Source organism: bacterium SCSIO 12643, from assembly GCA_024398135.1.
In the GTDB taxonomy this organism is placed as follows: domain Bacteria; phylum Bacteroidota; class Bacteroidia; order Flavobacteriales_G; family Salibacteraceae; genus CAJXZP01.
On sequence record CP073750.1, the window covers coordinates 1,730,143 to 1,787,813 of the forward strand.

Here is a 57,671-nt window from a genome sequence, read left to right on the forward strand (position 1 = left end):
GGATGCGAAACGTATTACAAATCTGAGACAGGAGACTGAAACTGATTTACGTGAAATTTCTCAACTTAAAATTCAGAAAACCAATCTGGAAATGAACCTTTCTGCAATAAAGGATTTGGAAAAATATGTTCAGGAAGGACAAGAGGATTTCCTGGAACTAGCTCCAAATTTTGAAGCTTTTACAGATTTATTATCTACCGAAATCATTAAAAACATTAAGTCTTTACAAGCAGAGAAAAAAGATCTCTTATTGGTATATACCGAAGAAGATGAAAAGGTTCAGGTAATTGATGCTAAAATCAAAGATTTGACAAATTACTTATTAGAAAGTATCAGCAATACACGTAAGAACCTCGAAGTTAAATACGCAGAACTGGAAAGAGATATTCAGGAAGCAGAAAAAGCATTTATCGGGATTCCTGAAAAGGAGAGAATTCTAACTCAATTAAACCGCGAATTCTCTATCTATCAAGAGTCTTATAACTTTTTAAATAAAAAGAAGATCGAAGCAGAAATTGCGCAAGCTGCGAATATTTCTTTCCATAGAATTATTACTAAAGCGCAAATTGCTGATCAACCTATTTCTCCAAATAGAGGAATCATCACAATTGTAGCTGTGATCCTTTCCATGTTTGGTGCGATCGTGTGTATTGCTATCATCCACATACTTAAAGCAAAGGTGAATAATAGACAATCTATCGAGTCTAATTCATTAATACCAATTGCAATGTTGGTTCCATTTTTAGATCAAAAAAACGTAAGAGTATCTCACTTTTTAAAAGAAGCGATCCAATTGGAAATCAAAGGGCTGATTTCAGATCATTCTTTATTGGCTATTCACTCTTTTGATCAACAGGAAGGCGCACAATTCAACACATTACACCTGGCAAAAGCGTTGGCTATGCAAGACCGAAAAGTATTGATTGTAGATATCGATGGTATATTAAATGAAGAACAAAAAGCTTCATTGTCCATGGTCAAACATATGAGTCTTAAAGATTCCAAATATGACAGATACACGCAATCTATGATGCAGGATTTAATGCAGGAATTAAAAGTATCTCATGATATCGTTCTTTCATTAAGCGAAAATATGCTCAGCCAAAAATCGCTTTTGATCATGAAGATGGCCACAACTAATTTGGTGGTGTTGGATACCAGAAAATCTTCATTCAAAAAGATTATGGAAACAGATTTAATGGTAGAAGAATATCAACTGCCACAAGTCAACTTCATCTTAAACAGATATGCATACAATCCTTCTGTAATTGTTGACATTAAAGAATTTATTGGATTCGTAGTCCAAAAACTACAACAACTAAAATCAAAATAATGCAACTCATTTCCTACATAAAGTCTTCAAAAAAGATGATGGTCCTCACTGATCAAATCGTCTTTAGCGGAAATAGTTTTTTGCTGACCATTTTGATGGCTCGAATTCTAACTCCGGAAAAATTTGGTGTATTCGCATCTATCATTCTGGGGTTATATCTCTGCATCAGTATTCTGAATGCATTAGTTGTTCAACCATATCAGGTTTCTATCGCTAAAGAGAAAAATAAAGAAGCTTATACCTCGTATAGTTTCTTTTATCAGATTTTACTTCTAGCCATCGTATTAATTCTATTGAATTCGCTTTCATTCTTGCAACTAGAGTTTTTAGCTGATTTCAACGAATTGATCATGCCTTTGATGTTATTCGCTTCTGGGTTTATCATGCAAGATTATCTGAGAAAAATTTTTCTGGCGCAATCTGAATTAGACGCCACAGTTTTGATCGATGGTCTCACGGCTTTCCTTCAAATCTTCGTCTTGATTGCCGGATTATACTTCTCTTTCTCACTTTACCATATGCTCTGGTTATTAGGTCTGGCCTATCTCCCATCATTATTAATGGGGATCGTACTATTAAGACCTTCATTGGCTCAACTAAACTTATGGAAAAACTTTATGAATTCGCAATGGAATCAATCCAAATGGTTATTGCTAACTGCAATGGTCCAGTGGTGGTCAGGCAACCTATTCGTAGTTATGTCTGGTGTTTTTATCAGTATCGAAGCATTGGGCGCTTTTAGATTGGTACAATCCTTATTTGGTGTGCTCAATATTCTTTTACAGACTTTCGAAAATTACGTATTGCCACAAGCTTCATCATTATTACATGAGTCCGCATTTAAAGCAAAGCGTTACTTAAAGTCAATCAGCATCCGCTCATTTGCATTGTTTATTATGATCATTAGCGTTGTATTTGTTTTCTCGGAACAAATCATCCAATTGGCCGGAGGAGCTCAATATGTTTCTTATGCCTATGTAATTAAAGGGATGTCCGTTTTATATCTCATCATTTTCATAGGTTATCCTATACGACTTTCCATCCGCGCATTAATCTTAAACAAGAATTTCTTTTTAGGGTATTTGATTTCTTTGGGGTTTAGCTTGATTTCTTTCAAATATCTCCTTCACAATTGGGGGCTCATTGGTGCCATCTCCGGATTAATAGCTTCTCAAATCATCGTACTGACTTACTGGCAATTCATACTTATTCAAAAAAAATTCATCCTATGGAAATAATACATCTTATACTCGGAAAAGCCAATCCTGATCGAATGAACGGGGTCAACAAAGTTGTTTTTCAATTGACATCATGGCAAAAAAAAGCAGGTAGAAATGTTTCAGTTTGGGGAATTACACAAGAGCTCTCTCATAACTATGAGAAACGTAATTTTCAAACCAGATTGTTCCAGGCTGAAAAAAATCCATTTGCCATTCATGCTTCACTAAAAGAAGCGATCCTGGAGAAAAAAGACTCAGCCGTTTTTCACTTACACGGTGGATGGATTCCGGTTTATAGTTCTATTTCCAAACTCATGGCTGATCACCAGATCAAATTTGTCCTCACCCCCCACGGAGCCTACAATAAAATTGCTATGAATCGCAGTAAATGGGTCAAAAAAGTCTATTACCAATTCTTCGAAAAACAATTGATTCATCGAGCTGCCTGTATTCATTGTATAGGTCAAAGTGAACGTGATGGGCTCAATGATTTATTTCCAAACAAAAAATCTTCTTTGATTCCTTATGGTATTGATCTTAAAAACGGTGAAAACACCTCCCTCAAAAACAATAATGAGTTTATAATTGGTTTTGTGGGTCGATTAGATGTCTATACCAAAGGGTTGGATTTATTACTCGCCTCTTTTCGTGAATTTCATAAACTGGAACCGAATTCCAAATTATGGATTATTGGAGATGGTAAAGAAAGAACTGTCTTAGAGTTTTTAGCTCTGGAATATCATATTGAAAATGCCGTCATTTTCTGGGGAAGTAAATATGGCGATGAGAAAAACGCACTTATCCAAAAAATGGATGTATTTGCCCACCCATCAAGGAATGAAGGTCTCCCAAGTTCCATTTTGGAAGCCGCTCATTTAGGAATTGCAAGCGTGGTTTCTCATGCCACCAATATTGCTGACTATATATCTGAAGCACATGCTGGTATAGCTGTTGATAATGAGAATGAATCAGAATTAACACATGCTTTTTCTGAGTTAAAACAACTTAAAAAGAAAAATAAACTCAAAGCCATTGGGCTAAACGCTAAAAAAATGGTGCATACATTCTTTAATTGGAAGAACATTGTACCGCAATATGACCAACTATATCAGCAATGATAAGAGATCAAACCATAGTCAAAGAGCAATTTTTAAAATCAACTGGGCAATATTTATTTATTCTGCTTTTGCTCATGGTGGCCTGTTTCTTCACCTGGAGTGAAAACGTTATGATCACACGTGCCATAAAAGTGGTGGGCAGATTAGGAGTACTGGCCGGGTCCTATTTGGTTTACCGAAGAATTGTTCAATTCGGTGCCGTGGATTCCCTAAAATGGAATAACCCTCTGGCCATCGGGTTATATGGTCTGTATTTACTGATGGGCTTTGCTTCTTTCGCCTGGAGCACCAATGTAGGTTATAGCGCACTTCAATGGTTTATGACCTCTCAGACTTTAGTATTTTGTTATTTCTTCATCAAAAGTATCTACCTGCTGGATATTTATTTCCAGGATCATCGTATCCGAATATTTAATCTATTGGGTAATGTTTCCTTTAGTTTAATCCTTCTATTTGTAGTGGGCATGTGGACTTTACCAGATATCTTTTTCAGATTGACTCACGGTGGCGAAGAAGCGCGATTAGGAGGATATTTTATGAACCCAAATGAATTGGGAATGCTGGCAGGACTAGGCATTGCCGGTTTAATTTTTGATCTTTTCCAAAACGACAGAAAGAAATGGTGGACTGTGGTAAAACTTCTCGTTTTATTCTACGGGTTATACGCTACAGGCTCCAGATCATCACTGATTGGCGCTTTTCTTATAATTGGATTTCATATTTTCCAATCTTCAAACAAGAAACTTAAATATATCTCCATTGGAATGATGTTACTCGTGACACCCATAGCGGTGCATAAAGTCATATTTAAAGATGGGGATCAAAGCAGAATGGAAGAAGTGCTCAGCATGACCGGAAGACTTCCTTTTTGGACTGCACTCATCAATGAAGGATTGCCTAAAGAACCATTATTGGGATATGGTTTTATGCGTATCGCATACAAGGAATATTTTCAGGGTGTACATACCTATCCGGGAAAAATGACTCATAATACTTTTATTCAGGTTTTAATGAATTTAGGGTTCATCGGTTTAACCGTAATCCTATTCCATTTGATCTTTACATTTTATGGAATTTTCCATGAACCCCAATTGAAGAAACAAGTTTTGCTCACTTTACTGATTCCATTGATCATCAACTCTTTTACAGAATTTGGAATCTTTGGAGAATCCAATTATGGAATTCTGTTTTATCAGCTCATTCTCATGTATATCTCATTCCAACCACGTATGGTTTTAAGTCCGCGAGAACGCATTTATTTGCGTAAAAAACGCCCTGAACTTGAGCTCATCTCGGATTCCAGAATTTAATTTCTAATCCAAAATTTGGAATTCTTAAATTCAATATTTTCCTTAAATAACTAACAAACAATACTTTACATTGTTGGCAGCGCTTTTGAATATATGTTTTTGTTCCAAAATCTATATATCATGGAAGCCATATTAAAACACCTCGAATTACAATTATCGTCCAACCAAAACGGTCAGCGTTTAGACCTAATGTCTATGAACAACCCTGACGGGAGTCCAAGATGGATTTGGAATGCGACATCAGAGAAACCACACTTTTTAAAATTCTATGCAACGAATTCATTGAAATCAAAAGTGATCTACTGGGCGATACAAGTATTGTTTTCACTCAAATTGCAAAAGCTACTTTTTAAAACTTCTACCTACTACGTTAAAAACGTAGGACACAGAATTTATCAGGAAATCAATCCATTTAAGCCAAACTGGGCCTTGTTCACCGGAACTGTGGGACCAAATAACAAACTGGTAGTGTATAAACTGGAAGAAGGCAAAGGCTATTTCTTTAAACTGGCACCGAATCATGTTGCAAATGATTTACTTGAAAATGAAGCGCATGCCACTTACAAATTAGATTTATTCAAAGTAAAGTCGTTTAGCTATCCTAAAGTGAGCCACGTGACTCATAATATGATCAAATTAAGCGATGTATCCATGAATAGTCGCTCAGATCATTTTGGTTTAGAACATAGTTTGGCTTTGGGTGAAATGTACAATCACACCATCAAATCTTCTCACCTGGATGATTTATCTGCTTTTCAAAAAACTAAAAAATTACTGGCTCAACTTCATGCAAAAAAAGACTTCAGAATCCCAAACGGATTATTAAAGAAATTGGATCTCTTACTAGAGAAACAAGGCAATAAATCGGTTCAGGTAGCCATGGCTCATGGAGATTTCACTTCCTGGAATTCTTATGTTGAAAACGGAGAAATAGCTATCTATGATTGGGAACTTTCTGCTCCACATATGCCTATTGGCTATGATGCTTTTCATTTCATAATGCAACAAGGAATTCTGGTAAATCATGCTTCCTGGAATGCAATTAAAGAAGAAATATTCCAAACGATTTCTAAGCGTCAATTTAAACTATGGTTGAACTCTGATGAATCAGGGTCTAAAAACATGCGAGATTATCTGGAGCTTTACATGCTTCTCAATACAGTTTATTATTTGGACCTGTATTCTAATCAGGCCAAATGGCATAAGCAGGTACATTGGTTAATCAAAGTATGGAGTGCTGCTATTTCCGATATGTTACAGTCCGGTTCAAATCAACGTCAGGTAGTTATTATGGATGTTTTTGATTCCTTAAAGGATCAACCATATGGTACAGTGAAATTCCCAGAATATTCTCCGGAGAAATTAAATGAATACTCAGATATCGATATGTGTATTCCTCAAAAAAATGCGAGACAACTGGTTCGTTTTTTAAAGCAACATCCCATGACCGCTCAACTTAAATCTGTAAAGTATTCTTATATGAGTAGCGTTCAGGTTTTCTTAAAAGATGGTCAGGTATTGAGTCTGGATTTAATCTGGAAATTAAAAAGAAAATCTGTGGTGATGTTGGATACCAATCAAATCATATCCAGAAGTTATCTCAATGATTTCGGAGTGAAAAAAATCAAACAATCTGACTTAACACATTTCATCGGAATGTTTTACGTCCTGAACGGAAAATCAGTTCCTCAAAAATTCAAAGCCTATGAAATGTTATTGGCTAAAAGCAACTCCGAATTAGACCGTATGTTATATCGTCATTTCGCATTCAACGATCAGATCCATTCAGAGTTGGTGGCTTATTTAAATAAGCAATCCGCAAATCTGGGTGTATCCAAATTATTCAATCAAATCAGTTATTTATGGGATTGTGTAACGAAATTCCTATTTAATAAAGGGATGGTTATCACTTTTAGCGGTGTAGACGGAGCAGGTAAATCTACTGTTATAGAAAAAGTAAAACACAGGGTAGAAAAGGTATTGAGAAAACCCGTTATTGTAATACGTCATCGTCCTTCGTTATTGCCAATTCTTAGTGCATGGGTAAAAGGAAAAGCACAAGCTGAAAAAGATGCCGCAAATACACTTCCAAGACAAGGTGCAAACAACAGTTTCTGGAGCTCACTTTTCAGATTTGGCTATTACTACACAGATTACATATTCGGCCAGTTCTATGTTTTCTTCAAATACCAAATCAGAGGTTATGTAGTGTTATACGATCGCTACTATTTTGATTTCATCAACGACAGCAGAAGAAGCAATATTGAATTGCCAAAAAACTGGATCAAAATGGGATACCATCTGGTATTCACTCCAAATCTGAACTTCTTCTTATATGCAGATCCAGATGTGATTCTTTCCAGAAAAAGGGAACTAGATAAAGCAACGATCTCCTCACTTACCTCAGACTATATCAACTTGTTTAAAAAACTAGGGCAAAACCAAAAAGATACCTACTTCAACATTGAAAACATCCAATTGGAACAAACAATTCGCCAAATCATGCAACAAACTACTCACAAACTAGCTATCGCATCATGAAATCACTAATTGAAAATATAATCCAACTAAGGAATCCTAATTTCAAACTGGATCCTGATCTCAACTCTTACGCATTTTTTCAATTCGTTTGGGTCCAAACCTGGAATATGGTTCGAGGATTAAAATTATTGTTCTATTTCAAAAATCCTAAGGGCGCATTATTAGGTAGAAGTGTTCGATTTTTTAACACCCCTAAAATCCAATTCGGCTCTTTTCTAAAACTCGGTGAACGTGTATATATGAGTGCACTGGGAAAACAAGGAATCTCGTTGGGAAATAATGTAAGTATCGGTGATTTCAGCAGAGTCATTGTATCCACCTCATTCGACCATTTAGGGGAATACATTAAAATCGGAAACAATGTAGGTATCGGTGAATTCGCTTATTTGGGTGGAGCCGGTGGTTTGGAAATTGGAGACGACTGTATTGTAGGTCAATACTTAAGTTGCCATCCGGAAAACCACCATGCAGATCAACCAAACATCCCAATCCGCATGCAAGGTGTATATCGTAAAGGCATTTCCATTGGTTCAAATTGTTGGATTGGCAGTAAAGTCACCATTCTCGATGGTGTTCAAATTGGAAGCGGTTGCGTAATCGCTGCGGGTTCTGTGGTGACTAAATCCTTTGAACCAAATTCAATCATTGGCGGTGTTCCCGCAAAACTCTTAAAATCCAGATTTTGAAAACAAAAAAAACCATACTCGCTACAACTTATGCGGTCAATCCTTTCAAAGGATCGGAAGATGGCATGGGATGGAATTTTGTTTGTCAAATCGCCAGATTTCATTCTGTGATTGCGATTACCAGAGAAAACAATCGTGAAGATATTGAACGCTATATGCAACAGCACCCAAATGATATTTATGAAAATATCACTTTCCTTTATTTCGATTTACCATACTGGATGCGATTCTGGAAAAAAGGAAGTCGTGGAGCCATGTTGTACTATTGGATGTGGCAATATGGGGTCGTTTCATTTATTCGCAAACAAAATATCCATTTTGATATTGTTCACAATTTGAATTTTCACAACGATTGGACCCCAAGCTATTTATGGAAATTAAATAAGCCTTTTGTTTGGGGACCTGTTGGACACCATCCAAAAATTCCAACTCAATATTTAAAAGCATACAAATTCATGTATCAGGTAAAAGACTCTTGTACATGGTTCGTCAAAAAACTATTCTGGAATGGATCAATTGCGTTAAAAAATACCGTTAAGAATGCAAATCACGTATTGTGCATGAATACTTCTGTTCAAACGAAATTAAAACTTAAAACCAATCAACACTCAATTATGCCGTCAGTTGCTACAGAAGATTTTGGTTCCCCAAAAAGCACAAAATCTAAAAAATTCACTTTAATCTCCGCAGGTCGTCTAGTTCCACTAAAAGGTTTCGATCTCAGTATTTTGGCGTTTGCTTCATTTTTAAAACACATTCCATTACCTCATCGTAATGACTGTGAATTAATCATTGTAGGGAAAGGTCCGGAACTCAAAAAATATCAGGACTTATGTAAAGAAAATCAAATCCTTCCTTATGTCAAATTCATTGACTGGATCGATCGCAAAGATCTCATGGAGCTATTTCGCTCAGCTACAGCCTTTTTATTTCCTTCTCACGAAGGCGCAGGTATGGTTGTTGCAGAAGCCCTATCGTTTGGTCTACCGGTCATTTGTTTGGATAATGAAGGTCCAGGTGAATTTATTGATGACTCATGCGGTTTCCGAATTCCGGTACAATCTTATGAGAATACCATACGCGATCTGGATTCTGCTATTCATCAATTGTATATCAAGCCTCATTTACTAAAAGAAATGAAACAAAACGCTAGAAAAAAATTCGAAGAGTCGTTTCACTGGGATAGACGCGGTGAAGCTTTAAATCATATGTATCAAAATCTTTAGTCATGAAAATATTCGCTTTCCATTTACTCAATGATTATAGTGGCAGTCCTAAAGTACTTATGCAACTTATTAAAGGCTGGACAAAAAACAATATTGATGTGCATTTGGTAACCAGTAAAGGTCGTGATGGTTTTCTTTCAAACCTGGATGACGTTTCCTACCATCACTTCTGGTATCAATGGGCAAAGAATCCTTACTTAAGATTTATCAATTTAACGATCAGTCAACTCATCCTCATCTTCTCTTTGTGGTTTAAAGTGAGAAAAGATGATATCATATATGTCAATACAGTATTGCCTTTTGGCGCAGGAATCCTTGGTAAATTAAAAGGCTGTAAGGTAATATACCACATACACGAAACCACGATCAATCCACCTGTGTTCAAGAAAATGGTTTTTGGTATTGCTAAATGGAGTGGTTCAGAAGTCATTTTTGTTTCTGAATTTTTAGCACGCCAGGAGCCATTTGAGAACACTAAAACACACATTTTGTATAATGCAATTGAGAACTCTTTTTTAGAAACTGCATCTCAAAATCGCAAAAAGACTAAAAGTCCTTCTCATGTTTTAATGGTTTGCTCCCTAAAAGATTATAAGGGTGTTCAGGAATTTGTACAGCTGGCACAGCAAAATCTCAATTTCAATTTCAAGTTAGTTTTAAATGCATCACAACAAGAAATTGATTCCTATTTCGAGGCTGTAGACCGTCCGTTGAATTTGCAAATTTTTCACTCTCAAACCAACTTACATCCCTTCTATCAATGGGCAGATGTTATTTTAAATCTTTCACGACCACATCAATGGGTGGAGACTTTCGGACTTACAATCATTGAAGGGATGGCTTATGGAATACCTGCGATTGTTCCTCCTGTGGGTGGGATTACTGAACTTGTTCAGGAAAACACAAATGGGTATAAAGTAGATTGCAGAAAAACACATCTGCTAAATGAAAAACTCAACCAATTGTTTTCTCAAAAAGAAAAGTATGAACAAATGATTCAATACAACATTAACAAAATCAATCACTACAGTGAAAACAGTTTTATACGTAAAAACCTGAGTATTTTATCATTACTGTAATCTGGAAACCATTTCCATATAATGGAAAACATTCTTTGCAAAACAAACTTAAATCACTAAAAAACAGAGCTTTAAATTAAACGCATGGTTTTTGGCATTAACATAGAAACATTTAATCGCCAAAATGAAAACAAAAGTAGCTATCATAGGAACAGTTGGTCTTCCAGCCAAATACGGAGGATTCGAAACTTTAGCCAGTCACCTGGTAAAACATCTGAAAGACAAATTTGACTTCACGGTGTATTGCTCTTCAAAATCCTATGCTAAAGAAGAACAGCAAACGCATTATCAATCTGCACGTTTAAAATACATTCCATTAAAAGCCAATGGGGCTCAAAGTATATTATACGATGCTTTATCAATATTTCATGCATTGTTTTATGCAGATGTACTATTGGTTTTGGGAGTGGCCGGGGCCTGGACTTTTCCTTTTATCAAATGGTTTACAAATAAAAAAATTATCGTTTCTATTGATGGCATTGAATGGAAAAGAGACAAATGGAATTTGCTAGCCAAAAGCTATTTATTCTGGGCAGAATCTATTGCAGTAAAATATTCAAACATCGACATTTCAGATAACGAATCTATTCAGGATTATACTGCAATGCGCTATAACAGTCTAAGCAGAATCATTGAATATGGTGCGGATCATACCATAAAATCTTCCGTGACATATAAAGACATTCAAAAATTCCCTTTTTTATCAGGTGCGTATGCATTTAAAGTATGCCGTATTGAACCAGAAAATAATGTGGGAATGGTGCTCGATGCGTTCTCAAAGCTTCCAAAGTACAATATCGTCATTGTAGGAAACTGGAATAATAGTCCGTATGGCATTAAACTCCGATTACAATATGAATCCTACAAAAACATCCACTTATTGGATCCTATTTATGATCAAAAAATATTGGATGTACTTCGTGGAAATGCGCTATTATACATTCACGGACATTCAGCCGGAGGAACTAATCCGTCACTTGTAGAAGCTATGTATTTGGGGTTACCCATTGCCTCGTTTGGCGTCTCCTACAATAGAACAACTACAGAAAACAAAGCTCACTACTTTCAAAGTAGTAAGGAACTAGTTCAAATTATCAAATCTTCTAAGGTGAGCCAACTAAAAAAACAAGGTCATTTGATGAAGATGATTGCATGTAGAAGATATACCTGGAAAATCATTGCTGACAAATACCAAAATCTGATTTTCGAAGCGATGGTTGTAAAATCTAAATCACCGGTTCAAAAACCAATCAATTATCAACTGAATATGCAACTCAATCAAATGGAATTGGGGCATTTAAACAGCCAGCAATTATTTTTTGAAAAACGTTAAAACAAATCATCATGGACCAATTATACACTTACTTCGCTATACCATTACTTTCATTTGTGTTGACTTTAATATTAGTTCCACCCATAAAAAAACTAGCCATTAAAGTACAATTGGTTGATCAACCAAATTGGCGTAAAGTACATGTAAATCCAATTCCATTAATTGGTGGAGTTACCGTCTTTTTATCTGCTGGTTTGGCCATGTTCTTATCTTCTGACCTATATCAAAACTTTGTAGACCATTATCCGCTTATTCTGGGTGCAGTAATACTCCTCGTGATAGGCGTGGTTGATGATAAAATGGATGTGAGTGCTATATTAAAATTAGCCGCTCAAATTGCTTTAGCCTTCTTTGTGGTTAATAGTGGTATCAGAATCGAATCCCTATATGGAATACTCGGAGTTCATGAACTTTCAGAAACAGCCCAAATAGCATTAACCATGGTAGTTATTGTTGGAACTGTGAATGCCTTTAACTTAATGGATGGAATAGACGGTTTAGCAGCCGGATTAGCTATTTTATGTTTAAGTGTGTATTCATTGATTGCTTTTGCCATATCTCAATATTTCCTCATGACATTATATGTCGCTTTAATAGGCGCATTATTGGGGTTTCTAAGATTCAACCTTTCCGCATCTAAAAAAATATTTATGGGTGATGCCGGGTCTTTAGCTTTGGGTTTCATCATAGTAGTTTCAGGAATTATGTTGATCCAAAACTCCGGCAGCCTTCCCGCTCAATCGTTGGCACTTACTGTGGTTATTGGCGCATTGATTCTACCTGTAGCCGATTCTTTACGCGTATATCGTACACGTATTAAAATGGGTTACAGCCCATTCAGACCAGATAAACAACATTTCCATCATCTTTTTATCCAGTTGGGAATCCAACATAAACGCGCCACATTTTTTATTCTATTATCAGCTTTAGCGTTTTTAGCTTTCTCATATTTCTCAGGAGCATATCTAAATGTAACTGTGGTGATTGTTGGTTTAATTGCTATTTATGTAGGTATATGTGCCGTTTTAATTTTAACAAATCAGCTACAGGAATGGAAAAACAAAATCCGAAAAATGGAAAACAAATTTTAATCTACGATTTACTCAATGCATAGCTGGAGCGCGTAGCTAAGATTTGGCTTTGATGCGCTTCTGCCCATTGAGATAATCCAAGGATATGAGGTACCAAAGTTTTTCCCAGCGGACTTAATTCGTATTCTACACGCGGAGGAACTTCAGGAAACACCTCTCTTTGAATCAAACCATCCGCTTCCAAAGTTCTTAATGTAACTGTCAACATCTTCTGCGATATTCCATCAATGGCTTTATACAATTCATTAAAGCGCATCTTTTTTTCCTCAGTACTGGTAAAAGATTCGCTCAAAATAGAAATCACCAACAACGACCATTTATCTCCAAACCGATCTAAAACATTTCGAATAGGACATCCATTCATATTATTTTGCATTTTCTTCTGATTGTAAACTATTTATTTTCAACAAGACTAACCCCCAGGTAAGTAACCTACATTAGCGTACCTTCTTGTGGGAGACAAAAATCCGAAATACCTTTGACTTACGAAAAGTTAGTTACTTCATATTTTATACTATTTTGATTATGAGTGATAAAATAATATATATAATGGATCCGCATTGCGGATGGTGTTATGGAAATAGTCAAAACATTACACAATTAAAGGCGTCCTTTTCAAATCAATTTGAATTTGAAATCCTGGTTGGGGGAATGTGGTTAGGTGCAAACGCCCCATTTGGAGGGCCCCGGTTGGCTTCGTTTATCCAATCTCATGCGCCTAAGATGTCGCAAACTACCGGAGCAGAGGTTTCAGAAAAATATTATCAACTTACATCAGACACTTCTTATCAATTCAGTAGTTTAGAACCATGTGCTGCTATATATCTAGTAAAACAAATAGCTCCGGAAAAGGTATTTGCATTTGCGAAGAAGGTACAAGAAGCTCTTTTTATTGACGGATTACCCTTACATAACATTTCATCATATACGTCCATTTTAGAGGAACTGGATATTGATTTGGCAGAGTTTCAATCCAAATGGATGACTTCCGAAAACATTAAAGAAACACAAAAAGAATTTGAAAAAGCACGCACTTTAGCCAACGGTTTTCCAACTTTGATTTACTCAAAGGAATCCAAAAACTACTTATTGGCTTCTGGTTACTTTGAATTAGATAGAATGAAACAACAACTTCAATCCATAAAAAGCTATGAACTGGAAAAGTAAACGTATTATCATCACTGGAGGAAACTCCGGTATTGGGAAACAATTGGTCACCGATCTTTCCCAACTTGGCGCAAAAATTTCTTTTTGTGGATTGGAACCTGATCAGGTCCGGGAAGTTGCAGAAACTTTCGAGGTAAATGGTGTTGTTGCAGATTTATGTGATGATGCACAACTTCAGACCTTTTTTGAAAACTCTATTTCATATTTAGGTGGATTGGATATTCTGATCAATAATGCAGGTTACGTCATCGCAGAATCTTTCGAAGATCTAAAACGTACCGATTTTGAAAAGATGTTTGCTTTGAACGCTATTGCTCCTGCAAGATTGGCTCAGTTAAGTATTCCTCATTTTAAAACGCAAGGTTTTGGAGATATTTTAAATATCGGGGCTACCGGAGGTTACTACGCTTTTGATAAAGGCACCGCATATTCTGCGAGTAAATCAGCTTTAAGTATCATTTCCAAAAACCTCAACCTGGAATTTAGAAAACATCATATTCGAACCTTCCATATTGATCCCAGTTGGTGTACCGATACCAACAACAATAATTACGGTAGTCATATTCCCGCAAATCCCGAACAATTAAACCCCACAGACATCACGCATCTTATTGTTGAGGTTTTAAAAATGGATAGACGCGGATTCGTTCCTCAAATGTCTATTTGGGGGACTCAACCTTAGCATGACACCTCGTATCTTCATGATATAAAACACTTTGTAATGGGCCAGACAAATAAAAATAGCATGTCTTGATCAAAAACGTTATTTTAGCCCATTAAATTTCTACTAAGCTATGAGTACGTTGAAGACAATCTTCACTGGGATAATTTTAGTCACTATTAATCTGAGTTTAAGCTGGGCACAAAGCCCTACAAATTGGTGTGGTCAGGTGATCATGGATCAAAAATTCAAAGCCGATCATCCAGATCAATTACCAGAGATTATTAAAGCCGAAAATCAGTTAAGACAAGAAGCCTTAAATTACGCATCACAAAGAAATTCAAGAGCTGTAAAAGTGATTCCGGTTGTTTTTCATGTAATCCACCAAAATGGAGCCGAGAATATCAGCGAAGCGCAAATTTTAGATCAAATGCGCATTCTAAATGAGGATTACAGTAAAAGCAATGCTGATTTAGCCGATATTGTTCCCTCTTTTACCAACGCGATTGGAGATGCTGAAATTGAATTTAGATTAGCTCAATTAGATCCAAGTGGTAATCCAACAAATGGTATCGATCGTATCGCTTCGGGTATGACCAATAATGGAGGCGATAATGCGAAACTCAATCCATGGCCAAGAAAATCTTATTTAAATATCTGGGTAGTTAAAAGCTGGAATTCAAGTATTCCAAATGGTGTACTGGCATATGCTTACCGTCCGGGTAGTGTTCAAAATAGCCCAGAAGTTGATGGAATTATCGTTTTATCACAATACGTAGGAAGCATAGGTACTGGTTCGCCAACTCATTCCAGAACATTAACACATGAAATCGGTCATTACCTAAATTTACTACATACCTGGGGCGCAAGTAATAGCCCGGGATTATCAACCAACTGTAATGATGATGATGGAATTTTTGATACGCCAAATTGTATTGGGTCCTTCAGTTGTAATACCTCTATGCAGTCTTGTGGTTCACTTGACAATGTTCAAAACCACATGGATTATTCTGGATGTTCGTTAATGTTTACCAATGGTCAATGTAACAGCATGAATGCTGCATTGAATTCTTCTGTTTCGCAACGAAACAACTTGTCTACTCCTGGAAACCTTACAGCAACCGGGGTAAATCAACTTACCGTAGCTAACTTTAAAGCCAACAGGCTTACGATTTGTCAACACGAAACTATAGATTTCACTGATTTAAGTAAGTATGATCCAACCACATGGTCATGGACATTTCCAAGCGGTGTAACGGGGTCATCTAGTGACGAAAATCCTTCAGAGCAATACATGAACCCTGGACTATATGATGTTTCGCTAACCGCTCAAAACGCAACAACCAATGTAAGTGAGACCAAAGTAGGCTACATTATGGTAAATCCAAGTTTGGGGAAATTTGCACCATTCTCTGAAGATTTTTCCTCAGTAGATCAATTGAACCATGAGAACTGGTATGGAGTAAATGATAAAGACGATGCATATCAATTTGTAGCAGACGCAGATAATGGATATTCTGGTTCAAAATGCTTACGAATTGAGAATCATGGTAATCTATTAGAAACTGCGGACGAACTGAGATCAACAACCTACGACCTTAGATTGTTTTCCAGTGTTGACATCTCATTCAAAGTAGCATACGCACAAAAGTCTGGTACTGATGTATCGAAATTGACCTTATATGTTTCTGAAGACTGTGGTCAATCTTGGACACCGAGATGGTCAGCAATTGGTCCAACTTTATCAAATGCTCCAGTTACACAGGGTTATTATACTCCTTCAGGAAATCAGGACTGGAAGACATTCAATGTTTCAAGCATTACCGGATCGCTCCTATCACAAACAAGTCAACTGCGTTTTGTTTTTGAAAATAAGGAAGGTAACAATTTATATATTGATGATATCAATGTTACCGGGATTTATACCAATGTCGCACAACTTAAATATCCTTCCGATGGATCAACCGCTGTTCCAAATACGCAGGGAATCTACTGGAAAGCTATGGGTGGAGGAATTGACGCGTATGAATATCAATTGGATACTGATCCTAATTTTAATTCTGCCAATTTACAAACGGGCACGAAAAATTTCATCTCTATTCAGGATGGCCCTGATACAGAATATCTACCATCCACTTTACTTAATGGGCAAAAGTACTACTGGAGAGTTCGTCTCATTAAAGGTGGGCAACCACAACCCTGGAGTGATGTTTGGAACTTTACCGTAGCGGTAAATGGTGTTTCAACCGAAGATATTTTACTAAAAAAATACGAAGTGAAAGTTTATCCGAATCCTTTACACACCAACGGATTCCTGTCATTTTCACTTGATCAGGGTGAAAATGTTCAGATACATGTAACCAACATCATAGGAAAAACGTACGTTATTAGCGATGAGCAATATTTTGGAACGGGTACACACTTATTTAATTTATCTCAACTTCAGTTGAGTCCGGGAATGTATGTCTTGAATATTAAAATCAATGACACCACACTCCACAAGAAATTTGTGGTCCAGTAATCAATAACTATCAAACAAAAGGTCTTAGACCAACTTATTTATGAATACGAAAACTATTTTAGGGGCAGTTTTTGCAGTTTTTTTAGCCATATCAGGTTATTCTCAAACAGTATGTGGAACCGATTATTTTCTGGAAAAAGCATACGAAGAAGATCCATCTTTTCAGAATGTCGTAGAACAAAATTGGATGGTCAGTGACGGTCCGGCACAACAATCAGAAGGTTCCAGAGCCGTAACCATTATTCCGGTTGTATTTCATGTATTTCACGACAATGGTGTGGGTAACATTAGCTACGAGCAAATTCAAAGTGCCATGAAAATGATCAATGATGATTTCAGACGTACAAATGATGATGCTGTAGACACCAGATCAATGTTTTTACCATACGCTGTGGATTCAGAAATTGAATTTCGTTTGGCTCAGGTAGATCCGGATGGAAACTGCACCAATGGGGTGGTTAGAATCAATGATCCTTCTGCTTCTCATAATGCAGGTAACAATGTAAAACCAATAAGCCGCTGGCCATCTAATCAATATTTTAATATTTGGGTAGTCAACGACATTGAAAGTAGTGGTGTTCCTGGAATTATCTTAGGATACGCACAATTCCCCGGTTCTGGTTCATGGAATACCTATGGAGTAGTCATCCGTAACGACCGTATCGGAACTGTTGGAACAGCAACTTCTGGTGACCGTACATTAACACATGAAATTGGGCACTGCTTGAACTTATTGCACACCTTCCAAAGTGGATGTGGAAGCAACTGCCAATCTTCTGGAGATCGTGTGTGTGATACACCTCCGGTAGACCATTCTACACAGCCTTGTGATTTAACACAAAACCAATGTAGCAATGATGCATCGGGTAATAGTGTTTACAATACTGATGTTGTAGATCAAATTGAAAATTACATGAGCTACAACGATTGTCAAAACATGTTTTCAAATGGACAAAAAACCAGAATGCAAAATGCATTGAATAATTTCAACACATTGGTTCAGTTAACATCTTCGAGCAACCTTACAACAACCGGAGTATTGAATACAAACCCGGGAGTGTGTAAAGCAGAATTCGATGTGAGCAATACCGTGATTTGTGTCGGACAGGATGTAGAGTTTACCGATTTGTCATATTTCAATCCTAAAACCTATAACTGGGATTTTGAAGGTGGATTCCCAAATGTTTCTCAGGCAAAAAATCCAACAATTTCATATAACACTCCGGGTCAATATAAAGTGGAATTGACCATTGTAGATTCTACAAACACGAGTGTTTCTACGGTCAAAACAAACTTTATCACTGTATTATCTTCTTTAGGGAATACCGTTCCTGCACAAGAGTCATTTGAGTTTAGTAATGTTTTAAATGCCAATGAATGGTTTGCTGATTCATTAAACAGTGGAATTGCGTGGACAAAATCTACTACGGGTGGTTCAAGTGGTTCCAATGCCATGAAAGCAAACGCATTCTTAAACAATGGGAAACTATCAGTAACCAGTCCGGCTTATGATGTAAGCAATCTGACAGAAGCTACCGTAACTTTTGATCATGCCTATGCACCACGCTTAAACGAAGGCAATAACTTCTTAAGAATATATATATCATCAGATTGTGGTCAAACCTGGAAACTAAGAAAAGTATTGGGAGGTCCGTCTATGGCCACGGCAAATACGATTTCCAGCGCCTATAACAATCCTGCGAATGGAGATTGGGTAAGCAATAACTTCACTGTTCCAAGTACTCTTTTATCTGATAAAATGAGAATCCGATTTGAGTTCACTGCAAATGATGGAAACAATATCTTTATTGATAACATTAATATCACCGGAGTTTTATCAGATCAGGTTGTTTTAAAATCGCCTATGGATGGTGCGCAAAACCTATCTGTAAATCAATTACTCAACTGGAATGCAACAAGCGCAATTGATTTCTACACGGTTGAAATAGATACCGATCCGGCATTTAATACTCCAAACCTGGTGTCTCAGCAGATTAACTATATCTCTGGTTCTTCTAACGGAACGGATACAGAATTCCAAACCAATAATCTAACGGATGGTCAAACTTACTATTGGAGAGTTCGCACTACGTTAAATGGAACCAGCAGTGCATGGTCTCCGGTTTGGAGCTTCACAGTTGATGCAAGCGTGGTGGGTATTTCTGATCCAATAGAAAGCAATTCAGAGATTTTGGTGTATCCAAATCCGGCATACGATCGTATCAATATTGATGTGGAACTTGATGCAGCTGATGAAGTTCAAATCAGACTATATGATGTGACTGGTAACCTGATTCAAAATGTTTATGACGGCACATTAAATAGCGGTAAATCTCATTTTGAGATTCAAAGAAATGGATTAAGTCAAGGCGTTTATCTAATTCAAACATATACCACCGAAGGAATCAAAACTTCAAGAGTAGTGTTTAATTAAGATCATTTTAAACGATTTGAAAAGCCGTCCCCAATTCTTTGGGGACGGCTTTTTTTATTTTATCTAATTGAATACGACCATTTGCTACTTCGGAAATCACCAACTGAAGAAGCTCTTACAGTCATTCCTAAAAACATGATAAAAGCAGTTCCAATTCCGGCAGCACTAGCACCTACTTGCTGATAGATATCTCTTTCTGGAATCATTAATCCTAATATTGTAGTATTGACATAATGAACCCTGGTTAAATAATTCAAGACCAGAATTTACTCCATAAAAAAAGCCCTCTGGAAATCTAGAGGGCTTTTATCTTTTTAAAGCTACGAACTATTTTGTAATCCCTTCAAGGTCTAAAAAGAATGCATATTCTAACGCTGTTTCTTTTAAGCCTTCAAAACGTCCGGAAGCACCACCGTGTCCCGCTTCCATATTCGTTTTAAGCAGTAAAATATTATTATCTGTTTTCATATCTCTCAGCTTCGCTACCCATTTCGCTGGTTCCCAATACTGCACTTGTGAATCATGTAATCCTGTGGTCACTAACATATTTGGATAATCCTTCGCTTCCACATTGTCATATGGCGAATATGATTTGATATAATGATAGGCTTCTTCCTCTTTTGGATTTCCCCACTCATCAAATTCTCCAGTAGTTAACGGAATAGACTCATCCAACATAGTAGTTACTACATCTACAAATGGAACTGCGGCCACGACTCCATTCCAAAGATCCGGGCGATAATTAATGATGGCACCCATAAGCAATCCTCCTGCACTTCCACCCATCGCATATAAATGATCCGAAGTAGTATATTTTTCTTCGATTAAGAACTCTGCACAATCAATGAAGTCGAAGAACGTATTCTTCTTGTTCATCATTTTCCCATCCTCATACCACTCTCTTCCTAAAGTTTGACTTCCTCGAATGTGTGCGATTGCAAACACAAATCCTCTGTCGAGTAAAGTTAATCTGGTTGAACTAAATCCAGGGTCAATGGAATATCCATAAGAACCGTATGCATACAATAACATTGGATTTCCTTCTGGACGTTTTAAAGACTTTTTATACACCAATGATATTGGAACCTTTTTTCCATCACGTGCGGTAGCCATAAAACGCTTAGACTCGTATTCATCCACATTGTATCCACCAACAACTTCTTGTTGTTTTAATAATTCCTGCTCACGTGTCTCCATGTTATAGTCATATAAACTAGATGGAGTAGTCAAAGAAGTATATCCATAACGTAATACCTTAGTATCATAATCACGATTTACACTCGTATATACCATATATGCCGGATCATTGAACTTAATATAATGCTCCTCGCTCCCATCCCATGGCATGATACGTAATTTGGTTAAACCATCCTGACGCTCGCCTAAAACCAAGTAATCATTGAAAATTTCCAAATCCTCTAGTAAAACATCTTCTCTATGCGGAATCACTTCTTCCCAATGCTCTTTCTCTGTTTTACCCACAGGAGTACGCATCAACCTAAAGTTTTTTGCGTTCCAGTTAGTAGATACGTACCAATAGCCATCATAATGCGCAATTCCATATTCATGTTCATCTTCACGTTTTTGGAAAACAGTAAACTCTCCCAAGGGATCATTGGCATCCAAATACTTGTATTCGGTTGACAATGTACTTCCCGAACCGATAATGATAAATTGTCTGGACTTCGTACGATACACAAATGTGTTAAAGGTCGCATCATCTTCATGAAATACTAAAACATCTTCTTCCTGTGATGTTCCCAACACGTGGCGATAGATCTTATACGATCTTAAAGTTTCATCTTTCTGAGAATAAAAAACAGTTTTATTATCCGCTGCCCAGGTAATTCCTCCGGTAGTATTTTCTAATCGATCCGATAACATTTCACCGGTTTCCAGATCCATAAACTGGATATGATAAATTCTACGGCTCACAGTATCCTCACCAATAGCTACCAGTTTATTGTTATCACTAATAGACAAACCACCCAATGCATAATAATCGTGTCCTTTTGCACGGACATTTTGATCTACAATGATTTCTTCTTCATTATCCAGACTTCCTTTTTTTCTACAGTTAATGGCATACTCATTTCCTTTCTCAAATCGTGAATAATAGAAATACCCATTAAACTTATATGGAACAGATTGATCATCTTCCTTAATTCTGCCTTTCATTTCCTGAAACAGAGCTTCCTGAAAATCATCCGTATGCTTCATTACACTTTTAGTATAATCATTTTCAGCATTTAGATAATCAATCACTTCAGGATCGTTTCTGTCATTCATCCAATAGTAAGGATCAATTCGGGTATCATTATGTATTTGTAATTCTTTATTGACTTTTTTCGCTTTAGGATACACGCTCATTTTATCGGTATTTTGTTTTACGTTTTCAGAACAGGATGCAATAATAATGGTTAATAAAAGAATTTGATACTTCATGTTGATTTGGTTTTTGAGCAGGTGAATTTACACAAATTATCTATTCAATCCATATCAATTTTAGCCCTCCAAAATCATAAAATCAGACAGATATTTATAGGCGATTGTCAAGTAAATAAAAAATCGAGGCCACATTTTTATTGATTTTTTAACTATTTTGCGGGTATATGATCAAATCAAGAGCTATTGGATGGTAAAAAACTACTCTTTTAAAACTTACATATTATTTTTTGCATGCGTATTATGGAACTTAATGGGCCAATCTGTTTTTGCCCAAAATGGAGATAATACCATCACCGGTAAAATCGTGGATTTTGAATCTGGAGAAACCGTAATTGGTGCTTCCATTATTATAAAAGGCACCACCGAAGGAGTAACTACAGATATTGATGGAAACTTTTCATTAACCACTTCCAGACCCTTTCCTATTGTTTTGCTCATCAAATCTATGGGGTATACCGATCAGGAAATCACCGTGAGTGGACCTGACCAAAAAATCAAAGTCAAGTTAAAAACCAGTAATGTCGTTCTGGATGCGGTTGAAGTCGTAGACTCCCGGATTACAGATAAACAAAAAGAATCTCCTCTGACTGTGGAAAGTATGGACATCACCGCCATTAAGGAATCTCCTTCCGGTGATTTCTATGAAAGTCTGGGAAACATGAAAGGCGTGGATATGACCTCTGCTTCAATTGGTTTTAAAGTTATCAATACCAGAGGTTTTAACAGCACATCTCCCGTACGTTCGCTACAGGTCATAGATGGTGTAGACAATCAATCTCCTGGTCTTAACTTCTCTTTAGGTAACTTTTTAGGTGCGTCTGAATTAGACCTTAAAAGAGTGAATGTCATTGCCGGAGCAAGTTCTGCTTATTATGGACCTGGTGCATTTAATGGTGTCATCGCCATGGAAACCAAAGATCCATTTTACTTCCCCGGACTAAGTGCTTCCGTGAAATTTGGAGAACGAGATTTATCTGAATTTGCCGTACGTTGGGCACAAGTGGTTAAAAATAAAAATGGAGAGCCTGGAAAATTCGGTTACAAAATCAATGCATATTATATGCAAGCCAACGACTGGGAAGCAGAAAATTATGATGCAGTATATAATACAGATTATACCTCTCGAAACCCTGGTGGATATGATGCAGTAAACGTTTATGGTGACGAAGAAATTGATGCACAGTACACCTCATCTTTCGGAAAACTTTCCAACCCTGGACTTGGAGCAATGAGTCGTACAGGGTATAGAGAGATTGATCTGGCGGATTATAGCACGGATAACTTCAAATTCAACACAGGACTATATTACAAAATCACAGATTCAGTTATTGTGAATTATACTTTCTCCTATTCTACTGGAACAACTGTTTACCAGGGTGATAACCGATACAGTTTGAAAAATATCCAGTTTATGCAAAACAAACTGGAAATCAAAAAAGAGGGTAAATGGTTTATCAGAGGTTATGCGACCAACGAAGATGCGGGAGATTCCTATGATATTGTGACTACAGCAATTCGAATGCAAGAAGCGTCTACAGAAGACACCGATTGGTTTACTGATTATAAAACACTTTGGGGAAACACCTACAAACGTGATATTCAAAGTGATCCGAATTATCCAAGATATGATTTTTCAACGACCATTGATGAGTGGGCTGCAAATCAATACGATCCTTGGTTTGCGAAAAGCATGGATTCGTTAGCGCCATTCCACCAAATCACCAGAGATGAAATAGACAATAACCCAAGAAATGGTGAAGCGCGCTATGTACCAGGTACTGCCAGGTTTGATTCATTATTTAACGATGTTACCTCTCGTAAGTTCACTGAAAATGGATCCAGATTTTTTGATAAATCCGCACTGTACCATGTTCAGGGAGAATATCGTTTTCAACCTGCATTTGCAGAAATTGTGGTGGGTGGGAACTTAAGAATGTATCGTCCAAATTCACAAGGAACTATTTTCCAGGATTCGGTAAACCGAATTACAAATAACGAATACGGTGTTTTCTTAGGAGTAGAGAAAAAAGTGGTAGATGAAAAGCTAAAAGTAAATGCAACGCTTCGAATGGATAAAAATGAGAATTTCGACTATCTCTTCTCACCTGCAGTTTCTTTGGTATACTCCATGAATAAAAATCATACGTTTAGAGCGACCTTCTCTTCTGCAATTCGTAATCCAACATTGGCCGACCAATATCTATATTACAACGTAGGCCGTGCAATTTTACTGGGGAATCTTAATGGTTATGATTCTCTTATTACGATTAGTTCTTTACGAGAATATGCCAATTCTTTCAATCGTGATGATTTAGAATACTTCAACACACCACCAATTAGTCCGGAGAAAGTCAAAACCATTGAAGTTGGATATCGCGGAACTTTGTTTGATAAAGTATATTTAGATATGTCTGCTTATAACAGTTGGTATGATGATTTTATCGGATATGTGATTGGTGTAGATGCTGATTTCGATATCTCCGGTTTTATCAACTCTGCTCAGGTTTACCGATTGGCAGCTAATGCTTCAGAGCAAGTGACTACTCAGGGCGTTTCTGTGGGCCTGAATTATTATTTTGCAAAGAATTACGCTTTCAACGGTAACTATTCCTGGAACAAACTCCAATCAGGTTCAAATGACCCTATTATTCCGGCATACAATACTCCGGAAAACAAATTTAATGTTGGAATCACCGGACGAGACCTCACTTTTAAAAACTTAAAAACCGTAAAATTCGGATTTGGAGTCAATTATAAATGGATAGAAGGTTTTATATTTGAGGGATCACCACAATTTACAGGGTTTATTCCTTCGTATGATTTGGTGGATGCTCAAATCAATGCCAACATACCAAAATGGCACACTACCATTAAACTTGGAGCATCCAATCTACTTGACAATAAAGTCTACCAGGTATATGGGGGACCTAGAGTTGGTCGATTGGCTTATATATCAGCACAAATTGAAATAAAGTAATAACTTAAATTGAATATAAACTAAACTAAAATGTCATGAGAAAACTTTTACTATTAGGAGGTATAACTATGAGCTTCATTGGAGCTTCAATTCATGTGGACGCCCAGACGCGGTACATGGAAGAAGTTTTCACTGATGCCCAAATTATGGTCACCAAGGATGTGACATATGGAACCAATGTGGATGTGATGAAAAACACCCAATTATTGGATCCTGCATATTTAGTTGCCAATCAGGCGACAATTGTATCAGAAATGACTACGCTAAAAACGGCATACCAAACAGGGGCACCAATCCCTGCGGCTTATTATTTGCCATATGCTTTAGATACAACTACAAAGGTAAAAATCAGCGATTTGAAAATGGATGTATATGAACCGATGACCTCGGCAGATACATTGGCAAATCGTCCGGTTATTGTTTATATCCACACCGGAAACTTCTTGCCAACTGGTGTGAATCAGGGCCCGGCTGGGTCAAAAGAAGATTCCGCAGCCGTTGAATTATGTAAACAATGGTCAAAACGTGGATACGTTGCTGTTGCAGCAAATTACCGTCACGGTTGGAATCCTGCGGCTACTGGTCCTACAGGAGAGATCATTAGACGTGCGACATTATTAAATGCAGTATACCGTGCAATTCACGATATCAAACAAGTCGTACGTGTATTACGTGATGATGCCTCCGGATCAAATACTTATGCCATTAACCCTGGAAAAATCGCCATTTATGGTCAGGGATCAGGTGGATATGTGGCCCTAGCTTACAATACTTTAGATAAAACTGCTGAAATGGCATTACCAAAATTCACCAATCCGGCAACCGGTGCTTCTTTTATTAATGAAGCTATTGTTGGAAATATCGCAGGTGATGACGGATTGTTAAACATGTACTTCAATAATGGTCAAACCACCGATATTCAAGCGTGTATTAATGCTGGTGGTGCGTTGGCTGACATTAGCTGGTTAGAAGGCAATATTGAAGCTCCGATGATTACTGTTCATGCAGTAAGAGATGCGTTTGCTCCTTTTGATACCGGAACTGTAATTGTACCAACTACCGGTGAAAACGTGGTAGACGTAAATGGTCCAAACATGTTTATTCCTAAAGCCGTTTCATTGGGATTAAATGATTCGTTTAAAGATTTACAATTAACGGATGACTATACGATTTCTGCGCGTTCAAAATATGGACAGACGTTCAATAACATTCCTTCTATAAACATCAACAACCCGGTAGTGATTGACAACAATGCTGAAGGTTTATTTGCTTTGGATTTTGACTTAAACAATGGTGCCCCTTGGGAATGGTGGACATTGACTGATTTACAAGCTTTAGAAGCCTATTATGCATCAATCGGTATTACAATTGATGCGAATGACATTCATACCAAAGCATTGTTGACAAATCCAACGATGTCAAAAAATCAGGCACTGAACTTCATTGATACAATTCAAGGCTATATCCACCCTCGTATTATGCGTGCGATGCAAATTGGAGATTGGGAGCCATTATCAGTTAATAAAGTGAATCCAAACACGACATTCAAAGTAGCTCCAAATCCAGCGGAGGATCAAATCCGTATTTCAAGTGCAAACGGAAATATGACTTTCATTCAAATCTTTGATGTGACTGGAAAAGTAGTATATACTGAAAACACTAATGTGGCTAACAGAACCATTCAGGTAGGTCATTTACCAAAAGGTGTTTACGTAATTCATGTAGATACTGACTCTGGTTCAAACGTAGAAAAACTGGTGATCAAGTAAACCTCTAAATACATCTAAACCAGGTAAGGCCAGCATCTCGTATGTTGGCCTTTCTATTTCATCAAAATGAAGTTTTGTCAAAATCCACACAATTTAGATTCTTAAATCATCATTATTTTGCTAAAAATTAGAACCATGGAGAAAAGACATTATGCGGTTATGGATTCTTACAATAGAAAACTAACTATTAAAATAAAAGACCAGATATTAGCTGAAACTACAAATGCCATCATCTTAAAAGAAGTGGGTAAAGGTGTATATGATCCGGTGTTTTACGTACCAAAAGAAGATTTGGTCGCAGAACTGGTGCCTGAAAATGAAAGATCAAGTACATGTCCGATAAAGGGAGCTGCTTCATACTGGAATTTAGAAACTCCAACTGAAAACTATTTTGCCTGGAGCTACGAAGAACCACTACCAAGAGCTAAAAAAATCAAAGGTTATGTTGCTTTTAATATGGAGTATGTGACTTTGATTTCTGAGCCGATTTAAACGGTACACGTTTTAATTATCAAAATAAAAAGCCCCGGTGAATATATTCACCGGGGCTTTTGCTTATTCTCTTAAACGATTTTACTTCTTACTTGAAATGGTTACTGAGCTTGTCGAAGTACCCATTCTTTGGCATTCATAAACGCCTGAATCCATGGAGAAACCACATCGTTTTTATTTCCTTCCGGATAGTATCCCCAGTTCCATGGGAATACCGAACGTTCAAAGTGTGGCATCATAGCCAAATGACGTCCATCCGCACTTGCGATTCCCGCTGTATTATAATCCGATCCGTTTGGATTTCCAGGGTAACCTTCATGGCTGTATTTTCCAACGATATTGTATGCAGATTCTGCTTCCGGTAAATTGAATTTACCTTCCCCATGTGCTACCCAAATTCCTAATTTAGTTCCGGATAATGACCCTAACATCACTGAATTATTTTCAGGAATCGTCACGTTCACAAATCCAGATTCAAATTTACCAGAATCATTATGTAATAATTTTGGATGCTCTTCATGCTCCGGATATAACAATCCTAACTCACCCATCAACTGACAACCGTTACAAATACCTAAACTCATGGTATCCTCACGTGCATAGAACGCATCTAAGGCCGCTTTAGCTTTCTCGTTATACAAGAATGCTCCAGCCCATCCTTTAGCCGATCCCAGTACGTCAGAATTCGAAAATCCTCCTACGTATGCAATGAAATTTACATCACTCAAATCTTCAGCTCCCGAAATCAAATCGGTCATATGTACATCCTTCACATCAAATCCAGCCAGGTGCATCGCATAAGCCATCTCACGATCGCCATTCACACCTTTCTCACGGATAATAGCTGCTTTGATTCCTGACTTTTCTTTTCGATCCGGATTTAATCCTAATGCGGCAAAATCACCAATAAACCCTTCTGGAAATTCGTATGATAACGCCTGATTTTTATAATTGTTAAAACGCGCTGTAGCTAGTTCTTCTCCCGATTGTTTTTGATCTAACAAATATGAAGTCTTATACCAAGTATCACGTAAACTATCAATATCGAACATGTAGGTATTCGCAGCTGTTTTCACCGTCATCATTCGATCACCAATCACGTTACCAATCGTGTAATGCGAAGCACCTACCGCGGTTAATGCATCCGTTACATCTGCTAAATCTGCTTGTACCACCTGTACCAGTACACCTGATTTTTCTGAGAAGAAAATCTGCACATCATCTGCTCCGTTGATTCCGGTTAAGTCCACACTTAAACCTAAATCTGTTTCTGCAAATGTCATTTCCAATAAAGCAGTCAACATACCACCTGCAGAAATATCATGACCAGCTAAAATCTTATCATCTGAAATTAACTTCTGAAGCGCATCAAACGTAGCTGCAAATTTCTCTGCAGATTTAATATGCGGTGCACTGTCACCAATTTTATTCAAAGTTTGCGCAAAACTACTACCACCTAATTTGAAATCATCTTCTGATAAATCAATGTAAACCATTGATGACTCATAATTTGGTTTTAATACCGGCTCTACCACTTTATTTAAATGAGATACTTCACCTACTGCTGAAATAATAACCGTGCCTGGTGCATACACCACGTCATCTTTATATTTCTGCGTCATAGAAAGTGAATCTTTACCCGTAGGAATATTCAATCCTAACTCACATGCAAAATCACTGATTCCCTGTACCGCCTCATATAAACGAGAATTCTCTCCTTCGTTTTTCGCTGGCCACATCCAATTGGCACTTAATGAGACACCTTTGATTCCACCATCTATCGGAGCCCAAATCATATTGGTTAAGGCTTCTGCTATAGACGCTTGAGACCCTGCGGTTGGATCAATTAATGCTGAAACCGGTGCATGCCCAATCGCAGTCGCAATTCCTTTTTCACCACGGTAATCTAAAGCCATCACCCCAACGTTGTTTAATGGCAATTGAATTGGTCCGGCAGCTTGTTGTTTTGCCACACGTCCGGTTACACATCTATCCACCTTATTGATCAACCAATCTTTACAAGCAACAGCCTCTAACTGTAAGACATTATTCAAATACTCTTGAATTTTGCTCGCCTCATATACTAAACCATCAAAATTTGAGGTGTGCTTTTGATCCTCAAGGATGGTTTTTGGAGAAGAACCAAACATGTGTGTCAAGTCCCAGTCCATTGGGTTTTCACCCGATTTTTTATTTTCAAAAACAAAACGATGATCCCCTGTAGTTTCACCCACCACATAAATTGGAGCACGTTCACGTTTTGCAATTTTATTGATATGATCAATATGTTTTTCATCAATCACCAATCCCATTCTTTCCTGAGATTCGTTACCGATAATTTCTTTATCAGATAAAGTTGGATCTCCAACCGGTAGTTTATTGACATCAATCACCCCTCCGGTTTCTTCAACCAATTCACTCAAACAGTTGAGGTGTCCACCAGCACCGTGATCGTGAATCGAAACGATTGGGTTTTCATCTTGCTCACTTAATGCACGTACGACATTGTAGGCACGTTTTTGCATTTCCGGGTTTGAACGTTGAATGGCATTTAACTCAATACCACTTGAAAACTCACCGGTTGCTACAGACGATACAGCTCCACCGCCCATTCCGATACGGTAGTTATCACCACCCATCACCACGATTTTATCTCCGGTTTTTGGGGTGTCTTTCAATGCATCTCCAAGTTTTCCATATCCAATCCCTCCGGCTTGCATAATCACCTTATCATAACCGAATTTCTTTCCGCCTTCTTCGTGCTCAAAAGTTAATACCGATCCATTAATCAAAGGTTGACCGAATTTATTACCAAAATCAGATGCTCCGTTTGAAGCTTTGATCAAAATGTCCATTGGTGTTTGGTATAACCAATCACGTTCTGCCATTTTATCTTCCCACGAACGATTTTCTTCCAAACGAGAATAAGCCGTCATATACACTGCCGTTCCTGCTAAAGGCATAGAACCTTTACCTCCGGCCATACGGTCGCGAATCTCACCACCACTTCCCGTTGCCGCACCATTAAAAGGCTCTACAGTGGTTGGGAAGTTGTGTGTTTCTGCTTTCAGAGAAATTACAGAATCAAAATCTTTGGTTTCAAACTCAGAAGCTTCATCCTGACGGTTTGGCGCAAATTGCTCCACTTTTGGACCTTTGATGAATGCTACGTTGTCTTTATATGCCGAAACAATTTTGTTTGGATTCTCCTTTGAGGTTTTCTTGATCAAGGAGAACAACGAATTTGGCATCTCTTCTCCATCAATGATAAACTGACCATTAAAAATCTTGTGTCTACAGTGTTCTGAATTTACTTGAGAAAAACCAAACACCTCACTATCGGTCAATTTTCTATTTAATGATTTCGCTACTGATTCCAGGTATTCAATTTCCTCATCGCTCAAAGCCAATCCTTCAGATTGGTTATATGCAGCCAAATCATCAATATATTGCACTTTTTCAGGCTCGATCTCAATGGTATAAATATCTTGCCCTAAACCATTGTACATGGCTTGAAGCATTGAATCATATGAAGCATTCTCATCAGATGCCACAAAAAACTCTTCAATTCTTTCAATTCCGGAGATTCCCATATTTTGAGAAATCTCCACCGCATTGGTACTCCAAGGCGTAATCATTTCCTTTCTTGGTCCAATATAAAACCCGGATAAAGTGTCCGAATCAACCAACTTAGCTCCACCAAAAAGCCATTCTAGCTTAGGGAAGTCTTCAGATGAAAGGTTTGTGGAAAGTCCAACAGCATAGATTTTATCTGTTGAAGTGGCAAAAAATTTAATCATTTGATACGTGTTTTAAACCCAATTTGCTCAATTATTTTGAGATTGCAAAAGTAAGAAACCTCTTGCAATGACTAATCAAATTACCGCTTTGATTTTAAGCAACAAAAATCTTGTGAAGTTCTGTTTCTAATGATATTTTAGCGTTTTAAATATTATTAGGAATGAGGAATTTATACGTTTTAGGGTTTATTTTTTTAAGTACAGTTCTTTCCATTCAATCTTTATTTGCTGCTGACGGTGACACAACTGTCGTAAATGCGCATCAGGAAGTGCACTGGAATTGGAACGGAAATTTTTATGACACTGTGAGTTTTCCAACGACTGGAACTTACCAAAAAGTGATCATGCATTACAAACTGGGATGTCCTAGTATTGGTTGTAGTGCGTGGGATTATACCACAACTATTCAACTTTGGGATGAGAACAATACCAGTGACAAATTTGAACTGGCTAAAGTGATTACGCCATATGCCGGGAATAAAAACCAGGGATGGTTTCACGAGTATAAATTTGACGTAACGCATTTAATGCCGATCCTTCAAGGAAACAAGGTAATAAATGCACGTTATGATGGATGGCAAGATGGTTTTACCATTACCGTATTCTTCGAGTTCATTGAAGGTACACCTCCACGTACCCCACTCAGTGTAGATCCAATCTATTTTGGTGGTTATAAATATGGGGATAATTCCGATCCAATTAACACGAAATTACAAACGGTTAATGTAACTAAAAACGCAAATACACAAGAAGCTGAATTCATCATTACAGCTACTGGTCATGGATTTGGGAATAACAATGGTCAGGGAACTAACCCTGAAAACTGTGCAGAGTTTTGCGATAAATGGTATAAGTTAAAAATCGATAACAGTACCATTGCACAGCAAACGGTATGGAGAAACGATTGTGGTAGTGAGCCGCTTTACGCTCAAACCGGAACCTGGGTATATAACCGTGCGGGATGGTGTCCTGGAAGTGAAAGTCAAGTGTTTAGACATGACATTACTGATTTTGTAGATGGCAAAACCGATTTTGATGTAAAAGTAGATTGGCAAAACTATACGGCAAACAATGTAAACATGAGTTATAACATTAGTGCTCAGGTAATTCAATATGGTGGTGCAAACCACACATTAGATGCTGAGATTTACGATGTATTAAATCCAAATACATACGACCGTTATTCTCGTTACAATCCAACGGCTCAAAAGCCGAGAGTGATCCTAAGAAATACAGGTTCCAGCACTTTATACAGTGCAAAAATCAAGTATGGTGTTGAAGGTGGAACTTTCTACACAGCAGACTGGGTAGGCCAATTAGAGTTTATGGAGAGTGAAGAAGTAGAACTTCCAATTCCGGATCATAACTTCTTTAAAGGAAGTAGCGCAAAGATTTTTAGTGCTGAGGTACTTCAACCTAATGGCGGAACAGATGAAGTTCCTAGCAACAACAAATTCAAAACTTCATTCAATACTCTGGATCAATACAACGGAGAGATCTTATTAACGGTAAGAACCAATAATGAAGGACAAGATACCTGGTATAGAATTACAAATGCTCAGGATTCAGTAGTTCTACTAAGAAACAACTTAAGTGACAATACTTTCTACCGCGACACTTTGACTTTACCGGATGGAGCGTATACTTTCTACATCGAAGATGCAGGAGGTGACGGGCTTTCATGGTGGGCAAACACGGCTCAAGGAAATGGTTCTATGCAGTTTAAAAACATTGGATTGCCAAATAGTCAACCACCATTGTTTATCAATACCATGGAGCCAGATTTTGGAAACTTCTTCGTTCACAATTTCTCTGTAGGTTATGATATCGTAGATGGAAACCCGAATTATGATGAAACCATTTGGACTCCATCAGGGCCAGTGGGTATTCAAAAATATGAGCACAAACAAGAGTCTGGTTTAATCAAAATGTATCCTAACCCAGCTGAAGATGTGGTAAACATCGAATCCGTAGAAATGGAAGGACGTGTATTGATTCAAGTATACAACCAAATTGGAAAACTGGTATTCCAAAGTCATAAATCCATGAACATGGGACAAAACGAACAAATTGATGTAGCGGGTTGGACTAGCGGAATCTACCACATTTCAGTGAGTGATGACCTAAAACGTGAGACAATTACATTTATCAAAAAGTAATTTGAAACAACATATTTATGAGGGGCCAATCTACGGATTGGCCTTTTTTATGCTTTATACTTTGGTATCTTAAACGAGGTTATTTGTTGAAATTATTGATTGTTTGGTTTCTAAAATCCAAAATTCTAATACATTTGCAGCCTTGATGATTATTCATCAGGGCCCATAGCTCAGTTGGTTAGAGCATCTGACTCATAATCAGAGGGTCACAGGTTCGAGCCCTGTTGGGCCCACACAGGAGGACATTTAGTCGATTTGGCTGCTTGTCCTCTTTTTGTATCCACACCTTTCTCCCTCTCCCCACCGCACAACCCCTATAAGTCTTATTTAATCCGATTTTCAATTTCAATACACGCCAATAACATATCATAGCATTTTTGCGCAACTGGAATAAGCTCCTCTCCTCTATCCGATGTTTTAGTTTGGTGCGCATTATCCATAAAGCTACCATAGATTTCGGTCCAACGATCGGAAACCTGCTCTTTCTCCATGCCCATCAACTGGGCCACCATGGGTTGAATATCCAAACAATATCTGCCATAATCGTCTAATCCGATTTGGCGTAAACCTTCGGTGAGTTGGTTATGTTTTAAGTCTTGCTGAATGAGTTGGAGAATAAGGTCTTTGTTTTTCATAATATGTTTTTAATTTCCAATAAAGAACTTTAAAAGTTTATTTATCTCCCTTTAAAGCATTTCAAAGTTATATAAAGATTTTTAAAACTCCCAATAAAGCATATTTTCATCCTTAAAACATTTATTTTTCTTCATTATTTTTGGTACTAAATCATAGCAATTACTATGGGTAAGCCTGTATATAATCGAATAAAAGCAGTTCTGGCTGAAAAAGGAAAAACCAATAATTGGTTAGCTGAAGAAATAGATATGAATACAAATACTATTTCAAAATGGTGTCGAAATGATATGCAACCCAGAATTGAAAATTTATTCCAAGTAGCCAAAGCATTAGATGTAGACGTAAGAGAACTTTTGGTATCTACTAAAAAGTAAAACGTTTATTTTAGCATTGTACCAACATGAAATAATACAGCCCTTCTTGCCATATACTAAACTTTAGCAATTATTAAAATGAGAATATATATCCTTTTAACCTTCTTTATTTTATTGAGCATTTATACTAGTGCACAAGACTCAACCAATGTTTTTATTGGAAAATGGCAGGTAGTTGAATTTAAAACCCGAATAGGAGACAAAACGATCTTAGCCTATCAAAGGGATTCCATTCAAAACTGTATAAATAATTACATTAAAGTTTCAAGTGAATTTAGCCATCAGCAAAAAGTTGATTCCAACTCCATAGTTAAAGAAATAAAAAGGAATTTCAGTTCGTTTGACACGGTAGAATACCACTTTATCTCAGACACCTTATTATTAATTAATGGGATCAACCAAGCATATCAAATTGATACTGGCAAACAATGGATTCTGTTAGACCCGGATAATCCTGAATTAGGTTGGTCTGAATATAAAATGAGCAACGCTGATATTTCTATAATTGAAATATGGATGGGAATACTGGGAGGTTTCAATATTATGACTTTAAGGAAAAAGTGAAATATTTGCCATCATGATACACTTTAAAAGCACAGTTTGAAAAACGAAAAACAACTATGATTTTTAAAATATTCGCCTTGATTTTTGGCAGTCTCATAATGGGAGTGTTTTGGAAAATATATTTCATTCCTCTTGAAAATTTGGGATTAATCAAATCAAACAACGACATTAAAAACTGGGGATTTTGGAAAAGAAGCTTTGCTTCATTCCTAGTATTTGGAATGCTTCACTTTCTTTTATCAAGCTTTAACAATTAGCACCTCAACTGTTATCTACAAGAAACTGACATTAAAAAACAAAAAACACCTCACAAAATATGGAGCAATTCTATTTTGGAATGAAAGTATCTTTGAATGATGAAATTGGAATTGTAATTCGAGTAGAAATAAATTCCGATTGGGACAAAGAACCCGGAATCATCAGATGGGATACAAATAAAGAATTTGATTCGGAAGATTGGAGAGGAATGTTTGAGTCTTTTAAGGATTCCGGTGGAAAAGAGATTGACCCAAAGACCAAATTCAAATACATTAACGAAAAAGGTGAACTAATAAAATGAAACTCTTACTAACACTAATAACGATTATTCTAAGTCTAACAGGGGGAAGAGAATATTTTGCTGAATCAAGCCCTTTCTTTTGTAAAGGATGTGCTGGTGATGATATAGAATATGGTGGAGGTTGTAGTATCTATTGTCTTGTTGGCCCAAGTGAAATCCTTTCAAATTCGGAATTAGATGAAATTAATAAGAATACCTATTTAGCCCAAAATGCTCATGATTTTGATGTAAATTCTTGTTGGGCTTATCGTCAAAAAGGAAACGAAAAATTGACTTATATTTTTAATTTTAATGATGAAAACATCGCCATAAATGCACTTTCAATTTTCAATGGGTATTATAAATCTCAGGATTTATGGGAAAAAAATGGACGTATAAAAAAAATGACTTTATATATTAATGGGGTTGAACATGGTGATATTTACTTATTGGATCAGAGAGAACATCAAATTGTATCATTAGAAAATATACCCTTTAGATCTGACACTCCACTTATTTTAGAATTTGAAATTATAGAAACCTATAAAGGTTCAAAATATGATGATATTTGTCTCACCGAACTAACATTTCAAGGAATTGGACATCATTAACAAAATCATTGAATTAATTAATAACCATGAAACCCATAAACAGACTAGGACTCTTTGAAGTAATTGACAGTTTTGCAATTAGAGATAGAAATCAGTTTTATTTAATCGGAAATATCAAGGAAGGTGAAATACAAGAAAATTGGTTTGTCAACATTCCACTTAATTCGAGTCTTTCTATTTCGGTAAGAATCAATAGTATTGAAAAAGTAGAAATGTCTTCTGAGAAAGAATCCCATATGCTGTTAATTGTTGATTGCGATACCGAAGATATTGATATATTTCTGGCATTAAATGTAGGCCTTGAATACCTGCCAATAACAATAGATGGCGAAGATTAACTAAAAACGGATGACTTTAAGCAAAAAGAAATCAAGACCAATCAGTGTCAACATGAAAAGTTATCGTTGGGTAGTTTCACCGGACAGCAATTTTGTTGTCTTTATTGCAGAGAAAGAAGGGGTTAAAGGACGAAAAATAGAGGTCTATATTAATTCTGAAATAAATTCTTATTGGACAAAATTTCCAGATGTAGAAGGAATAAATATGAGAATTATTAAACCAAAAGATGCAGAGTCAATTATTAAACAGGCACTTAATTTAGGATGGGTTCCAGACCAAAAAGATAGCCCAATGGTTTTTGATTTAATAGACGATGAACTTATAAAAAGAGAATAAAATCATGAAAAACATAATACTCTTATCTCTATTACTAATTCTTTATTCTTGTCAGGATCAACCGGTAATAAAGCATTCAGAACTATACGGCACCTGGATAGAGCATTCAGAAAGTGATGGATTTAGTCCTGATAAAATAAAAACTATTACTTTCCAATTAGATGGAACATTCTACTCTGAGATTAAGTCAATAAATGACTCTATAATCCATTCTATTGAGGGCACCTTTGAAATCGACACCAATAACATGGTAATTAAGTTTACTAACGAAGGATGGGTACTAAAGGATATGGAAGTAATTGAGTTGACCGAAACAGCTTTAAAAACAAAAGTCACAGAGGAATTTGAAGGTTCATCTATTCTTCAATACTCAAGAGAGTGAACCAACACAATGGAAAACATACTTGTTCATAGAGATGAAATTTCTTTAAAACTAGCCTTTGATGATGCATTCCACCCATCGGAATTACATCCTAAGGCAGATCATTGGTATCCTAAATACAAACTCAGTCTTCTAGACAAATCATTTGAATTCAAAGGGTGGTTTACCGGTCAATTTTGGTATCTAAATGGTGATAACCTGATCGTTTTTGAAGAATACGTCAACCAAACTTTTGATTCAGAATCTATCAAACATGATGGAGACATTGAATTAAGACTGTTTCTAATTGATTTTAAGAGGAGTGCTGTCACAAAGTTTTCTAGATTACGAAATGGTAGATTTGACGTTTTAAGATTGACCGAAGATGATAGAATAATTTATCTGAAGAAACAACATGATAAGACTGGAGAGTTTGAGATTAATCTTAACTCATTAGAATTTGAACTGATATCAAGAATCAACAATGATTGAAAAGAAACTAGTCTATTCTGACGATTCCTTTCCTACTTTGGAATGGAATGATTTCTTGAAAAACTATGAAGTAAATTTTTATACTTCTAGAAAAGATAGACTCTGGTATTCAATTCGTGGTAAAGGCTATATAATATGGATTTCTTCTTTTTATCCATCAAAAGAAAACGACCGAACAATATGGCTATCAGATATAGAGATTAATAAAAATTCACCTAATGTTGCTTTTGAAACGCTGACTGAATTTCTTCAAGAGGCAGTTAAAAAATTTGACTAAATGCGCTTACATAATTTCACATAAGAAAATATAGCCCAAAATTATTTTCTAAAAAACTTTTGGAATAATCATTCCAAAACATATACATTTGCATCGTGAGTAAAAAAGACGCCATAATAAATGCAGCATTGGAACTTCTGGTTGAAAAAGGAGTACATAATACACCAATGTCGGAAATAGCAAAAGCTGCAGGTACAGGTATGGGTACGATCTACAATTATTTCCCAAACAAGGATATATTAATCAACGAAATTTACAGAGAGATTAAAGATCAGGAGGAAGCTTTGTTTTTGAAGGTAGATACCGATCAACCGATCAAAACACAGTTTGAAAATTACTTAACGGTAATTATCGAATTCTTTATCCACAATCCTTCGTACTTCAATTTCCTGCAACAATTAGAGGCTTCACCAATTATCACTGAGGAAAACAAAATGATGGGAAGGAGATCTGTTGAAATAGTAGGGGTGTTATTGAAAAATGGACAAAAAGATAGAATCATTAAAAACATTGAACTCAGCGAAATCCTGGTGTTTATTGGAGGTGGAATCTCCTCTTATCTCAAACTCAATTTAAATCCATCTGAAAAAAAGAAATCATCTCTGGTAAACCACGTACGCATGGTTTGGGATGGCATTAAGGAATAAAAAAATTTACACACAAATTGGAATGAACATTCACTCCAAAAAACTAATAAATATGATAGACCTAAAATTCAGCAGAAAAATTAACAAACCGATCAACGAGGTTTGGAGATTCGTTATTGACGACTTCGCCAACGGCCACCAGTGGGCTACCGGTACTACGTTCTGTAGGAAAGGCGAACCTCACGAAGACTTTGATCGCCTTTGTGAAACGGAAACCGGAAAACTCATGGATACGATTACCAAAGTGGATCACGAAAATCATGTATTGGAATTTTCCGTAAAAGGTTTGCCATTTTTTGTCAGATCGGTTCTCAGCACATGGAAGCTCCGTAAAATTTCTGAAACACAAACTGAAATTAAACTCGGTCCCAGAATTGAAGTCAAACCCGGCATTGGAACATTGGCTCAAATTCCGATGAAAATAGCATTTAAGAAACTCTACCCCGGGTTGCTAGACGACTTGGCCATTTATGTGGACACAGGAAATCCTTCACCTAGAAAACAGAAGGAACTCAATAACAAGTAAATCAATAAAAATAAATAAGATGAATACAACTAAAGAAATCGCTGAAAGCTACTATCAAGCCATGCTGAACAATCAAGGGTGGGAAGATTTCCTTCCAAATGAGGTAACCTATTATGGGCCATTAGCTTCATTGGTCGAGGGAAAAGAAGCCGTTGTTGAAATTACACGTCAGTTTTTAAACAATAAGTATACAGGCGAAGTAAAAAGCATTATTTCGGAAGGAAATCAGGCTTGTGTACTTACACACTATCAGATTGGTCATCCGGATATGGCTATTTTACATGTAGATGCCTGTGAAATTATTAAAGTAGAGGAGGGTAAAGTTCTATCTATGGAAGTCTATTTTGACTCCCTAAAAGTGAGCGAGTTTGGGAAAAAAATGCAAGAGATGCAGAACCAAAACTAAACATTACTCATTTCGAATTTTCACTCAAGTACTGACTGTTAAAGTTTCAGTCAGTACTGATTTATTAGATCTCCCTACCCCGTAATCCAATTTATCTGAATGTGAGAGGTTTCAAAAACTACTCCTGAAACACTTCCAAAAAAGTTAGCTTCTTTTTTCTCTTTAACTTTCGAACACAAAACCTTTGTACTACATTTCACGTCAGTTTCGTAATCAACGAAAAGCACAATTGGGTCATGAGTAACAAAACAAATTCTACAGGAATCTACCGCATCACAGGATTAGCTGCACTAATTTATTCCGGGCTGCTACTTGTTTTTTCACTTTACAATCAATTTCTATATGAAGACGGTACGTGGGTACATGGATTTATTGCCAATGGTTTTGCGGTAATTAGCGGTTTGATTTGGATAAGTATCTTATACTTTTTTAAGCGTTTTTTAAACCAGGTGCTGTTCTACCGAAAAGCCGATTTGATCATAAACGCATATATCGTTTTCCTGGTATTAACGGTACTGTCTCTGGGCAAAATTGTGTATGCTTCTATGGACCTCTACTTCTCTATTGAAGATCCGGAAGCAGTGAATTCATTAACTGCTTTTGCTTCAGATTCTATTTCGAGTGCCATACTTATATTGGTATCCAGCTTAGGAATTATGATCACATCTATTTTAATGGGTGTACGTATCCTACTCATCCATAAATCGGTTAGAAAAGACTTTACAATCCTTGGAGCTACATTTATTCTCTATGGAATTTTAAACTTGTTGCAAACCGCTTCTATCATAGAAAACGACACTTATCCTATGTTGTCCAAAGCCCTTATCACAATGGCTTTAGGCGCTGCCATACTTAAAGTATTAAATATGGATTTATCTGCTTTGATTCCACCTGTTGAACCTCAACCTATTCCAAAACCTAAACCTTCACCAAAAATCAATACACCTAAACCTACCCAGAAAAAGGAGCCGAAAAAACAAAAGGAGAAAAAAGTAGATTCTAAACCACCGAAAAAACCTAAAAGGATTATTCAAGAAACCACATATGAAGAAGTTCCAGCCCAGACTTTTGATGTGAATCAACTGGGGGATAAAGACCTTATACTTTCATACTTTAATCATCTATCGAAAGAAGAATTAAGTAGACTGGAGTCTATTATTTCACAAAAATACGGACCAGATTTATCACAAGAAATAAGAACCAATCTGATTATTCAACATATTGCTCAAAACAAAATGTACGATCATCAGCGTTATCTGCCGAGGTAACTTTATTAAACAACTCCCTAGTAAATTCATTTACCTACCTTTGCCTTGCTAATACAATTTATGAGCAAAGTATCTTCTAGATCATTTATGGATATTGTGTAATCGTTAATCAACGATTTGTTGGTTAACATTTCTGGCTTGAGTATTCACTTGAGCGGTCATTTTATTATCTGATTTTACCTACAACCCGGAAACTAAATATTCAAAGTTCTCACTTTGGTGTATTTCCACGTGTTGGCAGATCAGATTTGAAACAGACCATTTTTAATCAAACACCATATTTAAAAATGTTTCAATAATGAATCACATTATAAAAAACTTAGAAGATTTAGGATACACCCACGAATTTGAACAATTCAGAATCCAACAAAAACTAGCTGACTCCGAAATTGCCAGAGTTATTACAGAGCATAAAGAACGGTATATCATTCAAAATGCTCAGGGCATATTTGATGCGGAAATCACCGGCAATATGCGGTTTTCAGCACAAAGCAGAGCCGATTTTCCTGCGGTTGGAGATTGGGTAGCATGCGTTCCTTATGACGAACATTCTGCCATTATTCATCAGATATTCCCCCGATTTTCGGTGTTAAAACGACAAGCCATTGGCCAAACCGGTGAAACACAAATCATCGCAACAAACATTGACACCGCATTTCTGGTTCAGGCCATCGATCGCGATTTCAACCTCAACCGATTGGAAAGGTACCTGACCATTTGTTACGATTCTCAAATCAAACCGGTGATCATACTGACCAAAACAGATTTGAAAAGTACACAAGAAGTCACAGATATGTTGAATTTGGTCCAACAACGTATTCCGGATGTTCCGGTTATGGCTATTAGCAATGAAACACAAACGGGATATGCCGCGGTAACTGAGCAAATTCAAAAAGGTAAAACCTATTGTTTATTGGGTTCATCGGGAGTAGGTAAATCCTCTTTGACCAATAATCTATCGGGTAAATACCTGATGAAAACAGATACCATCAGTGAAAGCACACAACGCGGAAAACATGTTTCGACTCATCGCGAAATGCTGATACTACAAAACGGAGGACTCATAATCGATACTCCGGGAATGCGTGCCGTAGGAATAGCAGATACAGCATCAGGTTTGGAAACTACATTTGATCAAATCACAGATTTGGCACAACACTGTCGATTCAAAAATTGTTCTCATACCATGGAAATTGGTTGTGCAGTTTTGGAAGCTTTGGATAATGGAATTTTAGACCTGAGTGTGTATGATCACTACATGCGCCTGGAACGCGAGAAAGTTCATTTCGAATCCACCGTTGCTGAAAAACGCAAAAAGGACAAGGCCTTTGGAAAAATGATCAGGCAACATAAAAAGTCAAGGAAGAACAACAAGTACTAATTAAAGTTCTAACCAAACTAAAAGCCATTGCGTATGCAATGGCTTTTAGTTTGAAAAATATTTACTTTTATAAATTCACCAATTCAAACCATGAACCAAATAGAATTTCCTATCGCAAGAATTAACTCTAAAAGCTGGTTGGATCATGAAGACCTCATGCCGCTGTTTGATGGATATATTTACACTTCAAGTGATCAGGTGTATTACGATTATATTCATGAAAAAGAATTCACCGATTGCAAGGGTGATATTTACAGAGTTACAGGTAGAATCTTCCCAACAAGTTTCTGGAGAAGGTTCTTTTGGTTTGTACCCAACGTGTACAAAGTCAAATTAATTTTCAGAAAGACCGGAAGGACAATTGAATTGGAAGATTTTAAAAAAGACCTCATCGCTGGAATCAGACGTTTTGATACTTCCGACACTGTAGAATCTGGCAACGCATGGATTAATGAGATCCAAAATTCAAAGAGTATAAAAGAGATTCTGAATGGAGAGAGTGATACTTAACATCTCTTTACCTTTGCTATGTCGAAATGCAACAGGACATTAAAATATTATTCGAGAAATTATCTGAAATTGGAATTGAAAAACAGTTTCAAAGCCATACCCACCTGGTGTTATTTGGAGATCATGTCAATAAAGTCTACCTCATCAAAAAAGGTGGTTTGGTATTGCACCACGTACATCCTGAAACCGGGAAAGAACGTGCCATCAACTTCTTTATTCCGGAATTCCACCCTATTGCTACGGTATCTCAATCGTTCGTATTAAACGAGCCTTCTAAATATATTTTAAAGACATTTACCAATACTACCCTGGTTGAAATCCATAGATCTGAATTAAGTCGTTTTTTACAAGACTCTAAATGGGCTCCAATGTTTCAGGACTTTGGAGTAAAAACCATGATTGAAAAGAATGAGCTTCGCGCACACCTAATTAGTCTTTCGAGTCTGGAAATGTTAAAACATTTACATGAACATTTTCCTCAGATTCTTCAAAATGTTCCATCCAAATATATTGCTGACTTTTTAGGCATTACCCCTCAATGGCTCAGTAAACTTAAACATGACTTATAACATTCAAACCTGAAATTAATTTCAGATTTAAGAACTCCATTCCTCAGAACTTTGCTCCAAAACTTTGAGTTATGAGTCATTGGACCGCACAAAATATTCCCGATCAAAAAGGAAAAGTTGCTATCATCACCGGTGGGAATGCTGGTTTAGGTTTTGAAATCACCAAACAACTCGCTGCAAAAAATGCCACGGTTATTATTGCATGTCGCACTGAAAGCAAAGGCTTAGATGCCATCCAACGCATTGAAAAAAGCTTTAAAAAAGAGATTCATGCGGAGGTTATCCCTCTCGATCTAACGCGTATGGATTCTATCAAAGCATTTGCTCAAAAATTCAAAAATCGATATGTCCAACTGGATCTTTTAATCAATAATGCCGGAGTAGTTAATTTAAAAGAACGTATGACAACAGCTGAAGGGTTTGAAATGCATATGGCCACAAATCATTTGGGACATTTTGCACTTACCGGTTTGTTATACGATATCATTAAAAACACACCACATTCACGCGTAGTAACCGTGAGTAGTGGTGGACACAGATCCGGAGATATCGATTTTGAGGATTTTAATTGGGAGAAGCGACCTTATGGAAGAGTGAAATCCTATGGGGATAGCAAACTGGCCAATTTGCTATTCATGAATAGTCTACAAGAAAAATTTGATCGTGAAAATATTCCATCTTTATCGGTAGCCGCACATCCGGGACTATCTGCAACGGAACGTCAACAAAGCATTGGAATTGGAGGGTGGTTAAGTAAAATTGCCGCTCAACCTGTTTGGAGAGGTGCGCTCCCAGCTCTACGCGCAGCAACAGATCCAAAAGTAAAACCTACGGAATACTATGGACCTCAATATGGAATTGCGGGTTACCCTACGCTCTCAAAAATAGATGCGAAAGCTTTTGACCAAGAGGTCGCACATAAACTATGGGTATTATCCGAAGAACTCACTGGAATCAAATTTTAAAAGATGAAGTTTACCGCAAGCGTATTGGGAGGAACAGGATTAGTGGGTCATTTTTTGACGCAAGAACTGATAGCTGATGAAAATTGTGAAAAGATCATTTTCATCACTAGAAAAAACACCTCGCTTCAACATCCCAAAATCGAAACCCGAATCATAAATTTCGATCATGAACCTGATTATGTCAAGTACATTAAAGGTGATGTGCTCTTCTCATGCTTAGGTACCACCCGTGCGCAGGCTAAGAGCATACGAAAACATTATTTGGTAGATTACCATTATCAATTTCGCGCTGCCCAGGCTGCAGCAAAAAATGGAGTCGAAAACTATGTTTTGGTTTCATCCCCATGGTCCAACATCCAATCCAAAAATTACTACCGCAAAATGAAAGCGGAATTGGAGCGTGATGTTCAAAATTTGGGTTTTAAGAAAATCGCACTTATCAAACCCAACGGATTAGCAGGAAAAAGAAAAAAACCAAGATTCGGAGAAACATATGGAATCAGGTTGTTTAATATACTCGCCAAGTGTTTCCCGACTTTGAAAAAACACCAACCCATAGATGCCAAAAAAGTAGCTCAGATCATGCTACTCATGTATTACCATAATCTAACCAGAGATTCAATATTACGCACCATAGAAAGAGATGAATTAAATAAGCTGCTACCTGCATAGCATTATAGTATTCATTATTTTTACCCGCAATAAGATGCGCACACATGATAGTAAGCACAAAGGAAAAAGTACAGGAAATCTCTCTTCGGTATGAAAACTTTAAATCTGGATTTCCGCATAAAGATTTAGAGGCCTTTATCAAAATCGAAGTTGAAGAAGGAAACGCTGGACTTTTATTCTTAAGAACCTATTTATGTGAAAATCATGGATTTTCTTCACGCGAAGCCGCCAAACTCCTTGCTAAATTTTCGATCAATCGGTTGTTAGATTAGTTCCATTACATCTATTTCCGAAATCAAATCCATTTATAAACTCACCCTGCTCATTCATGAAATCATATGAGTCATTCGTGAATTTCATTCGTAGAATGGATAACTGCCATTTAGATTTAGCATCAAATTTTAACTAATCTATTTATGAAACTAAAAACTCATTACCTAAAAAAAACTATGCTATTAGGCGCTCTAACTCTTGCCAACGTAGCTTTTTCACAACTAAACGGCCCCATTGAATACCCTTGTAACCAATGGGTAGATCGAGAAGTAAACTCCGAAGCAGATTATGCTTATGAACATTATTCCGGAATTCGATACGGATTCCAAAAGATATTTTATATCAGCTACGGTCAAACATTCATTTATACAGATCCTGATGCCCTGAGGGTCACCAATGTTTTCGGAAACAACTATCAAAATTTTGGTGTACTAAACTATAATGCTCCAAAAATCTCTGTCTCTTCAAGTACTGAATTACAATTTGAAACAGGAAAGGTTTACTATAGAGCAAATGACGCAAAAATCCACTCCCTACAATGGAATGGATCTATGTGGACAGACAACATTATAAACACACATCCACAAGCGGAAATACCAGATTTCGGCTATTTTGAGGTCAGCAACAACGGAAACATTTTCTTCAAAGGAAATGGAGGAGTTAACGTTATTACCGGACCAAACCCTCAAGATGCTTATCCATTAATTCCTAATGGTCCTGTCTGCTGGGGAGATATTGAAATCGGTGGTAACAAAATCTATTTCGTGGGACCTAACTTCAAAATTCATTACTACTATCAGGGAGCCAATAATCAATGGAACTATGCCATAGCCAATCCAAATGCAGCTCCAGCAATGAACAAAACACCCTTGATGTATGATAATGGGGATATCTATTATATCAATCACCAAAACCAAGTGAGCTACATCAGTACTTCCACAGGTGTTAGTACTCACGGAGTTGTTAATTCATCAGCACCATTAGCCAGAGGCTTTAACATTGGAACGGCTGCTATGGATAATAATAAAATTGTTTACATCGGAACCGATAATAGATTCCATATGCTCACAAAAAATGGTGCAAATTGGAATTATTCCTTAATTCACTCTACAGCTCAGGCAAGTGGATTGACAAACATAGATTTTGTGGATGGTCGCGGTATTGCATATACCAGTCCTGATTATCGCTTGCACGAATTATTTTATGTAGATTGTCACTTCGATGATGGCATTAATCCTCCATCCTTTAAGAAAGACAATTCAAACCAGAACAGTGGAAACCTACGAAATACTGAATTAAATGTTTATCCAAATCCAGTATCCGATGTCCTAAACATCAGTATCAATAGCGAAATCGATTCTGAAATTATTATTGAAGATTTAAAGGGGCAAATTATTTATAAACAACCAGCGAATGAAGGTTTTCAAAACCTAACAATTGATCTTTCAAATATTTCTTCGGGATTCTATTTGGTGAAACAGGTAAACGCTAATGGAGTATATACTCAAAAAATAATTAAAAAGTAGAATTGTTTTAACCTTAATGAACATTAGCTCCCAAAACGACAGGTGCCTTGACCTAAGGTCAATCACTTGTCGTTTTATTGGCTGCTTAAATCCATTTATGAACTCATTCTATTTATTCATGAAGCCATATGAGCGATTCGTGAAACTCATTCTTTAATCAAATTGCGAAGATTTAGATTTCGCCCTTGTTAGCACAAATAGGACATGCGAATAGATAAAAAGCAACCAAATGAATAAGATTAAATTATTATTTATGGTCACAACTCTACTTACATGGAGTTGCTCCAAAGAAGAACCCGAAATACGCCTTTCTCAATTTGAAACTCCTGTGGTTACCGGGTTTGAATTACGAGATGAATTTGGTAACCTAAATAAGGTGATCGGTAATCCAAACATAAAATTAGGTAATGAATCCAATGACCATACTTCAGAGTACTATTTCATTACCTTTCCAAATCCAAGTATAAATTCATGTCGTGTAAACATTAAAACTCCTAATCCCCATTCGATTAAGCGTGTTTGGATTGTTGAAGCAAAGTATTTTGGAAACAGCTCGTCTTCCACAACACATCTCGGTGCATCTTCATTGATTGATGTGGGTGGTTCTCCATTGATTCAAAGCGAAGGTCCTTATAATGGACTGATATCAATTGACCTAAGTAGTATAAAAGAAGGCTATTATAGAATTTATCTTGAGGTTGATCACCTTATTCTTTATGATAACTTAATTATTGAAAACAACTAATAAATACAAAAATGAAAAGAATACTATTACCACTGATTTTTATACTTTTTTCCACTTCCCTATTTTCACAAGGATCAAAACAAGTTGGAATAAGTGGATCTATTCAGGGCAGTCAATTTGGAGTATATGTACCAATTTGGTTGGGAGAAAAATTTGTGATTGCACCCGCACTTGACATAGCTTTTGCTGAAAAAATCGGCACTGATTTTGGTTTTTCGATCGGACCCAGATATTATTTTCAAAAAGCAAAAGTTTCACCCTACGCAGGATTAAGGATTGGTGCATTAATCAATAAACCTTCATCTGATAACACAACAGATACCGAAACCAAAGTAGATTTACTGGGTGGTTTAGCATTTGGAGGAGAGTATTTTTTGTCTGATAACTTTAGTTTCGGAGTGGAGCTTCAGGGTAACTTTACGAAATCTGATGAAAACTCTTATAGATTTGGCAATCCGGATGGATTAAATTTTAATACCGGAACTGTTATTTTAGCTACGCTATATTTCTAAGAAGCATCTTACATCATTAATTCTTCTCTGGAAATGATGAGTTATTATGCTAAAAAACCCACTCCAACCAAATCCGTTTATGAAGTCATATGGCACATTCACGTGATGAAATGTGTCATTCATGAAACGGATTCTGTCAATTCATTGCAAAATTTTAGATTTCGCCTCAAATACGATTACCCATAAAATTTGTGTGTTAACAATACTATCAAAGGTCTCTTCCGGAAACCTTTGATAGTTGTTTACATCAACCCGAAACCCAAATCTACTAGCCGATTATTGAGCCCCTAAAAAAATGGCAAGTAGCATTTAAAACTATTTGTCATTTTTTATTTCTATTTCAATTAATCCCGGATTAAAGGCAAATCATACTTATTAAGCATATTTTAGTACGCAGAAAAGTCGTTAATTCCATGATGCAAAAAGTAATTTTTATTGTGTGGCCAGTTTTAATGGCTTTTGGGTGTGTAGCTACCAAGTTCATGTACAACCTGGATCAACCAGATCAAGAAATGAAACTTTCAAGTGAACTAAATGAAGTTTCCGGATTGGAAATGTTATCCGACTCAGCAATAGCAACCATCCAAGATGAAAAGGGAAACATCTATTTTCTTGATATAGAAACAGGTAAAATCAAAGATCATTTTGATTTTGGTAAAAAAGGTGATTATGAAGGCATAGCGCATTATAAAAATCATTTTTATGTATTGCGCAGCGATGGAACCATTTTTAAGATTAAACGTGGTAAAGACGCTAAGACTTATGAATTCAAGGACAACAAAGATTTTGACTTTGAAGGACTATGCATGGATCAAAAAAATAACCGATTACTGGTCGCTTGTAAAACACATGGAAATAAAAAAAAGAGAGACCATTTCTACATCTATTCCTTTTCACTGGAAGATAAAAAGTATGATGATAAACCTGTATTTAAAATCTCCAAAGATGAAGTGGATAAAGATTTTAAACCTTCTGGAATTTCCATCCACCCCAAAGGACATATCTACATCTTAAGTTCATATGCAAAGAAATTACTGGTTTTATCTCGTAAAGGAGAAATACTAAACCGTATCAAATTGGACAAATCTACTTTTCACCAACCTGAAGGAATTACTTTCACCAGCAAGGGGGACCTATTTATATCAAACGAGAAAAATGATTACACTCCAACTCTATTGAGATTCAATAAAAACAAATAATCTGTTATTTAACATCTCTTAAAGAATAAAAATCAAAATCTAAGGTTTTACTCTGGTTAAAATATTTTTTGAGGATGAAATCAGCACGCCAAATTACACTTTGATGCTATCTGTTTTTATCTACCTTTAGCGCTGTTTTTATGAGAGCATTTACGCTGTTTATTTTACTTATTGGTTTTGTTCCTGCTCTATTGGGGCAAAAGAAGAAACAACATGATTGTTTCATGTGCACAGCAAATGATCACAATCATAAAGCCCCTTACGGAATAAGTTTAAAAAACGACTGGCCCCATTTACTTGCCGGAACTGCTTTGGCCGCCACGGGTTATTTTGCGTTTACCAACGACAATATCGCTCCATTTACTCCACTGGAACTGTCGCAACTGGATCGAAACGATGTAAATTGGTTTGATCGTGGCGCTACATATAATAAAAGTAATTCAGCCAGACAGGCGAGTGATATCATTCTAGTCAGCAGCTTGATTGTAATGCCTCAGTTCTTTCTATATCAAAACCATACCCGAAAAGATCTGGGTTCTTTGATGATTATCTCGTATGAGGTATTAAGTATCAATTATGGGATTACAAACATTGTAAAAAGTGCTGTGAACCGAACACGTCCTTATGCATATAACCCGGATTACACCTTTGAAGAACGTACCGATAGAGAAAGTAGATTTTCATTTTATTCCGGGCACACTTCTGTAACCGCTTCTATGTCCTTTCTATGGGCAAAGGTGATGACCGACTATCATCCGCATATGTCAAAGGGTTATAAAATCGGAATCTGGAGCTTTGCCGCATTATTACCGGCAACCACAGGATACTTACGTGTAAAGGCCGGGAAGCATTACCCAACAGATGTCATCACCGGATATGCTATTGGAGCTTTGACCGGCTGGTTGATTCCTCAGTTACATAAAAACAAAAACCAAAAACTATCAGTTTACCCCACTCGAATTCAGAATACCAATGGTATAGGTCTCAGACTTAAGTTCTAAAATCTCCTGTCTTATCAAAACACCCCATTTAGATTTATGAATGTTTAAGTTTGTAAATCATATATTACTTCATGAAATCAACCAGATTTTCGTTAAAATCAAGACTGAAGAGTTTTACCTATGCGTGGAACGGATTAAAAATTTTATTGAAGGAAGAACATAATTCCAGAATTCATTTTGTTGGGGCAATTGGCGCTATTGGTGCATCGTTCATTTTTAACATTTCTACCTATGAATGGATTGCTGTGATTTTCAGCATTGGTTTTGTATTTGCCACGGAGCTACTCAATTCTTCATTGGAAAACCTTGCAGATTTTGCAACCAACGAAAAAAACGAAATGATAAAAAAAGCAAAAGATTTAGCTGCCGGAGGGGTTTTAATTGCTGCGATTACAGCGGGAATTATCGGATTCATTATTTTCGCGCCAAAGATTTTTGCGCTCTTTTAATGACCTACTCAGAATCTTTATAAACCAGAATTTTTTTCATTACGAAATTTGTAACTCTAAACATCTAACCATATAGATACTTTTATTAATCCGTATTATTGAAAAGAATTAAGAACACAATTGATTTTATATGGATCAAAACTACAAGTTATCAGAAATAATCAGTCCAGTACGTGAATATGCCTTTCATATTTTAGATGAAAATGCACATGTCAACGTATACACCAATATCAGCTTGTTATACCGTATTGAGAAGAATATTAAACACATTATTCTAACCGATCAAATTGAAGGTATAGATCTGGATGCCATTTTTCTGGGCTCATATATCATGCTTCTAAATCATGTAAAGAATCCATTAACAGAGCCAGATTTCAACAAACTTGTTCCAATTTTTGATGACGTGGTATGTGATATCACTTCTATATTTAAACTAGACCCGGAGCTTGTAAAAAAATCCAAGACTATTGCCATTCAATGCCTGCCCACTAATAAAGCAATACTCCCGGAAGCCCAGATTTTAAGTGATGCTACTGCCATGGATTTTTCCGGAGACCAAGGTCGGGATCGTTTTAAATTAATGTATGAGCAAATGATTTTGCACGATCTGGAGATTTCAAAATCCAGCTGGTACGATATCATAATTCCTTTAATTAAAGATCATGAATTCTATACCAATTATGGTAAAACAGAGCTTATGCCTCTGGTAGAAAAATTGACTAAACGCCTTAAAAAAGAAAAAAAGGAGATTGAAGCCAATAGAGATCTCGTTCTGAAAAAGGAGTTAAACATTAGTGATATTGAAATAAAAAACCTCAAGAAAGGTCTGACAAAAATCAAAGGTCGTGACGATAGAGGGATTCAAACTTTGTTTAGAACAACATCAAAAAATCACTATACACTCAACCGAATGGTCGATGGTAAGGCCTCCATTATGATCACCGTAAACTCCATTCTTTTGTCGCTGGCGCTTGGTGGTGTTTTAGGAAAATTTGATGAGGGTTATCCGACCAATATTCCAACACTGGTTTTTGCCGTTTCCAATGTCATCTCCATCATATTTGCGATTTTATCCATTACTCCGAATAGAACTCAGGGCAACTTTACAGAAGAGGAGATTCGAAGTAAAAAAGGAAACCTGCTATATTATGGGAACTTCTTTAAAATGCACTATCGTGACTTCGAATGGGCATTTTTACAAATCCTTCAGGATAAAGACTACCTGTATACTTCAATGATTCGAGATTACTATTATCAGGCTCAGGTATTGAATAAAAAATCTGCGACCATCCGGGTTTCTTTATTCACCTTTTTATTCGGAATCGCATTAACTATTTTATCCAAGATCATAGTAGAGTCCTTATAAAAGTTTATGATGTTCTTAAAGAAAATTGGTGTATTTCTAATGGGGTTGACCATCGTTTCTTCCTGCGCTACATTTAAAAAGCAGGTAAAAACCGATTCGATCATGTCTGCCCAGGAATCCAAAGAAATTGCACATACATTTTATCTTATTGGTGATGCAGGAAATGCACCATTAGACAGTTCAACTATTGCATTAAAGAGTCTAAAAAGACAACTTAAATATGCAGATTCGAATGCAACGGTTTTATTTCTGGGTGATAATGTATACCCCAAAGGCATGCCTTCAAAAAATAGTGCATCAAGAGATCTGGCAGAACATCGATTAAAAGTACAAACCAAAAGCGTTAAGAAATTCAAAGGGCAAACCATTTTTATTCCGGGAAACCACGACTGGTATAGTAATGGGGTCAAAGGTCTGGAAAGACAACAGGAATACGTGGAAAAACGTTTAGGAAAACACAGCTTTTTACCTAAAGATGGCTGCCCTATCAAAACCATTGATATTTCTGATGATATTGTACTCATTATCGTGGATTCTCACTGGTATATCACCAATTGGGACCGACATCCTACAATCAATGACAACTGTGAATTAAAGACCCGAGATTTATTCCTGGATGAATTCAGAAGTGAAGTCAAAAAAGCCAGAGGGAAAACAACTCTGGTGGCTATTCATCATCCTATGTTTAGTAATGGCTCTCATGGTGGTCAATTTTCATTTGCAAGTCATATGAAACCACTACCCGTCTTGGGTTCAATAAAGAATATCATTCGAGAAACCAGTGGAGGCGCTAATGTTGACCTCTCGAACAGATACTATAATGAACTTAAACAAAATATCGTGGCTGTATCTCAACAAAACGAAAAAGTAATTTTCGTATCCGGACACGATCATAGTTTACAGTACTTAGTAAAGGATAATATTCCTCAAATCATTAGTGGTTCCGGGTCTAAAACCACGGCTGCACGAAATATTAACGGAGGTCTTTTTGCACATGCCGAAAATGGTTATGCGATTTTGCGTGTATATACCGATGGTTCGTCTCATGTACAATTCATTTCTGCACAAACGGAACAAATAGAATTTGAGACTGAAGTTCATCCTTCTGACGATACTGATATTCCTACTCAATTCCCTGTTATTGATCAAGATTCCGTGTATGCTTCTATTTTAACACCAGAAGAAACTGATAGAAATTCATTTTACAAGTTTCTTTGGGGTGAACGATTTAGAATGGATTACAGTACACCTGTTAAAGCACCAGTCGTTTATCTGGACACCTTAATGGGTGGCTTAACTCCGATGAGACTCGGTGGTGGTAAACAATCTAAAACCTTACATTTAAGAGCTGCAGATGGCAAGAGGTATGTGGTTCGGGCCATGAAAAAACAAGCAGCACAATATATTCAGGAAGGTGTGTTTCAGGATCAATATATCGAAGGACAATTTGATAGCACCTTTACAGAAGATTTGGTCAATGACGCATTTACAGGCTCTTATCCTTATGCGCCATTTATTGTAGGCACTTTATGCAACGCCATAGATTTACCTCACTTAAATCCAAAGTTGTATTATGTACCTAAACAAAAAGCTTTAGGAAGATTCAACAATATTATTGGTGATGAACTATGCATGATAGAGGAACATCCATCTAAAGGACATGATGAATTTGCATCAGGTTCTTTTACCGGAAATATTCTCAGCACTCAAGATATGATGACTGAAATTCATAAAAAAGAATCGGAAGTCATAGATGAAAAAGCCTATATCAAAGCCAGACTATTTGATATGCTCATCGGAGATTGGGACCGACATCAGGATCAATGGCGTTGGCTGGAATTTAAAGAAGATGGGAAAAAGATATACCGTCCTTTACCCAGAGATCGTGATCAACCTTTTTCAAGATGGTCTGACGGATTTATGCTCAGTCTTACCGTGGCCATAATGCCTGGAGCGCGTTTGCTCCGATCATATAGTGAAGATGTAAAGGACGTAAAAAGTTTCAATCACAATCCCTATTCCATTGATATGGCTTTTATGACCAACTCTGACAAATCGGTTTGGGATGAGCAAGTTCAATTTATCCAAAAACACATCACGGATGAGCTCATTGATGAAGCCTTTAATCATGCACCGGAAGAAGTGAATCAGAAAACTATTACGGAGATCAAGTCCACCTTAAAAACCAGAAGGGGAAACCTACAAAAAATAGCAGACCGATACTACGAGGCACTGAATAAATATGTGGTCATCACCGCAAGCAATAAAGATGATTATATCAAAATTGAAACGAATGAAGATGGTGAAGTTTCTGTTCGTATTCTGAGAAAAAAGGATAAAACTCTAAAAGACGAGTACTATCGAAGAACTTTTTATCCAAAGCATACCAAAGAGATTTGGATTTACGGACTGGATGATGAAGATACGTTTGAGGTTATTGGCAAAAGTTCTAAAATAAAAATCAGATTAATCGGTGGCCAAAACAATGATGAATATATTGTATCTAAAGGAAAAAATGTAGTGATTTACGATTATAAATCTAAGCAGAACGACCTTTCACAAGCCAAAAAAGCCAATAGTAGATTACAGGATACTTATGATGTCAACGTATACGACTATAAAAAGCCCAAAGGCAATACCAATGCAATGTTACCTATTATTGGTGGTAATCCGGATGACGGTTTAAAACTTGGAATCAGTAATACATATACAATTTATGGTTTTGAACGCAATCCGTTTACCGCTAGGCATCACATTGAGGGTTCTCTGTATTTTGCCACAAACGGTTTTGATTTGCAATATAAAGGGGAATTTGCTAATGTAATAGGACAAACGAATCTTCTGATTGAATCCGTCTTTACCAGCCCGAATTTCACCGTCAATTTCTTTGGTTATGGAAATGAAACGGAGAATCATCAGGAAGAATTAGGGAGAGATTATAATCGTGTAAAAGTTGAAGCGCTTCGGATCGCGCCATCTCTTGTCTGGAAATCATTCGGTGGCAGCCATGTAAGCGTTGGTGCATCTTATACTGATATTGAAGTGGATGAAACCCAGAATAGATTCGTTACCGAAACCAATGAACTTCCTCAATACATATTTGATGACAATCAATTTGCAAGTATCTACTCCAAATACGAATATGAAAACTATGACAACACCGCATATCCAACCAATGGAATGGCAACTTCGATCAAGTTAGGTTATACATTAAATTTGGAGCAAACCGATCGTCATTTTGTATACCTTATTCCTGAAATTGGTTTTGTACATAAAATTACCAGTCCGGGAAGATTGGTCTTATCCACAAAGTTCAAAGGACATCTGAACTTTAACTCGAACTATGAATTTTACCAGGCGGCCACTATTGGTGGTTCCGATGGGCTTAGAGGATTCCGAAATCAACGTTTTACCGGGCAAAAATCTTATTATCAAACTACCGACTTAAGGTATTCATTTAAAAGAGTAAAAACCGGAATTATTCCCGTAAAAGTTGGGATTTATGGTGCATTTGATTATGGTAGAATTTGGCTGGAACAGGAAGATTCTGATTTATGGCATTATTCATATGGAGGAGGGTTCTTTATCAATGGTGCGGATGTGATGTCTATAAATCTTGGAGCATTTCGTTCAGTTGAAGGTGCCAGAATTATCTTTAAGATTGGATTTGGACTCTAATTAAATAACAAATGAAGAAAAAGAAAACCCTGTTTACCTGGTATTATATTCTAATTGGATTGGTGATATTCGTTTGGACATTCTTCAATCTGAGCAATCAAAAAAACAAGCCTACACTTCGCCAATTCAATGTTCAACTTAGTTCTGATATTGAATCGGTTGAAGGAAGCAGGAATCCGGCAGATTACAAATTCTATACGGAAAATGAACAGGCCCGATTCATCATTTTAGATGGCTCTTTGAATAACGATCAAAATGAAAACATTTCGAATCTGAAAAAAGGAAGCGTCATAGAAATTTCCATCGATACGCTAGACTCAGATAGACTAAATTCAAAAAATCAAGAAGTCATCATCTATGAATTAAAACATAATAATAATGCATTCTTAAGTTTTGAAGACTTCAAAAACAATAGAAATAAACGCAATGTTAGAATCAATATATTCTTTATGTTATTCGGGCTACTGGCCATTTTAAAGGGTATTCACATATCCAATAAAATAAGAACAATCATATTCTTTGGGGCTATCATCTTATTTATTGTGGCTAGAATGCTTGATATAGGATATTAACTCTCAACAAAAAACAAACCTAAACACTTAATACTCTATTTAATTAGACCTATGCTCCTGATAGGCTTTTAAACCTTTAGGAGTTAAGTATGGGATAATGGTTTCGTTGATCAAATTACCATATCTTGATATTGTATTCGTATTCAATTCTTCTGATAATATTACCGTAGATGGAATCCAAAAACTACCTAGAATCTGAAGGCGCATAAACAGATTCTTATACTCCCCTTCAAATTCTTCTTCGCGCATATAACCTTGAGCGATAAACACTTTAAAAATCACCTCAAACTGTTGTTCACGCTGAATCACCAATTGAGAATAATGTTCGCGAATCACCTCATTTTCTCTGATAATTTGGACAAAATCTGTTAGGAAAAAACGGTATTCAAAAAAACTATCCATCATTTTTTGGGTCATAGAAAACATCATGGAAAACAAGTCTTCATCTCTTCCTGAATGATCCATGGTTTGGTCAATCAAGTGAACTAAATCAAAATATAACCCTTCAATAATATCCTCGCGCTTTTTAAAATGATAGTTTAAATTTCCCTGACTGATCCCCATTTCATTTGCAATGGTTCGCAATGTGACTTTTGATAATCCGCTCTCATTAAACAACCTCAAAGCAGTATCCAATATTTTCTCTTTGGTTTTCGTCATAACACAAATATATTCATTTTAGTAAACTTAACCTAAATTGTAAATTATTAGTACTTTTGACCTAATTTTAAAATTCATTATGAAAAATATTACAATCATTGGTGCCGGTATCGGAGGGTTAACGACCGCAATCGCACTCAAACAAAAAGGGTTTAAGGTCAAAATATTTGATCAAACCGATAACATTAAAAAGGTAGGTGCTGGAATTCTTTTAGCCAATAACGCCATGCAGATTTACGAAAAACTGGGTTTACGAAAAATCATTGAACAAAAAGGAAATATCATATCGACCCTTAACGTAACCACTCCATACCTAAAAGTCTTATCAAATGTGGATCTAAATCACTACGAAAAGAAATACAAAGTCAAAAATGTAGCTATTAGTCGAAGTGATCTGCATGAGATATTGATGAACGAACTACATGATGTTGAAATTAACCTTGGTCACAAATTACAATCGATCACTACACTTGAAACCGGGTATCAATTATTATTTGCAAATCAACAATCGCATCTTGCCAAAACCATCATTGGTGCAGACGGAATTCATTCTACGGTAAGATCATATTTGTTTCCCGAATATGAGATCAGAAACGCGAAACAAACCTGCTGGAGAGGTATGGCCAATGTACAGCTTCCCGAAAAATTCAAACATGAACTTAACGAAGCATGGGGTCAATCACAAAGATTTGGATTTACACATGTATCTTCAGATACCGTTTATTGGTTCGCTCTAAAATCTACCTCTTCCAATCAAAATGCCTATCAAATTGATCAACTGGAACAATATTTTAACAACTACCACCCTATCATACAAACCATTTTAAAATCAACTCCTAAAAACAAAATACAC

General features: G+C 36.6%; 53 protein-coding genes and 1 tRNA gene (2 of these 54 only partly in view). 48 read left to right on the top strand and 6 right to left on the bottom strand.

What is annotated here, in order from left to right:
* The 10 genes from KFE94_07425 to KFE94_07470 form a co-directional block, all read left to right on the top strand.
* A protein-coding gene (locus KFE94_07425; protein UTW67937.1) for a hypothetical protein crosses the window boundary here: on the top strand, window positions 1-1,333 show its 3' portion. 848 nt of this gene lie to the left of the window's left edge; the window shows 1,333 of its 2,181 coding nt (coding positions 849-2,181); its start codon lies off the left edge, out of view; its stop codon occupies window positions 1,331-1,333.
* Window positions 1,333-2,571, top strand: a complete 1,239-nt coding sequence (locus tag KFE94_07430) for an oligosaccharide flippase family protein (GenBank protein UTW67938.1) — start codon at window positions 1,333-1,335, stop codon at window positions 2,569-2,571. The genes KFE94_07425 and KFE94_07430 overlap by 1 nt, the downstream gene beginning before the upstream one ends.
* Complete coding sequence (locus KFE94_07435; GenBank protein UTW67939.1) at window positions 2,562-3,671, top strand: glycosyltransferase family 4 protein; 1,110 nt, start codon at window positions 2,562-2,564, stop codon at window positions 3,669-3,671. The genes KFE94_07430 and KFE94_07435 overlap by 10 nt, the downstream gene beginning before the upstream one ends.
* Window positions 3,668-4,981: an O-antigen ligase family protein gene (locus tag KFE94_07440; GenBank protein UTW67940.1), complete on the top strand. Its 1,314-nt coding sequence runs from the start codon at window positions 3,668-3,670 to the stop codon at window positions 4,979-4,981. The genes KFE94_07435 and KFE94_07440 overlap by 4 nt, the downstream gene beginning before the upstream one ends.
* 120 nt (window positions 4,982-5,101) lie before the next feature.
* Window positions 5,102-7,522 (top strand): hypothetical protein, encoded by a 2,421-nt coding sequence (locus KFE94_07445; GenBank protein UTW67941.1) that lies wholly within the window; start codon window positions 5,102-5,104, stop codon window positions 7,520-7,522.
* Window positions 7,519-8,208, top strand: a complete 690-nt coding sequence (locus tag KFE94_07450) for an acyltransferase (GenBank protein ID UTW67942.1) — start codon at window positions 7,519-7,521, stop codon at window positions 8,206-8,208. The genes KFE94_07445 and KFE94_07450 overlap by 4 nt, the downstream gene beginning before the upstream one ends.
* Window positions 8,205-9,434: a glycosyltransferase gene (locus KFE94_07455; GenBank protein UTW67943.1), complete on the top strand. Its 1,230-nt coding sequence runs from the start codon at window positions 8,205-8,207 to the stop codon at window positions 9,432-9,434. The genes KFE94_07450 and KFE94_07455 overlap by 4 nt, the downstream gene beginning before the upstream one ends.
* A 2-nt stretch (window positions 9,435-9,436) precedes the next feature.
* Window positions 9,437-10,513 carry a glycosyltransferase family 4 protein gene (locus KFE94_07460; protein ID UTW67944.1) on the top strand — a complete coding sequence of 359 codons (1,077 nt, stop codon included), beginning with the start codon at window positions 9,437-9,439 and terminating at the stop codon, window positions 10,511-10,513.
* A gap of 124 nt (window positions 10,514-10,637) precedes the next feature.
* The gene (locus KFE94_07465; protein UTW67945.1) at window positions 10,638-11,846 is read left to right on the top strand and encodes a DUF1972 domain-containing protein; all 1,209 of its coding nucleotides are present in this window, start codon (window positions 10,638-10,640) and stop codon (window positions 11,844-11,846) included.
* Window positions 11,847-11,857: 11 nt separating this feature from the next.
* On the top strand, window positions 11,858-12,937 hold the full coding sequence (locus KFE94_07470) for an undecaprenyl/decaprenyl-phosphate alpha-N-acetylglucosaminyl 1-phosphate transferase (GenBank protein ID UTW67946.1): 1,080 nt from the start codon (window positions 11,858-11,860) through the stop codon (window positions 12,935-12,937).
* A 1-nt stretch (window position 12,938) separates the two neighbouring features.
* Here the strand turns inward: KFE94_07470 and KFE94_07475 are convergent, their stop codons facing one another.
* Complete coding sequence (locus KFE94_07475) at window positions 12,939-13,313, bottom strand: helix-turn-helix transcriptional regulator (protein ID UTW67947.1); 375 nt, start codon at window positions 13,311-13,313, stop codon at window positions 12,939-12,941.
* A gap of 173 nt (window positions 13,314-13,486) precedes the next feature.
* On the opposite strand from KFE94_07475, the gene KFE94_07480 reads away from it, so the two are divergent.
* The 4 genes from KFE94_07480 (at window position 13,487) to KFE94_07495 (ending at window position 19,720) form a co-directional block, all read left to right on the top strand.
* Window positions 13,487-14,104 (top strand): DsbA family protein, encoded by a 618-nt coding sequence (locus KFE94_07480; GenBank protein ID UTW67948.1) that lies wholly within the window; start codon window positions 13,487-13,489, stop codon window positions 14,102-14,104.
* Window positions 14,088-14,786 carry an SDR family oxidoreductase gene (locus KFE94_07485; GenBank protein ID UTW67949.1) on the top strand — a complete coding sequence of 233 codons (699 nt, stop codon included), beginning with the start codon at window positions 14,088-14,090 and terminating at the stop codon, window positions 14,784-14,786. Before KFE94_07480 ends, KFE94_07485 begins: the two co-directional genes overlap by 17 nt.
* Window positions 14,787-14,898: 112 nt before the next feature.
* Window positions 14,899-17,286 (top strand): T9SS type A sorting domain-containing protein, encoded by a 2,388-nt coding sequence (locus tag KFE94_07490; GenBank protein UTW67950.1) that lies wholly within the window; start codon window positions 14,899-14,901, stop codon window positions 17,284-17,286.
* A 40-nt stretch (window positions 17,287-17,326) separates the two neighbouring features.
* Window positions 17,327-19,720 carry a T9SS type A sorting domain-containing protein gene (locus KFE94_07495; protein UTW67951.1) on the top strand — a complete coding sequence of 798 codons (2,394 nt, stop codon included), beginning with the start codon at window positions 17,327-17,329 and terminating at the stop codon, window positions 19,718-19,720.
* Window positions 19,721-19,779: 59 nt separating this feature from the next.
* On the opposite strand, the gene KFE94_07500 is transcribed toward KFE94_07495, so the two are convergent.
* Both KFE94_07500 and KFE94_07505 read right to left on the bottom strand, forming a co-directional pair.
* Complete coding sequence (locus tag KFE94_07500) at window positions 19,780-19,926, bottom strand: hypothetical protein (protein UTW67952.1); 147 nt, start codon at window positions 19,924-19,926, stop codon at window positions 19,780-19,782.
* A 121-nt stretch (window positions 19,927-20,047) separates the two neighbouring features.
* On the bottom strand, window positions 20,048-22,165 hold the full coding sequence (locus tag KFE94_07505) for a S9 family peptidase (GenBank protein UTW67953.1): 2,118 nt from the start codon (window positions 22,163-22,165) through the stop codon (window positions 20,048-20,050).
* A 253-nt stretch (window positions 22,166-22,418) separates the two neighbouring features.
* Here KFE94_07505 and KFE94_07510 point away from each other — a divergent pair, with 253 nt between their 5' ends.
* From KFE94_07510 to KFE94_07520, 3 genes are all read left to right on the top strand, one after another.
* Window positions 22,419-25,145 carry a TonB-dependent receptor gene (locus KFE94_07510; protein UTW67954.1) on the top strand — a complete coding sequence of 909 codons (2,727 nt, stop codon included), beginning with the start codon at window positions 22,419-22,421 and terminating at the stop codon, window positions 25,143-25,145.
* 35 nt (window positions 25,146-25,180) lie between these two features.
* Window positions 25,181-26,914: a T9SS type A sorting domain-containing protein gene (locus tag KFE94_07515; protein ID UTW67955.1), complete on the top strand. Its 1,734-nt coding sequence runs from the start codon at window positions 25,181-25,183 to the stop codon at window positions 26,912-26,914.
* Between the two features lie 135 nt (window positions 26,915-27,049).
* Window positions 27,050-27,406 carry a DUF427 domain-containing protein gene (locus KFE94_07520; protein UTW67956.1) on the top strand — a complete coding sequence of 119 codons (357 nt, stop codon included), beginning with the start codon at window positions 27,050-27,052 and terminating at the stop codon, window positions 27,404-27,406.
* Window positions 27,407-27,507: 101 nt separating this feature from the next.
* Here the strand turns inward: KFE94_07520 and purL are convergent, their stop codons facing one another.
* Window positions 27,508-31,206: a phosphoribosylformylglycinamidine synthase gene (purL, locus tag KFE94_07525; GenBank protein ID UTW67957.1), complete on the bottom strand. Its 3,699-nt coding sequence runs from the start codon at window positions 31,204-31,206 to the stop codon at window positions 27,508-27,510.
* 161 nt (window positions 31,207-31,367) lie between these two features.
* Between purL and KFE94_07530 the strand changes: the two genes are divergently transcribed.
* Entirely contained in the window at window positions 31,368-33,365 is a 1,998-nt protein-coding gene (locus tag KFE94_07530) for a T9SS type A sorting domain-containing protein (protein ID UTW67958.1), read from the top strand.
* Window positions 33,366-33,524: 159 nt separating this feature from the next.
* A tRNA-Ile gene (locus KFE94_07535) sits at window positions 33,525-33,598 on the top strand.
* Window positions 33,599-33,688: 90 nt separating this feature from the next.
* Here KFE94_07535 and KFE94_07540 read toward each other — a convergent pair.
* On the bottom strand, window positions 33,689-34,000 hold the full coding sequence (locus tag KFE94_07540) for a hypothetical protein (GenBank protein ID UTW67959.1): 312 nt from the start codon (window positions 33,998-34,000) through the stop codon (window positions 33,689-33,691).
* 165 nt (window positions 34,001-34,165) lie between these two features.
* Between KFE94_07540 and KFE94_07545 the strand changes: the two genes are divergently transcribed.
* The 28 genes from KFE94_07545 to KFE94_07680 all read left to right on the top strand — a co-directional run bounded on the left by KFE94_07545 (window position 34,166) and on the right by KFE94_07680 (window position 56,158).
* Window positions 34,166-34,375 carry a helix-turn-helix transcriptional regulator gene (locus KFE94_07545; protein ID UTW67960.1) on the top strand — a complete coding sequence of 70 codons (210 nt, stop codon included), beginning with the start codon at window positions 34,166-34,168 and terminating at the stop codon, window positions 34,373-34,375.
* 78 nt (window positions 34,376-34,453) lie between these two features.
* The gene (locus KFE94_07550) at window positions 34,454-34,939 is read left to right on the top strand and encodes a hypothetical protein (protein UTW67961.1); all 486 of its coding nucleotides are present in this window, start codon (window positions 34,454-34,456) and stop codon (window positions 34,937-34,939) included.
* Window positions 34,940-35,255: 316 nt separating this feature from the next.
* Entirely contained in the window at window positions 35,256-35,498 is a 243-nt protein-coding gene (locus KFE94_07555; GenBank protein UTW67962.1) for a hypothetical protein, read from the top strand.
* Window positions 35,495-36,088, top strand: a complete 594-nt coding sequence (locus KFE94_07560) for a hypothetical protein (protein UTW67963.1) — start codon at window positions 35,495-35,497, stop codon at window positions 36,086-36,088. Before KFE94_07555 ends, KFE94_07560 begins: the two co-directional genes overlap by 4 nt.
* A 26-nt stretch (window positions 36,089-36,114) precedes the next feature.
* Complete coding sequence (locus tag KFE94_07565; protein UTW67964.1) at window positions 36,115-36,426, top strand: hypothetical protein; 312 nt, start codon at window positions 36,115-36,117, stop codon at window positions 36,424-36,426.
* A gap of 52 nt (window positions 36,427-36,478) precedes the next feature.
* Window positions 36,479-36,763 (top strand): hypothetical protein, encoded by a 285-nt coding sequence (locus KFE94_07570; protein UTW67965.1) that lies wholly within the window; start codon window positions 36,479-36,481, stop codon window positions 36,761-36,763.
* Window positions 36,764-36,767: 4 nt separating this feature from the next.
* Complete coding sequence (locus tag KFE94_07575; GenBank protein UTW67966.1) at window positions 36,768-37,145, top strand: lipocalin family protein; 378 nt, start codon at window positions 36,768-36,770, stop codon at window positions 37,143-37,145.
* Between the two features lie 9 nt (window positions 37,146-37,154).
* Window positions 37,155-37,616, top strand: a complete 462-nt coding sequence (locus KFE94_07580; GenBank protein ID UTW67967.1) for a hypothetical protein — start codon at window positions 37,155-37,157, stop codon at window positions 37,614-37,616.
* A complete protein-coding gene (locus KFE94_07585; protein ID UTW67968.1) occupies window positions 37,609-37,893 on the top strand; it encodes a hypothetical protein in 285 nt (94 codons plus the stop codon). Before KFE94_07580 ends, KFE94_07585 begins: the two co-directional genes overlap by 8 nt.
* Before the next feature lie 95 nt (window positions 37,894-37,988).
* The gene (locus KFE94_07590; protein ID UTW67969.1) at window positions 37,989-38,540 is read left to right on the top strand and encodes a TetR/AcrR family transcriptional regulator; all 552 of its coding nucleotides are present in this window, start codon (window positions 37,989-37,991) and stop codon (window positions 38,538-38,540) included.
* A 52-nt stretch (window positions 38,541-38,592) separates the two neighbouring features.
* On the top strand, window positions 38,593-39,066 hold the full coding sequence (locus tag KFE94_07595) for an SRPBCC family protein (GenBank protein UTW67970.1): 474 nt from the start codon (window positions 38,593-38,595) through the stop codon (window positions 39,064-39,066).
* Window positions 39,067-39,085: 19 nt separating this feature from the next.
* Window positions 39,086-39,472 (top strand): nuclear transport factor 2 family protein, encoded by a 387-nt coding sequence (locus tag KFE94_07600; GenBank protein ID UTW67971.1) that lies wholly within the window; start codon window positions 39,086-39,088, stop codon window positions 39,470-39,472.
* 236 nt (window positions 39,473-39,708) lie between these two features.
* Entirely contained in the window at window positions 39,709-40,740 is a 1,032-nt protein-coding gene (locus tag KFE94_07605; protein UTW67972.1) for a hypothetical protein, read from the top strand.
* Between the two features lie 298 nt (window positions 40,741-41,038).
* Window positions 41,039-42,121, top strand: coding sequence for a ribosome small subunit-dependent GTPase A (rsgA, locus tag KFE94_07610; GenBank protein ID UTW67973.1), 1,083 nt, complete (start codon window positions 41,039-41,041; stop codon window positions 42,119-42,121).
* Window positions 42,122-42,211: 90 nt separating this feature from the next.
* Window positions 42,212-42,631, top strand: a complete 420-nt coding sequence (locus tag KFE94_07615) for a hypothetical protein (protein ID UTW67974.1) — start codon at window positions 42,212-42,214, stop codon at window positions 42,629-42,631.
* A gap of 26 nt (window positions 42,632-42,657) precedes the next feature.
* The gene (locus KFE94_07620; GenBank protein ID UTW67975.1) at window positions 42,658-43,200 is read left to right on the top strand and encodes a Crp/Fnr family transcriptional regulator; all 543 of its coding nucleotides are present in this window, start codon (window positions 42,658-42,660) and stop codon (window positions 43,198-43,200) included.
* A 71-nt stretch (window positions 43,201-43,271) separates the two neighbouring features.
* Window positions 43,272-44,165, top strand: coding sequence for an SDR family NAD(P)-dependent oxidoreductase (locus KFE94_07625; protein UTW67976.1), 894 nt, complete (start codon window positions 43,272-43,274; stop codon window positions 44,163-44,165).
* Between the two features lie 3 nt (window positions 44,166-44,168).
* Window positions 44,169-44,837: an NAD(P)H-binding protein gene (locus KFE94_07630; protein UTW67977.1), complete on the top strand. Its 669-nt coding sequence runs from the start codon at window positions 44,169-44,171 to the stop codon at window positions 44,835-44,837.
* A 44-nt stretch (window positions 44,838-44,881) separates the two neighbouring features.
* Window positions 44,882-45,109 (top strand): hypothetical protein, encoded by a 228-nt coding sequence (locus tag KFE94_07635; protein ID UTW67978.1) that lies wholly within the window; start codon window positions 44,882-44,884, stop codon window positions 45,107-45,109.
* Between the two features lie 144 nt (window positions 45,110-45,253).
* Window positions 45,254-46,636, top strand: coding sequence for a T9SS type A sorting domain-containing protein (locus KFE94_07640; protein UTW67979.1), 1,383 nt, complete (start codon window positions 45,254-45,256; stop codon window positions 46,634-46,636).
* A 229-nt stretch (window positions 46,637-46,865) separates the two neighbouring features.
* On the top strand, window positions 46,866-47,381 hold the full coding sequence (locus tag KFE94_07645) for a hypothetical protein (protein ID UTW67980.1): 516 nt from the start codon (window positions 46,866-46,868) through the stop codon (window positions 47,379-47,381).
* Between the two features lie 11 nt (window positions 47,382-47,392).
* The gene (locus KFE94_07650) at window positions 47,393-47,893 is read left to right on the top strand and encodes a hypothetical protein (GenBank protein ID UTW67981.1); all 501 of its coding nucleotides are present in this window, start codon (window positions 47,393-47,395) and stop codon (window positions 47,891-47,893) included.
* Window positions 47,894-48,306: 413 nt separating this feature from the next.
* The gene (locus tag KFE94_07655; GenBank protein ID UTW67982.1) at window positions 48,307-49,092 is read left to right on the top strand and encodes an SdiA-regulated domain-containing protein; all 786 of its coding nucleotides are present in this window, start codon (window positions 48,307-48,309) and stop codon (window positions 49,090-49,092) included.
* A gap of 140 nt (window positions 49,093-49,232) precedes the next feature.
* A complete protein-coding gene (locus KFE94_07660; GenBank protein ID UTW67983.1) occupies window positions 49,233-50,093 on the top strand; it encodes a phosphatase PAP2 family protein in 861 nt (286 codons plus the stop codon).
* A 71-nt stretch (window positions 50,094-50,164) separates the two neighbouring features.
* Entirely contained in the window at window positions 50,165-50,542 is a 378-nt protein-coding gene (locus tag KFE94_07665) for a diacylglycerol kinase family protein (GenBank protein UTW67984.1), read from the top strand.
* A gap of 130 nt (window positions 50,543-50,672) precedes the next feature.
* Window positions 50,673-51,908, top strand: a complete 1,236-nt coding sequence (locus tag KFE94_07670; GenBank protein ID UTW67985.1) for a hypothetical protein — start codon at window positions 50,673-50,675, stop codon at window positions 51,906-51,908.
* A gap of 9 nt (window positions 51,909-51,917) precedes the next feature.
* Entirely contained in the window at window positions 51,918-55,586 is a 3,669-nt protein-coding gene (locus tag KFE94_07675; GenBank protein UTW67986.1) for a metallophosphoesterase, read from the top strand.
* Between the two features lie 11 nt (window positions 55,587-55,597).
* Window positions 55,598-56,158, top strand: coding sequence for a hypothetical protein (locus KFE94_07680; protein ID UTW67987.1), 561 nt, complete (start codon window positions 55,598-55,600; stop codon window positions 56,156-56,158).
* Window positions 56,159-56,197: 39 nt separating this feature from the next.
* On the opposite strand, the gene KFE94_07685 is transcribed toward KFE94_07680, so the two are convergent.
* The gene (locus KFE94_07685) at window positions 56,198-56,818 is read right to left on the bottom strand and encodes a TetR/AcrR family transcriptional regulator (protein ID UTW67988.1); all 621 of its coding nucleotides are present in this window, start codon (window positions 56,816-56,818) and stop codon (window positions 56,198-56,200) included.
* 79 nt (window positions 56,819-56,897) lie between these two features.
* On the opposite strand from KFE94_07685, the gene KFE94_07690 reads away from it, so the two are divergent.
* Window positions 56,898-57,671: the 5' portion of an FAD-dependent monooxygenase gene (locus tag KFE94_07690; GenBank protein UTW67989.1), read on the top strand. It continues 363 nt past the right edge of the window; only the first 774 of its 1,137 coding nucleotides appear in the window; it begins with the start codon at window positions 56,898-56,900; its stop codon lies off the right edge, out of view.

What these genes read in the sequence shown, in the direction of transcription:
- KFE94_07430 (UTW67938.1), top strand. Translation starts at nt 1,333, where the DNA reads ATGCAACTCATTTCCTACATAAAGTCTTCAAAAAAGATGATGGTCCTC.
- KFE94_07435 (UTW67939.1), top strand. Translation starts at nt 2,562, where the DNA reads ATGGAAATAATACATCTTATACTCGGAAAAGCCAATCCTGATCGAATG.
- KFE94_07440 (UTW67940.1), top strand. Translation starts at nt 3,668, where the DNA reads ATGATAAGAGATCAAACCATAGTCAAAGAGCAATTTTTAAAATCAACT.
- KFE94_07445 (UTW67941.1), top strand. Translation starts at nt 5,102, where the DNA reads ATGGAAGCCATATTAAAACACCTCGAATTACAATTATCGTCCAACCAA.
- KFE94_07450 (UTW67942.1), top strand. Translation starts at nt 7,519, where the DNA reads ATGAAATCACTAATTGAAAATATAATCCAACTAAGGAATCCTAATTTC.
- KFE94_07460 (UTW67944.1), top strand. Translation starts at nt 9,437, where the DNA reads ATGAAAATATTCGCTTTCCATTTACTCAATGATTATAGTGGCAGTCCT.
- KFE94_07465 (UTW67945.1), top strand. Translation starts at nt 10,638, where the DNA reads ATGAAAACAAAAGTAGCTATCATAGGAACAGTTGGTCTTCCAGCCAAA.
- KFE94_07470 (UTW67946.1), top strand. Translation starts at nt 11,858, where the DNA reads ATGGACCAATTATACACTTACTTCGCTATACCATTACTTTCATTTGTG.
- KFE94_07475 (UTW67947.1), bottom strand. Translation starts at nt 13,313, where the DNA reads ATGCAAAATAATATGAATGGATGTCCTATTCGAAATGTTTTAGATCGG.
- KFE94_07480 (UTW67948.1), top strand. Translation starts at nt 13,487, where the DNA reads ATGGATCCGCATTGCGGATGGTGTTATGGAAATAGTCAAAACATTACA.
- KFE94_07485 (UTW67949.1), top strand. Translation starts at nt 14,088, where the DNA reads ATGAACTGGAAAAGTAAACGTATTATCATCACTGGAGGAAACTCCGGT.
- KFE94_07490 (UTW67950.1), top strand. Translation starts at nt 14,899, where the DNA reads ATGAGTACGTTGAAGACAATCTTCACTGGGATAATTTTAGTCACTATT.
- KFE94_07495 (UTW67951.1), top strand. Translation starts at nt 17,327, where the DNA reads ATGAATACGAAAACTATTTTAGGGGCAGTTTTTGCAGTTTTTTTAGCC.
- KFE94_07500 (UTW67952.1), bottom strand. Translation starts at nt 19,926, where the DNA reads ATGATTCCAGAAAGAGATATCTATCAGCAAGTAGGTGCTAGTGCTGCC.
- KFE94_07505 (UTW67953.1), bottom strand. Translation starts at nt 22,165, where the DNA reads ATGAAGTATCAAATTCTTTTATTAACCATTATTATTGCATCCTGTTCT.
- KFE94_07510 (UTW67954.1), top strand. Translation starts at nt 22,419, where the DNA reads ATGGGCCAATCTGTTTTTGCCCAAAATGGAGATAATACCATCACCGGT.
- KFE94_07515 (UTW67955.1), top strand. Translation starts at nt 25,181, where the DNA reads ATGAGAAAACTTTTACTATTAGGAGGTATAACTATGAGCTTCATTGGA.
- KFE94_07520 (UTW67956.1), top strand. Translation starts at nt 27,050, where the DNA reads ATGGAGAAAAGACATTATGCGGTTATGGATTCTTACAATAGAAAACTA.
- purL (UTW67957.1), bottom strand. Translation starts at nt 31,206, where the DNA reads ATGATTAAATTTTTTGCCACTTCAACAGATAAAATCTATGCTGTTGGA.
- KFE94_07530 (UTW67958.1), top strand. Translation starts at nt 31,368, where the DNA reads ATGAGGAATTTATACGTTTTAGGGTTTATTTTTTTAAGTACAGTTCTT.
- KFE94_07540 (UTW67959.1), bottom strand. Translation starts at nt 34,000, where the DNA reads ATGAAAAACAAAGACCTTATTCTCCAACTCATTCAGCAAGACTTAAAA.
- KFE94_07545 (UTW67960.1), top strand. Translation starts at nt 34,166, where the DNA reads ATGGGTAAGCCTGTATATAATCGAATAAAAGCAGTTCTGGCTGAAAAA.
- KFE94_07550 (UTW67961.1), top strand. Translation starts at nt 34,454, where the DNA reads ATGAGAATATATATCCTTTTAACCTTCTTTATTTTATTGAGCATTTAT.
- KFE94_07555 (UTW67962.1), top strand. Translation starts at nt 35,256, where the DNA reads ATGGAGCAATTCTATTTTGGAATGAAAGTATCTTTGAATGATGAAATT.
- KFE94_07560 (UTW67963.1), top strand. Translation starts at nt 35,495, where the DNA reads ATGAAACTCTTACTAACACTAATAACGATTATTCTAAGTCTAACAGGG.
- KFE94_07565 (UTW67964.1), top strand. Translation starts at nt 36,115, where the DNA reads ATGAAACCCATAAACAGACTAGGACTCTTTGAAGTAATTGACAGTTTT.
- KFE94_07570 (UTW67965.1), top strand. Translation starts at nt 36,479, where the DNA reads ATGAAAAGTTATCGTTGGGTAGTTTCACCGGACAGCAATTTTGTTGTC.
- KFE94_07575 (UTW67966.1), top strand. Translation starts at nt 36,768, where the DNA reads ATGAAAAACATAATACTCTTATCTCTATTACTAATTCTTTATTCTTGT.
- KFE94_07580 (UTW67967.1), top strand. Translation starts at nt 37,155, where the DNA reads ATGGAAAACATACTTGTTCATAGAGATGAAATTTCTTTAAAACTAGCC.
- KFE94_07585 (UTW67968.1), top strand. Translation starts at nt 37,609, where the DNA reads ATGATTGAAAAGAAACTAGTCTATTCTGACGATTCCTTTCCTACTTTG.
- KFE94_07595 (UTW67970.1), top strand. Translation starts at nt 38,593, where the DNA reads ATGATAGACCTAAAATTCAGCAGAAAAATTAACAAACCGATCAACGAG.
- KFE94_07600 (UTW67971.1), top strand. Translation starts at nt 39,086, where the DNA reads ATGAATACAACTAAAGAAATCGCTGAAAGCTACTATCAAGCCATGCTG.
- KFE94_07605 (UTW67972.1), top strand. Translation starts at nt 39,709, where the DNA reads ATGAGTAACAAAACAAATTCTACAGGAATCTACCGCATCACAGGATTA.
- rsgA (UTW67973.1), top strand. Translation starts at nt 41,039, where the DNA reads ATGAATCACATTATAAAAAACTTAGAAGATTTAGGATACACCCACGAA.
- KFE94_07615 (UTW67974.1), top strand. Translation starts at nt 42,212, where the DNA reads ATGAACCAAATAGAATTTCCTATCGCAAGAATTAACTCTAAAAGCTGG.
- KFE94_07620 (UTW67975.1), top strand. Translation starts at nt 42,658, where the DNA reads ATGCAACAGGACATTAAAATATTATTCGAGAAATTATCTGAAATTGGA.
- KFE94_07625 (UTW67976.1), top strand. Translation starts at nt 43,272, where the DNA reads ATGAGTCATTGGACCGCACAAAATATTCCCGATCAAAAAGGAAAAGTT.
- KFE94_07630 (UTW67977.1), top strand. Translation starts at nt 44,169, where the DNA reads ATGAAGTTTACCGCAAGCGTATTGGGAGGAACAGGATTAGTGGGTCAT.
- KFE94_07635 (UTW67978.1), top strand. Translation starts at nt 44,882, where the DNA reads ATGATAGTAAGCACAAAGGAAAAAGTACAGGAAATCTCTCTTCGGTAT.
- KFE94_07640 (UTW67979.1), top strand. Translation starts at nt 45,254, where the DNA reads ATGAAACTAAAAACTCATTACCTAAAAAAAACTATGCTATTAGGCGCT.
- KFE94_07645 (UTW67980.1), top strand. Translation starts at nt 46,866, where the DNA reads ATGAATAAGATTAAATTATTATTTATGGTCACAACTCTACTTACATGG.
- KFE94_07650 (UTW67981.1), top strand. Translation starts at nt 47,393, where the DNA reads ATGAAAAGAATACTATTACCACTGATTTTTATACTTTTTTCCACTTCC.
- KFE94_07655 (UTW67982.1), top strand. Translation starts at nt 48,307, where the DNA reads ATGATGCAAAAAGTAATTTTTATTGTGTGGCCAGTTTTAATGGCTTTT.
- KFE94_07660 (UTW67983.1), top strand. Translation starts at nt 49,233, where the DNA reads ATGAGAGCATTTACGCTGTTTATTTTACTTATTGGTTTTGTTCCTGCT.
- KFE94_07665 (UTW67984.1), top strand. Translation starts at nt 50,165, where the DNA reads ATGAAATCAACCAGATTTTCGTTAAAATCAAGACTGAAGAGTTTTACC.
- KFE94_07670 (UTW67985.1), top strand. Translation starts at nt 50,673, where the DNA reads ATGGATCAAAACTACAAGTTATCAGAAATAATCAGTCCAGTACGTGAA.
- KFE94_07675 (UTW67986.1), top strand. Translation starts at nt 51,918, where the DNA reads ATGTTCTTAAAGAAAATTGGTGTATTTCTAATGGGGTTGACCATCGTT.
- KFE94_07680 (UTW67987.1), top strand. Translation starts at nt 55,598, where the DNA reads ATGAAGAAAAAGAAAACCCTGTTTACCTGGTATTATATTCTAATTGGA.
- KFE94_07685 (UTW67988.1), bottom strand. Translation starts at nt 56,818, where the DNA reads ATGACGAAAACCAAAGAGAAAATATTGGATACTGCTTTGAGGTTGTTT.